Source organism: Alkalinema sp. FACHB-956, assembly GCF_014697025.1.
Taxonomy (GTDB): Bacteria; Cyanobacteriota; Cyanobacteriia; order Leptolyngbyales; family Leptolyngbyaceae; genus Alkalinema.
This window is the reverse complement of the sequence record NZ_JACJRC010000014.1, coordinates 1-57,671: the sequence shown is the minus strand read 5'-3', so window position 1 is coordinate 57,671 and position 57,671 is coordinate 1. Positions and strand designations below refer to the sequence as shown.

Here is a 57,671-nt window from a genome sequence, read left to right as displayed (position 1 = left end):
CAAAAGCATAGTGTCAGTCAATCCTTCAAAGGAGTTGACCAAAGCATGGTACTTAAGATTCTTCAGATGATCCGGGACTTCCTGGACATCAGTCGTCAGGACTTTAGTCCCTAAAACCAAAATGTTGACTGGACGGGTCAGCCCTGGCATTTTGAGACTGCTATTGGCAATTTCCCCTTTATTGAAGATGGAAGCTTCCTGGGAAGTGAACTTGCGCTGCATCAGGGGGGTACTGGCCAACGAAACCGCCAATAACGCACCTGCCATTGCGGAGAGCATAGCTACCCCTGTCAGACAAAACACCAACCAAGTCAACCGTTTATTGTTGGTTTTGCGAACCGGTCGTTTCGCACCCGGGGGAACTCTACGAGCAGGAACAGGACGTTTTTTGACGCTTTTCACGAGCTTCCTCACCACACAATCCAATAAAAGGGCCAACTAAATTCGGCAGTTTGAGACGATCAGGAACAGAATCTGTGTCCTATTTCCTGGGTAGACATTTCGCTGGAGAACTTTTTGCTGGAGAACTCTAAGTGCAGGATTGAAATAACTGCTGTTGCCTGACTCTTTTGATTGGCATTCATCATAGGCGAACTTTGATTAACAGCCCATTGATTTTGGCCGATCGTTTAATCAAACAAGCGCCCATTCCTGCTTCTCACTTTTCACAGTAGAAGATAACTATTGAAGGAGCGTCTCTATTTAGAGCGATTTCTCCTGCAATAAAATTGTTCTCGTGGAGCCAGTATAGTGCTGCCAGCTAGGTTTTCACCTGCAACGCGAAACCTGTCAACAAGTAAGGTTATGAACCGATTACTCCGCAAGAATCACGTTGATGCATAGTAGCAGGATTTCTCTGAAGTGACTGCAAAAGTTGAGGATTTGAGAATTGAAGAGACGTGAAGAAACAGAAGCATTGTAGGCACCCTGATGTGGAATTCAGCACCATCCCGCCGCAAAATTGAAATGTTGAGGGTTTGAGAGGGTGCTGTTGTGTCTAAGGTGCCCCAAATTTCATCAATCCCACCATTGACATGAAATTTTTGCGGATTGAACTTGGGTAATTCCACTGGTGGGTTGGGAGATTATGGGTGTAGGGATGAGATGATGACTGCGGCTGGGGTTGCAACAACCATTACGGGATAGCCATCACAGGAGAGCCATGACAAGATAGCGATTACGAAAGGTTGATGCGATCCTTCATCCAGACTTGCCAGACCTGAAACGGCGAATCCCCTCCCGGCAAGCTCACCGGTGACTCATAGGCAAACACATACTGGATCTCACCGGCTTCCGTGACATCGAAATCAGCATTACACTCCCTAGCCCACCGATCGAGGTACTGCCGTGCGACCAAGGGTTCCAACTCGGCGGCTCGGGCAAATTCCACAAGCGTAATGCGACCTTTTTTTGCTTTCAATAATTGAAAAAATGTATCCCGAATGGCTTCTTTTTTCGCCCGATCGCTGGCAAAAAGCATCACTCCACCCAACGCAACGGGTAACAGACCAAATAAAATTAGCAAAGGGAGAAAAACCAACAGAAGTACAGCTACGGCTACCGTCTTGGACATCCCTAAGATGGCACCGAGCAAAATTCCCAGCAGAATAATACCGCCCAACGTTCCCACCGCGATCGCGCTGCCACCCGCCGCCATCAGCCACCCCATTACTTGACCGACCCGGCTGCCATACCGTTTGATCATCTTGCTATTCTCCGCCCGTAATTGAGTCCCTGGGTTTAAGCTAGCGTGTTTTTCGCGATCGTGGCTATACGGTTGTCCCACAGATGTTTGAGGGAAAGCCGCACGAATGATCCCAAGCAGCTATACCTAAATCGCCAAGGCATACCTTAAAGCTGAGAAGGATCGGAAAGTAGTAGGTAGAAATAAAAATATGGGCGATGAGGGATTTGAACCCCCGGCCTTCTGCTTGTAAGGCAGACACTCTACCGCTGAGTTAATCGCCCGAACTCACTGATAAACAATATAGCAGAAACTTTTGGATTCGGTAAGATGAAAACACAGTTTTTTAGATTTTTTTTGGAACCCTATGCCCTCCGGTAAAACTCACGACAGTATTACCCTGTGGTGTTGGCCTGCGATCGCGGGGCTGGGCTGGGGAATCACCCATCATGCGGGGCTGGCCTTGGTAGCCTCCGGCTGCTTTTTGTTCAGTGGGCTGATGTTTGGCCCGGATTTGGATATTCATTCCCAGCAATATCGTCGCTGGGGCTGGTTACGCTGGATTTGGTTGCCCTATCGCCAGAGCCTGCACCATCGATCGATCCTGTCCCATGGGTTTCTAGTCGGAACCACCCTACGCTTACTCTACTTAGCCCTTTTGATTGGAACGGTGGTGGGTTCTGGGATTTTGGGATGGTCGATCGCGCGGCATTCTCTCGGTCAGGGCGACTGGCTTGCATTTGCCATGCCCCTATGGCAACAGGCATGGCAACCGATCGGGCAATCTTGGCAACAATATCCAGAATATTGGTTAGCGAGTTTTGTCGGGTTGGAAGCAGGAGCCATGAGTCATAGCCTCAGCGATTGGGTGGGATCGAAGCTGAAGCGATGGCGCAATCGTCGTTTAAAAAAGACCAAACCGTCTTAATCCACTGCATTCCTAACCCACTACATTCCTAACCCACTACATTGGTGAACGGCGCGATTTTGCGCGGTACGATCGCCCCTAGCTCACCTATCTCCGTTGCACCCGAATTTTTATGGCCATTCAACCCGATTTTCCAGCGACCCAAACCCAAATTCTCGAAGCGCTGCAACGCCTAATTGAAGTCGTAGCCCAGTTACGCAACCCCGAGGGCGGCTGTCCCTGGGATTTGGAGCAAACGCAGACCACGCTGATTCCCTATGTCTTGGAAGAAGCCTATGAAGTGGTGGATGCGCTGAAATCTGGGGATCAAACCGCTATCGCCGATGAATTGGGGGATTTACTGCTTCAGGTGATTTTGCAAGCCCAAGTGGCCAAGGATGATCAGCAATTTGATCTAGCTTTAGTCGCCACTACGATTACGGAAAAGCTGATCCGCCGCCATCCCCACGTGTTTGGAGAAGTCTCGGTGGAGAACGCCGAGGAGGTGCATCGTAACTGGGAGGCCATTAAAGCCACGGAAAAGCCGGAAGAAACGCGGCTCAGCCAAAAGATGAAGCGTTACGCCCGATCGCTCCCCCCCATGACGGCCACGATGAAAATTTCCAAGAAAGCGGCCAAGGTGGGGTTTGAGTGGGAATCGATCGACGGGGTCTGGGAAAAATTCCACGAAGAACTCGACGAACTGCGCCACGCGATCGAACACGAGAGTCGGGAACGGCAGGAATCTGAACTGGGGGATCTGCTGTTTAGCCTCTTGCAAATTGCCCGCTGGCAAGGGCTTGATCCCGTGCAAGCGCTTCAGGGAACGAACGATCGCTTTATCCAGCGGCTCAGCCAGATGGAACAGGCCGTCGATCGATCGTTGGAAAGCTACTCGTTGGCAGAACTGGAAGCCCTCTGGCAACAAGCCAAGAAACAGCTCGGGCAGTAGGGCAAGATGACCCTTACAGCGATCTACGGGTGAAAATTTGCCACACCACGACACCCAACACTCCTAGAAATACCCCCGTGGTGGCCCAATCTTGCCAACTCGAAAGACCAATCTCGTACATGACAGACTCCTATCGTTTAACGCATAACCGTTAGCGCAAACCCAAAGGGTGGACGATCGCCCACCCTTGCCTACCCTTAACAGTTCATTGAGCCACAGGCCCTTTAATCTTCCGCAAACACGTACTTATAGAGTTCGCTGGGATCGGGTTCGGGGCTAGAGAGGGCAAACTCTACTGCATCCTCTACATGGGCCTGGATCTTCTTATCAATGTCCTTGAGTTCTGGCTGGGTCGCCAGATTTTGCTCAATCATGTAAGCGGCCAGCTTCTTAATGGGATCACGGGAGAACCAGGAATCTTTCTCTTCCTTCGATCTCAATTCATCTGGATCCGCCAAGGAGTGTCCCCGGAAACGATAGGTTAGGCATTCGATCAACGTGGGGCCTTCCCCAGCCCGTGCCCGTGCCACCGCTTCCTGGGCGATCGCCCGCACGGACAAGACATCCATGCCATCCACTTCATAGCCCGCCATACCAAAGACACTGGCTTTCTTGAAGATTTCCGTCTGGGAACTGGCGCGATCGTGGGCCATCCCGATCGCCCACTTATTATTTTCCACTACGAACAAAATGGGAAGTTTCCAGAGAGCTGCCATGTTCAGGCACTCAAAGAACTGACCATTGTTGCTGGTGCCATCTCCAAAGAAGCAGGCCGTCACTTGATCAGCTGACGCATCGCCCATGACTTCCCGGCGATACTTGGACTGGAACGCGGCCCCCGTGGCCACCGGAATGCCTTCTCCGATGAAGGCAAAACCACCGAGCAACCGATGCTGGGCTGAGAACAAGTGCATGGAACCGCCACGCCCCTTGCTGCAACCCGTTGCCTTACCAAACAATTCAGCCATGACTTCCCGCGCGGGAACCCCGCAGCTCAGGGCATGGACGTGATCCCGATAGGTACTGCACACATAATCTTCGCCCGGACGCATCGCCCGAATCACACCGGTGGAAACCGCTTCTTGCCCGTTATAAAGGTGAACGAAGCCAAACATTTTGCCGCGATAGTACATTTCTGCACATTTGTCTTCAAAGGTGCGGCCAAGAACCATGTCTTCGTAGAGCATCAGCCCTTCTTCGCGGGTGACGGTAGCGGGTGTTGTGGGGATTGTCGGTAATGCTCTATCTTGAACCATGGGTGTGTTTAATCCTCGCTGCAAGACCTATCACGCTGTAACTTAATTAAAATACCGTTCAGAGTTGCTTAAGATCAAACAGGATACACTGGCTTCGGGGGCAACTCAACGTTAACCAGATACTTATAAGCTCCAGATACCTATAAGCTCCAGATACGTAAGCTCCAGACGCGCAGAAGACTCAGAAGCTCCAGATACTCAAAAGCTCCAGGCACGCAGAAGACAATCTACGGTGAGTCGTGTACCCCCATCCGGGAACCCCAACCAAGGATGTAACTCCAATGCCTAGGGAATTGTTGGTTGATCACTTCAGAAATTGAGTATCCTGAATAACAGCCTACCCGGTAAATCACCGAGTGATCAGGGTGATTCTTGGGTCAGGTGTAGATTGCTGAGATATCCGATGAGACGATGCCCTGTTCGTTAGGTTCTGCCTAGAACATGACGGGAGAGGCTGATATTTAGAGTAAACGGCAGAACCGCCATCCACAATAGTATGATGGCTCTAATCTGTTTTTGGCTTGGGCGGCGGTTACACAGTCCACATCAACAGTCCGTATCAAGTCCCTATCATTCAGAAATTCGGTTTTCGAAAGCAGTTTCGCGATCGTAATTTCCTGTAGGTCTTTAGGTATGCTGTGATACGTCTCTGTTGCGGTATTGTTGCAAGGTAAAAGTTGCAATATGAAAGCTGCAAGGTAAAAGTTGCAGGGTAGAATCCTCGCCTAGGTATAATTCACTCTCATTGGTTAATGCTGGGGAAAGTCAACGTGCGTATTCCGCTCGATTATTATCGGATTCTTGGTTTACCCATCCAAGCTCCCGCTGAACAGTTGAAGCAGGCGCACCACGATCGCACGCTCCAGCTGCCTCGGCGAGAATATTCAGAAACAGCCGTTGAGGCCCGACGGGCGCTGTTGGATGAAGGGTACGCAGTGCTTTCCAATCCGGCCCAGCGTCAAGCCTATGATGCCCGGTTTCTCACTACTGCCTACGATCCAGACTTGAATCTGACCGTTGAAGAAATCAGTGAAGGCGCTGCGGTTCACCGTCCAGAGACCGCCAGCGAAACCCACACCCCCCACATTGACATTGCGGAAAAGCATTTGATCGGGGCGCTCTTGATTTTGCAAGAGCTAGGAGAGTACGAACTGGTTCTTAAAGTGGGGCGGCCTTACCTCAGTAGCGGTAATGCGAGCCTCAAAACCGGTCAATTTGGTGACCCTAAGGTAGCCCTAGCCGATATTGTGCTGACGATCGCCCTGGCTTGCCTGGAACTCGGGCGGGAACAGTGGCAACAGGGGCAGTACGAAACTGCGGCTGAAGCCCTAGAAACGGGACAGGAATTGCTCCTGCGGGAGGGGCTATTTGCAGGTGTGCGCGGCGAGATCCAATCCGACCTGCTCCGACTCCGTCCCTACCGCATTCTGGAACTTTTATCGCAGCCCAATGAGAATCATCTCGATCGCAAGAAAGGGATTACCCTGCTCCAGGATATGTTGCGGGAGCGCAACGGCATTGATGGAAACGGGGATGATCAATCCGGTCTTAGTATTGATGACTTTTTGCGGTTTGTGCAGCAGTTACGGGACTACCTGACCGCCGAAGAACAGCAGGTACTCTTTGAAGAAGAAGCCAAACGCCCCTCCGCCGTGGCGACTTACCTGGCAGTGTATGCCTTGCTGGCTCGCGGATTTGCAGAGCATCAACCTGCGTTGATTCGGCGGGCTAAGCATATGCTGATGAAGCTCGGTGGGCGACAGGATGTGCATTTAGAGCAGGCCGTCTGTGCTCTCCTATTGGGGCAAACAGAGGAGGCCAGCCGCGTGCTGGAACTCAGTCAAGAACATGAACCGTTAGCCTTCATCCGGGAGCAATCCCAAGGGGCACCGGATTTGTTACCGGGGCTCTGTCTCTACGCAGAACGCTGGTTACAGGAAGAAGTCTTTCCCCACTTTCGGGATTTAGTCACTCGGCGAGTTTCCCTCAAGGATTACTTTGCCGACGGACAAGTGCAGGGCTATTTGGAAGAATTACCCACGGAAGGGGAGTCCCTCAATGCACCTGCACCGCTCTGGAATGCAAAAGCACCGGCGGCGGGCCATTCGCCTGCACCATCTGCCATGGTTCCCACCCGATCGCAGCCGTTACCCAATGCTCGACTCCATCCCCCAGTGGATCCTGGGCACAACGGGGTAGGCACTGGGGCAGCGGCGGGTCTGGTGGGTCGATCGTCGTTCGAAACTGAGGAAGAGTCGTTAATCGGTAGTTCGGACTTGGCGATCGCGGGGATGGCAGCCGGTGGAACCGCCTTGGTACGCCCTCGAACATCTGCGCATCCGGATGAGCGACCAGCCGCGACTGGTGGAGGGTCTGGGCCACGCCCACCCCGCGCCAAACGGGAAGTCCCTGTTCATGGAGAAGGTGGACAACCCCGTCGTATCGGCAAGCCCAAACCTCGGAAAAAACGCATTCCAGCTTGGTTGCCTTGGGCGATCGGGTTAGTGGGGGTGGGTCTGTTGGGGTTCTTGGTGAGTCGTTTATCCCGACAAACGGTACAAGCGCCACCCTCTCCAACCCCCAGTGTGTCGATCGCGGCAGCTCCCAGTCCAACTGCTGGCATCGTCCAAGGCGACCTGACCCCAGAAACCGCCAAACAACTGCTGGAATTGTGGTTCACAGCCAAGCGAGCTGCGATGGGGCCTGGCTATGCTGCTGACCAGCTTAGCCAAGTGCTGGTTGATCCGAAGTTAAGTGAGTGGCAGCGGGAAGCCGCCGCCGCCCAGCGGGATGCGGCCCATGTGGAATATGAGCATGCGGTGCAGATCGAAAATGTGGAAATGAATGCCAGTGACCCCAATACTGCGATCGTGACCGCCAACGTGCGGGAGTTTCGGAAGTATTATCAAAACAATCAATTGGCCGAATCTCAAACCGATGACCTGCGATTGAGATATACGTTGGTGCGCCAAGATAATCAATGGCGAATTTCCAATTGGCAGTAGGTGTAGCCTGCGATCGCAGCGATCTCGCCCCATTGTTCCATAGCAACCAGTTTGATCCTTCTGGTTGAATGCCGTTGATCAGTGGGGGCACAAGGTCAGTATGATGGACAGGCATGATTGGCGCGTTGCATGATTGATACATTAGTTCAGGCATACTCTCCGCTCATCCTATGGGTGGGACTGGGACTGCTGATTTGGCGCTGGCTTCCCAAGGATTTATCCCACTGGCTGGGCCGGGGGTTGTATTGGTTTGGGGTGCCCTGGCAGATTTTTGATTTGGCTCGCCATAGCAAACTGTCGGGGGATATTGGCCTCGCTCCAGTGATTACGATCGCAACGCTAGGCTTTGGGTTGCTCATGGCTTGGGTGACCTTACAGATCCTGGCGCGATTGCCAGAAAAGGTCACGGAAGATGCGCCCTTTTGGCAACGGTGGGCTAGTCAGTTACCGCGCTTTGCCAGTGCGGAATATGGCAGTTTTATCATTGCGGCGATGCTGGGCAATACGGGGTTTGTTGGCCTAGGGCTGCTGCCTGCGATTATTAATCCCCAGGATTATAGTTGGGCCGTTTTTTTTAGTCTGACGCAAAACTTGATTGGAACCTATGGTATTGGGGTACTGATTGCCAGCTATTACGGCCAGACTCACAGCGATCACTCCCCTTGGACGTTATTGCGGGATTTGTTAACCGTTCCCTCCCTGTGGGCCTTTGCGATCGGCTATTCCACGCGATCGGTAGAATTTCCGGCCCCGATCGAATTGTTTAGTCAATCTTCCTTGTTATTTGTTGTTCCAGCTTCCTTTCTGTTAATGGGGATTCGCCTAGGCTTACTGGAAGGCTGGAGCAGTTTGCGGAAGGCATTGGTGCCTGTCATGCTCAAAATAATCCTACTGCCAGGGTTAGTGGGCATCGGGACTAGCCTCCTGGGATTATCGGGTGATGCGCGGCTGGCCTTGGTTCTGATGTCTGGGATGCCGTCGGCCTTTGCAAGTTTGATTCTGGCGGAGGAGTATGACATGGATCGGGATTTGGCCGCGAGCAGCATTGCGATTAGTACGATCGGCCTCTTGCTGATGATTCCGGTGTGGCTCTGGATTTTTTAGGGGATTCCGAGAACGCAATGGGGAATACAAAGTTGGGAAGTCTTGCACTGACAAACTTTGCTGGGAGCCGCAAACCATGAATCAGATTTATATCTCCTATGCCTGGAAAGATGACAAAAGTGAGTTGGGCCAGCAACGGGAAGTTTTAGTCGATCGCATTTGTCAGACGTTGCTTGCGATGGGATACAACCTGATTCGCGATCGCAACCATTTAACCCTGGGCCAAAGCATTGAACAGTTCATGCAGGACATTGGTCGCGGGAATTATGTGATTTTAGTGATTAGCGACAAATACTTGCGATCGGAATATTGCATGTTTGAAGCGATCGAAGTGATGAAACATAAGGACTATGCCCAGAAGATTTTTCCGGTGGTGCTGTCCGATGCCAATATCTACACCAAGGCAGGCCGGATTGACTACATCCAGTATTGGCAGCAACAAGGGGAACAACTGGGGCAATTAATGGGTTCGATCGCGGCTGAATCGTCTTCTGCCTTGGGGAAGGTCGCTCAGAAAATTGCCGAGATTGCTACTAACGTGGATGAATTCATCCATTTTGTACAAGATAAATTGAGTATCGATCCGGCGCAAAATTTCGACACCTTTATTCAGCAGCTCACCCAGCAAATTTACGAAGATTCCCAAAAACTCAGAAGTCAAAAAAGGATTTTAGTAGCTGGGACAGGCAGTTTTCAGTTGCCGGATGAAGTCAATTGGTGCGCCCGTACCCTGGGGCAGAAGCTAGCAGAACACCAGTACAATTTAATCACTGGCGGTTGGGAAGGGGTCGATTATGTTGTAGCGGAGCAATATGCTGCGACACTGTCAAAATCCCCAGTGCGGCTGACAGATAAGCTGACGCAAATGGTGCCCCAGGGCAAGCAGCCCGTTTTTCGAGGGGGACGGGTGGAATACACGGAGCCGGGGGTGAATGAATGGTTGGATTGCCTGCGACGATCGGATTTGGTGATTCTGATCGGGGGCGTGGGAGGAACCTATGAAACCTACCAGTATGCTTTGCAGGAAAAGCTGCCTGTGATTCCGATCGTATGTACCAATGGTGATGCAAAGCGGGTGTTTGATGAAATGCTGCAAACCTGGGAACAGCAACCTATGGGCAGGATTTCACCGCAAAAGTTTAAATCCTTGAATCAGTATATTAATACGGCTGAGACGGCTGAGGATGTCATTAACGATGTGATGGATATTGTGAATGAAGTGATTTTCGCTAAAACGATGCTGAAAGGGGCAGAGGCTAAGGGGACTGCGTACCCATAAAATTCCTACCTAGGATTTCCTGGGGCCGATCGAGTAAATTGGTTGGCCACCATGCGTCAGTTTGCAACTCGATATTTCAACTGAATGTGCTATTTTTGACCCAAGATCCAGCTTTGTGGGCTGATGATCGCTTGAAATTGCTGAGTTGTTAATCACTCTCTCCTATGGCTAACCCTCGCTTTGCTGGATTGCTGGCTACAACGGCTAAGTTACTGGCTACAATGCTGGCTACAACGATCGTGCTACTGGGGACTTCCGCTCCAACCCGTGCAGCAGAAACCGCTGAAGAGCTGGTCAGTCAAGGCTTACAACTGATTCAGCAGGGTAAAGTTGACGATGCAGTCGGGCAATTTCAGCGGGCAGCGCAAGTCAATCCACAATTTTTCCCGGCCCAGTACAACCTGGGGTTAGCCCTACGCCAACAGGGAAAGCTCCAGGAATCGGCGACGGCTTTTTATAACGCGATCGTGGCTGATCCCAACTTTCCCACCACCTACGCGAATTTGGGGGCGGCTCTGCTGGAAGGAAATAACTTAAAACAGGCGAAGGAATATCTTCAGCAAGCTCTCAAACTTGATCCAAAACTGGGCATAGCCCACTATAACTTGGGTCTGGTACTGGCGCTCCAGGGGGACAATGCGGGCGCGATCGAAGCCTTCAAAAAAGCCAATGAATTTACGTCCCAGGCTCCGGAACCCTACTACCACCTGGGCTTGGCCTATCAGCGCGATCGCTGGAACCGAGGCGCGATCGCGGCCTTTCGCAAAGCCATTCAACTCAACCCCACCTATCCGGAAGCCCTGTACAGCCTGGGCAGTTTGCTCTATTCCGAGGGGCAATTTGAGGAAGCCCTAGATGCGTTTCGGAAAACCACCCAGGCGAATTCCAATTACACCCCGGCCTACTATGCGGCGGGTTTGACGCTGATCAAGCAGAAAAAATATTCCGAAGCGAAACAGGTTCTACAATTTGCCAAAGAACAATATCTGCAACGAAAGAATCAATCCTGGGCCGATAAAACAGCACAGGTTTTGCAACAGTTGCAGACGATCAGTCCGTAAGGGGAATTTAGGCACAAAAAAACTCACCTAGTCAGCCATCGGTGAGCTTGCAAGCGTGAGTTCTCAGAACGTTATCAATGGGACAATTATCGAATCGAATCCAAGTCGATCGCCGCTGACCCACCCTCTTCAATTTGCCGTAGGATCGAACCCAACTGTCGCCAGACTAACCAACCAATAAAGAATGCCATCGGAACCGCGATCGCGTAGGCCAACACCGGAGGAAACCCAAAAATTTCTACCCCAGCGGACAGGAAAAAGCTGGCCCCGATCGCCATCCCCAAAAAGGGCATTAGCAAATTCAAGCTTTGTAAACTCGTGATACTCCGCGTCTGACGATTGGCTTTCCAATCCGCCAAATCTTGCTTAAGGACTGCCTGAAACGCTAGACCGGACACCAGACTTGCCAGTAGGCCACAGAATAGCAGGAAATAGGGCGGATCCTGAGGGATATAGTAAAGCGGTAATTGATCTAGCTGATCTAACGGAATTTGATCGAAATCCATAGGACAGAACGCGCAACTTAAAACTTCTTAAAGATTACCGCCCGTTGCGGTTCCCCGTCAAAGTTGCCAACGCCGGAAACATTTCCGTCGTGCGATCGAGGGAAAAATCGACGATCGCTTTCCAGGCTTCCGTCAGCATGCGATTTGGCTGCAAGTCATCCTTCACCAAGGCCCAGAGCCGTTGCACTTCCTCGGTATGCAGGCGGTTATCCTCCGTGAGGGCCATAACAATTTGTCGCCGCAGAAAATCTCCTTCCTCGGAAACGAGATACTGGATGCCCAGTTGGGCCGTGGGCAGCAGATCGAACTTGCGATCGCTGCGGGCGATGGCAATCATATTTTCCAACCGTTGCCATTGGAAGCGGCCATCTTTGAATAACACTTCCAGCAGCCGTCGCCGCAGGGCAGGAGATTCGCCCGTCAGTAAGCGCCGTGCCACGTAGGGATAGGCAATTTCAACAATCTTGAAGTTGGGGTTCAGGGTCAGGGCCAAGCCTTCCTGGGTGACGAGCGATCGAATGATCAACGCAAATTTGGCGGGCACCCGGAAAGGATAGTCAAACATTAGGTCGGAGAACTTATCGGTAATCGCCTTGAAGTTAAAGTCGCCGACGCTGGCCCCGATCGCATCATCAAAGACCGCTTCCAAGGCTGGGACGATCGGGCGAATATCTGTGTCTGGGGTGAGGAAGCCGAGATTGACAAAGTCCTTCGCCAGTTCTTCGTAGTCCTTATTAATCAGATGCACCACCGCATCAACCAAGGTTTCTTTCATCCAAGGTTCCAGCTGATCCATCATGCCGAAGTCGATGTAGGCCATGCGCCCCGGAGCGTCGGTGCCGGGTTCCGCGACCATGGCGAACAGGTTACCGGGGTGGGGATCGGCGTGGAATAGCCCGTGCTCTAGCAACTGTCGTAGTCCGGCAGTCACGCCAATGCGAATGATGGCGTCGCTATCCAAGCCCGCTTGCTGGACGGCTTCTAGGTCAGTCAGTTTATATCCATGGATCCATTCCAGGGTCAGCACCCGCTTACCACTATATTCCCAGTGAATTCTGGGCACCTTGACTTCGGGATCGCCTGCGAAGTTCGCGGCAAATTTCTCTGCGTTGCGGCCCTCGTTTTGGTAATCGATTTCCTCAAACAGCTTGGTGCCAAACTCGTCAATAATCAGCGTCAAGTCATGGCCCAGGTTCAGCGGGAGGAAGTGCCCAAATTTCTGCGCAGCCCAACGCATCAGGCAGAGATCCAACGTCAGGAGGGGATAGAGGTTAGGCCGTTGTACTTTGATAGCGACTTCTTCGCCGGTATACAACGTGGCCCGATAGACCTGACCCAAACTAGCGGCGGCGACGGGGTGGGGGGAAATTTCGCTGTAGACGCTATAGGGATCGCGATCGAGTTCTTCCTCAATAATCTGCAAGGCGATTTCGTTGGGGAACGGGGGAAGCTGGTCTTGCAGTTTGATCAGTTCATCTAAGTAGTCCTGCCGCACCAGGTCAGGCCGGGTGGAGAGGGCTTGGCCGACTTTGATGTAGGTGGGGCCAAGATCTGTCAAAATTTTGCGCAGTTGCTCAGCGCGTTCCTGTTGGTTGCCTTCGCCTTTGCCCATGGCCTCATCTAGCTTGAGACCTAGGAACAAACCAACAAAGGTCAGCACAATCCTCAGCAGACGCCACCACTTGCGCCAGGGGCGGAAGCGATACATCCGCGCGATCGCGTCTGCATCATACCGTCGTAGCTGACCCGAACGCTGTTTCGAACTCAGTTGACCCACGATCGACCCTACCTTGCTTCTTCTAGAAACGGGGGATGTTGAAGCGAGACTATACCCCAAACAACGATAGCCGAAAGTCTCGGTTCCCTTCTTCAACCACATAGGCGATGGAAAAGTTCCGGGAAATCCCCCTAGCCGTTGCCGATCGGTATAGTTACGTTTTATAGCTTTTGGATTGATTCTAGTATACGAAACTACACATATTTATGAAGAATGCCGAAGAGTTGCATAGGGAAATCTGTAGGGGCGTTGAAGGGGGCTGCAACCTAGCCACAACTGCCGATATCGCATCCGCTGCAATCTGCACCACCGCAATCGAGACCGCTGCAATCGATCGCGCTACAATCCGCACTGCCACAATCCAGACTGGAGATATCCCCGGCACAGCTTCCACAATCGGCAATTCCGCTCAATCCCTCACAGGCGCAATCGCCCACACGGCAGGGTTCATTACAATTTCTTCGCGATCGTCCGCAGGCACGAGGGTCTTCGTCTCCCCCTTCAACAGCGGAATGGTGGCCTCCGATTTGGCAACCGTTCCCGCGCGATCGTAATATTTCGTAAGCTTGGCGGCAATCTTGCAACCGTTCCCGCGCGATCGGCCAAGCATCGGACAGCCCCCGTTCCAAAATTGTGCGCTTAATGTACTGGGAGCAAGATTCACCCCGATGTAAAACGCGATGGGCACAGGAAAATCCCTTATACGGAGAAAGATAGCGCTGATAGCCCGTGATCAAGCCTGCCGCTGCATTCCTGGGCAGAGTAGTGATTCTTGTAGCGATCGTGGTAGCGATCGGCGTTCCATCGAACATGGTGGTTTCCTTGTGTTCCTTGCATCAGTTTTCCCAGTTCAGGCAAGACCCTTGTCAAACTACTTGAGATGTCAAACTACCTGAGACACAGCCTTGATTTCTGATTTTTCCAAGGTTCTGGTAATCCACCGGACACCTAAGCCACCCAAGATTTTCTCTTAAAATTAAGAACAAGAGGCAACCATCGCTTCCTAGTTTCAGCTTGTCGCTATCCTCTACGGCAACCTCTCATCGGTAACCTTATGGTGAATTCAGCCCTGCAATCTACGACTAGTTTTCTGGCATCCGATCGTTGGATTCAAGCTGGCTGGAATGATTACTTACAGGCGATCGAGCAGTCTGCCCCCAAGGCCAAGGGCTACTATCACAATGGGCGTATGAGGATAGAGATGTCTCCAGTTGGTAACCCCCATTCACGGGATCACGCAATTATTATTCATGCGGTCACGCTTTATGCCGGAATCAAAGGCATTGATCTGGATGGCCATGACAACTGTACCTATCGCAAAACGGGGTACGCCGAAGCTCAACCGGATGCGTCTTTCTATATCGGTGAACCAGCCAATGTGATTCCCTGGGATACGACCATCATTGACTTAGATTGCTATCCAGCCCCGACCCTCGCGATCGAAGTGGCTTACAGCTCCCTAGCGGATGATAAGGGAGAAAAACGGTTGCTCTACGAAGCGATCGGGGTGTCTGAGTACTGGATTATTGATGTGGAAAACGTGCAAGTTCTAGCTTTTGCGGTAGAAAACCAAGGCAGTCGCCGCATTCGCCAATCCCAAGTGCTGGCAGGACTCGACATAGCAGTGTTGGAAGACGCATTTCGCCAATCCCGTCAAACCAACCATGGCCAAGTCAGCGCTTGGTTACTGCGCCAGTGGCAACAGCCCTAACTCCGCGATCGTCTCCCTAGCGTCTACCCATGGATCTGTTTGATCACCATCGGCAAGCCGTTGTAGCAGCAGAAGCGCCCCTCGCAGCTCGGATGCGCCCCCGCAACCTAGATGAATTCGTCGGACAATCGGCCATCTTGGGGGAAGGTCGTCTACTGCGCCGCGCCATCCAAGCCGATCAACTCTCCTCTGTAATCTTCTACGGGCCACCGGGAACGGGCAAAACCACCCTCGCCCAAATCATTGCCAACACCACCCAAGCCCACTTCATCGCCATCAATGCTGTACTGGCCGGAGTCCAGGCCATCCGCGACGCGATCGCCACCGCCCAGGAACGCCGAGGACTGTACCAACAGCGCACGATTTTATTTGTCGATGAGGTGCACCGCTTCAACAAGTCCCAACAGGATGCCTTGCTGCCCTGGGTGGAAAATGGCACCGTGATTTTGATCGGAGCAACCACGGAAAACCCCTACTTTGAAGTCAACAAGGCCCTCGTCAGCCGATCGCGCATCTTCCAACTCAAAACCCTGGAACCCGATGACCTGCGACAAATTGTGCACCTCGCGCTAATGGATCCCGATCGGGGCTATGGCCAGCGATCGATTCACCTGGAGGAAGCGGCGCTGGAACACTGGGTTAATGTGGCCAATGGCGATGCGCGGGCGTTGCTGAATGCCTTGGAACTCGCGGTTTCCACCACGCCGAAAAATGATCAGGGCGTGATTCAGATTTCCCTCACCGTCGCGGAGGAGTCAATTCAACGGCGGGCCGTGCTCTACGACAAAGAAGGCGATGCCCACTTCGATACCATCAGCGCCTTTATCAAAAGTCTGCGGGGTTCCGATCCGGATGCGGCCATGTACTGGCTGGCTCGAATGGTCTACGCCGGAGAAGATCCCCGCTTTATTTTTCGGCGGATGCTGATTCTGGCGGGGGAAGATGTGGGACTGGCCGATCCCAATGCGGTGGTGGTGGTCAATGCCTGTGCTGCTGCCTTCGATCGCATTGGCCTGCCGGAGGGGCGTTATCCCTTGGCCCAAGCGGCGTTGTACTTAGCCACCTGCCCTAAATCCAATAGCGTTATGGGCTTTTTTGATGCCCTGGCGACGATCGAGCGGGAACGGGAAGCGGACGTGCCCAATCCACTGCGGGATCCCAGTCGAGACAAAGAAGGCTTTGGCCATGGGGCGGGCTATCTCTATCCCCACGCCTACCGCGATCACTGGGTGGCCCAGCAATACTTACCCACGGGACTCCAGGGCAAAGTATTTTATCAACCGTCCAACCAGGGCCACGAAGCCCACATCGCAGAAACGGTGGCACGGCAGCGGGAAGCCCAACTGGCGGCCATGGTGGAAGCCGGAGCGATCGGGGAGGTGGCTGGAGCCATAGCAAGGTCGATCGAAGTTCTGTCTACCAGTCCTGCCGATCCAGCCCTCGATCGCTGGCTGCAACGCACCCTCAGCCAAACGGGGGAAACCTTGGGACAAATTCGCGATCGGGTCTTTGCGATCGCCCAAGCCCAACGGCACCACGTCATTTTGGATTTAAATGCAGGAACAGGCTTACTGACCTGGGAAGCCGTGCGACAGGTACCCGAAGGGGGCGTGTATGCGCTGCCCCAGGACGCGGAAACAGCCCAAGCACTGCTGGAACAGGCTCAAGCCTTACCAGAGGTGCATCGCCCGATCGTCCTATCCCCCCAGGTTTCCCTGAGCCTGAGTCTGAACGCCCTCCCACCAACGCTAAAATTCGATCGCATCATCGGGCGCAATTACTTGATGAATCTGGCTAATAAAGCCGAAGCTTTAGGGGAAATCACCACCAGACTCGCGCCAACGGGGCGGTTGGTGTTAGCGGAATCGGTACCCCGCCATGCCCAGCGGCTCTATCACCTAGTCGATCGGGCGTGGCTCTCCACCAAGCTCTATAACCAATGGCGCAAGGCTGAGGAGCAGATTTATCAACAGACCGAGAATCCCAAGGTGAATTGGGATGAAAAGGATGTGCAACAACTTCTAGAAGCGATGGGTTTCCAAGTTCAGCTAGAGGTCACTGTGTCTGAAACCCAGACCTACCTGAGCCCTGCCCTGTTCGATCGCTGGTTTAGTCCCCTATCCCAATATCGGCAATATTTACAAACTGAATTATCCGCAACGGCGATCGAGCAAATTCGCCAACTGTTTAAAGAACGCCTGCTGCATCAAACGGTGCCTTGGCGAAGTCGCCTGATTTACCTTGCAGCACAAGGGAGTCCGGGCGATCGTTCCAGGTCAACTTCAGGAAATTCTCAATGAAATCACTCATTCCTCCCCAGCATCTTTATCCCCAGCATCTCGATTGACTGACTTCGTAGGGTGCTGGAGACGTTGTTTTCTAAATTGCTGAATGAGATAGATCAGAACCGCTAAATTCACTCCCAGTACTAGAGACTTGGTGAGAGAAAATCCATGGGCTAGTTCATACAATTCAAAGGGAACACTGGTGCCGACTAGAATAATCACCAATAATTCCGCCCAGAGTTTGCGGTACCACAGCCCCACGGCTTCCACGATCGTCACACCGGAATAGGCCAACGCACCAAAGCCACTGAGTCGTAGTGTTTTTGGACTCAAATGAAGAAGATGATCCACCAGTGCACTGAGGATCCGGTGTTTACTTTCCAGCAGGTAGGCTTCCGAAAATTCGGCCAACTGGTCATGATTTTTCAGCGCGAAGAGGAGCGCGATCGCTGTCACGAACATCAGACCTGCGACAAACCCTTTGTAAAGCACGATCGCGATTAGTCCAAGGGGCCTTTGATGGGACAAGGGGGTACCTCTCCTAGCGGCTTACGGCACGGTTGACGGCACAAGTAGCGGAAAGAAATGCCCAACAGGGCCTTGGCCTTGACCAATATTCAGCGCATACCCCAGCGCTTGGGTCACATAGTTTTTGGCTTTAAGTGTCGCCGTCAATAAATCGTCTCCCAAGGCTAAGTTGGCCACGATCGCCGCTGAGAGCGTGCAGCCGGTTCCGTGGGTATGGGGCGTATCTACGCACTCCGTTTGCAACACTTCCAGCCGCGTGCCATCAAACCAGACATCTACCCCTCGGAGCGCCCCAGTCATGCCACCGCCTTTGATCAAAACTGCCTTTGGCCCCAGTTGATGCATCTGCTGGGCTGCGGCTTTCATACCTGCCAGGTCATGGATCGCAATGCCCGTGAGAATCTGGGCTTCATAGCGATTGGGGGTGGCGATTGTGGCCAGCGGTAGAAGGCGATCGCGTAGCGTTTCGATCGCATCATCCCCAATTAGTTGCACCCCAGCCCGAGACACCATGACCGGATCGACGACTAAATTCTTAAAAGCGAGTTCCTGGGCAAGTTCCGCCACTGCCAACATAATCCCTTGGTTCAGCAGCATCCCAGTTTTGACCGCCTGCACAGTCATATCTTGAATAATGGCTTCCACCTGTGCAAGTACCGCTTCGGGGGGCAATGCTTCAACCCGCGTGACACCCAGCGTATTCTGTGCAGTGACACAGGTTAGGGCACTGGTTCCGTGCACCCGATGAAAGGCAAAGGTCTTTAAGTCGGCTTGGATCCCCGCTCCACCGCCACTATCAGAGCCTGCGATCGTCAGTACGATCGGGGGGATGGGGGAAGCTGGTGGGGCCATATAAAATTCAGACTCAAGCAATAGAGGACAGGAAAAGCACAGACAAACAAATTGTCTGATCGGAATGATTTAATTCTATCGCTTGGGTCACGTCTTCAGGTTAGCTGGCCAGAGGAACATTGGGTTCTGTGCTAGCTTGATAAACTTCTTCACCTACGAAATACAGTGAAATGACCCGTGCTCCGACGATAATGCGCGCTTCTTCCGCCAAAGCCTCGACATCTTCCAGCAAGCAATCGACAATCCAAGGCTCGGGGCAGTGAATCACCAGGCATTCCCGGCGGCGCGAGAATTGTAAACGGCAGGTGGCCAACGCATGGAAAAACTGCTTACGAAAGCGCTTTAGCCGCTGTTGGATGAGGATTTGGCGATCTTCAGAATTAAGTTGAATAGACATAATGGGCGCTTGAAGTATACGACCTTGTAGATGCTGACCAAATTGAACCCGATTCAGCGATTAAGGAATACTGTAGGAATTCGGTATCTTCAGGGAAGACACCTTTGCCGAGTCCGTAAAATCACTGATTTTGCACCCTGTGTAGTCGGTATCTCTGGTGTTGTCAGTCTCTACAGTCTTTCTGGTATTTTTTCCTGAAGTCTGAATGCGATCTTTGACGCAAAGTTCAGGTACAGGTTCCTAGGGGGCGATTCCCTGGAGAAGTGGCCTCCTGGATGGAGGCAACCCACAGAGAGGAGTCTAATGGAAAGGGTAAATTCACTTGATTGAAGATTGACCAGATTTCAAATTGACACAACTTCGGGTGGCTGTTTTTGTCCTGTTGTGATTTCTTAAGCGTGAGAGATATAGATGGCAAACGGAGATGGCAAACGGACGATGCAGGGTTGGTGGAGGGGCATCCCTGTTGCAGCTGCATGAGTTTGTCGTTAGCTTGTCATTAGCTTGGCAAAAGTTTGTCATTGGCTTGTCATTGGCTTGTCATTGGCTTGTCATTGCTTGACTTTTATGCAGTTATTTAGCATTGATATTGATTTGGCAATTATTTAGATGATGTATTTGAGGGTACGGCATGACTCGATCGCGACTGCAAAGAAAAGGTAGGCTTCCTTGGCTGGAGGGGATCCGTATTTTTGCTGCAGTATTTCTCTTGCTCTACCATGCACAGTTGCTCTTAACCCGGTATGCATACACGCCTCAGCCGACGGGATTACTAGACAACTGGCAACGAATGACGGCAGCGGTGGCCCCTTTGGGGACAGGCCCATTTACCTGGCTCTGGAGTCTACCCATTTGGTTTGGCTATCAGTTTGTCGATGTATTTGTCCTGATCAGTGGGTTTAGCCTAGTGCTTTCGCTCAAGGGCCAGCCGATCGAACCTGGCTCCTTTATTCGACAGCGATTTTTGAGAATTCTCTGGCCCTTTTGGACGGTGGCTTGGCTGGGTTATCCCATTCTCTGGGCGATCGGCAGCTTGACCCACAGCTACATTCCCAATCCTTGGCACATTTTTGCGGGGCTCACGTTTCCCTTGCTGTTTGACTATGGTGGACTTTTGCTGCTGTCCACCAATGGCCCTTGGTGGTTTGTGCCGCTGATTTTGAGTTTTGCGCTAGTCTTTCCCCTGCTCTGGCATCTCATACACCGATGGGGTATGAAAAATGTCTTGATTGCCAGTATTGCAGTGACGTTGGGATATCGAGTTCTCGCAACCTACGTCCTAGAAGGACATCCAACCTATGCCATGGTTAGTGCAGATGCAGGCTGGCAACCGTTTTTGACTTTTGTGGCCAAGCTCAGTACGTTTGTCGTCGGTATGATCGTCGGCATTCAATATCAACGGGGGAAAGGTGCCGTTTACTGGAGTAATGGCAAAGCCTTGTTGATGGGTATTCCAGTGTATGTTCTTGGTTTTGTAGGGCAGTTTTATCGATCGGGGTGGATTACCGATGAATTTTTCATTGCGATTGGTCTGTCTCTAATCTCTATGGTTATTTTTCGTGGTTTGTTGCAGATTTTTAATTGCGATCGCTTTCTCTCAAGTCTTGGTAAACATAGTTACAGCTATTACTTAATCCATAATTTCATTGTCGATAGAATTATGCATCTTTACGTTGGGGATAATGTTGGTCGATACTATCAGGCTCTACCAGGAATGATTCTTGGAACCTTGGCGTTAGCGATGTTGGTAGACTGGGTAACGCCACAATTCCAGAAGGGTGTCGTTATTCTGTGGCGTTGGCTCGATCGTGGGCTGCGGAACACTCCAGAAGCTTGGACTCCCCAAGTGGGCGATCCTGTTATCTATCAAGAACAGGGAGGCTGGTCAATTTTACAGTTGGAACAGATGCGGCGAGATGCATCACTTGATCTGTGCTGTATTACCCGTGATGGTGAATCTTTGTGGGTGAATGTGCAGGATCTCAAGCCCGTAACGATGGCAGGGAATCCGCTTTTCATCTGAGGTTACAGGTCATGGGAGACTTTGCAGCTTGTAGAATAATTGTGTTTGCGCAATCATTCTAGGCTACTAAATTCTAGGTTACTAATATGCTGATTCAGCTAACGATTCCCGACATGATGTGTAGTGCCTGTGCTAACACCATTAGCCAAGCGATTACCGAGATCGACCCGCAGGCCAAAGTTGAGGCTGATCCAGTGACTAAACTGGTGAAAATTGAGAGTCAAACGTCTGAGGTAGATCTTCGATCGGCGATCGTGGCCGCAGGCTACACTCTTGCTTAATCGTCCATTGATCTCTGCGATCGACCGCATCACCCCCCAACAAGTCATACACCAGCCCCTAGACACGAAACAATTCATACACAAGACACTTAATACACAAGACACTCTATACGACAACGACCCATCTAATGGCTAGATGGGTCGTCCTGTTAGTCAAGTTGTCAATAGATGAATGAGTGAAACACCGAGGAGTAAGGTAATTCCTGCAACTTGCCTTAAGGGAAATCCCTAGGAATTACAGCATTGACTTCTGGGTCTAGGACAATCATCTAGTATTTCGGTGTTCCCATGGAACTGGGATACCCGGAGGTATCGCCAGACGCACCGGACAACCCTGCAACTTCCTTGACGAAACCAGCATAGGCTTCCATACCATGTTCGCTAATGTCCAAACCTTCCATTTCTTCTTCAGGTTTCACCCGGATACCCAAGGTTGCTTTCAGCGCAACCCAGAAGATGCTGGAGAGAAGAACCGTCATACCACCCACGCAGATAGTGCCAAGGAACTGAAGCCAAAGTTGTTCAACTCCGCCATTAAAGAATAAGCCAGCCTTGGGAGCAACATCCCCTGCACCAAAGATGCCACCTTCACTGAACAAACCTACAGCTAAGGTTCCCCAGACACCATTAACCAAGTGCACTGAAACAGCACCCACAGGGTCATCAATTTTAATCTTGTCAAAGAAACCGACCGCAAAGACTACCAGGATACCACCGATCGTGCCGATGATGGCCGCAGAAGGGATACTCACGAAAGCACAGGAAGCCGTAACAGCAACCAAGCCAGCCAGAATACCGTTGATGATCATGGACAAGTCAGGCTTACCCAAATACCACCAAGCGACAATAGTCGATGCAATTCCCCCAAAAGCAGCTGCTGTGTTAGTGGTCACAGCAATGTGAGCAATCAGCGATCCATCACCAACAGACATGGTAGAACCAGGGTTAAAGCCAAACCAGCCCAACCAGAGAATTAAGCAACCTAGGGTTGCAATACTCATATTGTGACCCGGTAGTGCATTAGGCTTACCATCCGCTCGGAATTTTCCTAGACGAGGCCCAAGGAAGGCCGCACCCATCAGAGCAGCCCAACCACCAACAGCGTGAACTACAGTGGAACCTGCAAAGTCATAGAACCCTTGAGTGGCTAACCATCCGCCCCCCCAAATCCAGTGACCTGTGATCGGATAGGCGATTCCAACCAAGAGCAAGCTAAAGATGAGGAAGTCAACAAACTTGATGCGTTCTGCCACTGCCCCAGAGACGATGGTTGCTGCCGTTCCTGCAAAAGCCAACTGGAAGAAGAACTTCGCAGACAGTGGAATCGTTGCCCAATCGAGGGAGCTAAAGGTGCCACCGGAAAGGAAGAAAACAGGGCTACCAATGAATGGGTTGCCGTCACTGAACATCAACCCAAAGCCTATGACCCAGAAGGCGATCGTGGACAACGCAAAAACAATCAAGTTCTTAGAAAGAACGTTTACGGCGTTCTTTTGGCGACAGAATCCGGTCTCTAACATCCCGAATCCTGCATTCATAAAGATCACGAGCATGCTCGCGATCAAGACCCAAGCCGTGTCCAAACCGATCTTCATGGTTTGAGCGTCCTTGGCAAGACTCTCTACGGTAGGGGGCTCACTGGCAACAGAAGCCACATTCCACAGACCAACGATCAGTAATGCCAACGGAATACAAGCTTGCCAGCTCGGCGACAATCGCTTAAACCAATGGATAGCCAATACCTTTTGCATCCAACGGGGAAGCGATGATGGCCGAGTCAAGGGCCTTTCCTTTTGTTTCTTAGCTATCATGACCAGACATTCCTCGGTAAATCAATGAACTTAATCGCCACAACTAGCCTGGGGTGGAAATTGTTGCCTAGCGTGGAACAGACTGTACCAGAGGACATCAGTAGAATGAAACATGATTAGTTAACCTGCTCATGCTCAGTCAACAGGATTATTAAATTGGTCTCCCCATGCCAGCAGGATAGGTTCGAGTCAGGCATAAAGATCGCTAATTCAGCTCAATTGAGCCATAGCACAGTCGATTAAGTTATCAAACGATAATGAAGATGACACCAAATTTCGAGGGATGAATTCTGTAAAAAAAGTTACCATTTGATCGCTCTCTTCACTATTCGGAGAGAAAAAAGATTATTTTTTGTCTAGAAATTTTCATTTTTAGATAACTGAAATGGGCTTCCAACAAGGATCTCGCTATTTTTCTATAGTGATGATGCAGGTATTGCAATGAATCTCTTGTATGTTTTGCATAGATAAAAAACTATACGATCGTTTCCCACAGTTGCTGAGCATATCGGATTAGCCCTGACAAATACTGATGGTAGTGATAGATAAAATGTGATGGTAGCAATAACGGTAACGAATCAGCCAATCTGTTGCTTTTCGGCCTCGCAGTCCGTTGTCTGAGGCGTGGTTGCGTACGAGCACTTTCCTAATTGAAGCCACTGCCGACAATTCACTACCGCATCAATCCTGGGATGGCGCATATGGGATGACACATAACAGAATTACTCAGAATGGGCTTCCCGGAGATTGGTATGATTGGGGGCTAGAAAGCGATCGCAGAGGATATAGGCATGGATCTTCCTGTGCAAGCGAATTGTGAAGCAAATTGTGAAAGATGGGATCCGTTAATCTGGAACGCACGGATTCCTGGCTTACAGGGCTATCAATCACTGGGTTTGCACAATGGGACGATCGTATCAATCACGCCGCAATTAGATCAAGAGAGACTTGGTGTAGAAAACCTGATCGATTTTGACGGAGACTGGATTTCCCTTGGAGGGGTTGATCTGCAAATTAATGGGGCTTTGGGGCTCGCATTTCCTGATTTGACGCTGGACAATCTGGATACTCTAGCGCAAGTCGGGCAATTCCTTTGGCAGCAGGGAGTCGATGCCTACTGTCCAACGATCGTGACGACTTCAATCGATAAAATTCACCAAGCCCTCGCCGCGATCGATGCCTGGATGACTCGCCCCCACTGCTCCCCGTGCCAAGCCCAAATCATCGGCGTGCACCTGGAAGGCCCCTTTCTCAATCCGGCCAAGCGAGGAGCCCATCCAGCGGAGTTTATTTTGCCCCTCACCGTGGACAACGTGAAATTAGTCCTGGGTGATTACGCCCACGTTGTCAAAATCATCACCCTTGCACCGGAAATGGATGCTAGTAACTGTGCGATCGATTATTTGCGATCGTTAAACATGACCGTTAGTCTGGGCCATTCCCAAGCGACGGCAAAGCAGGCTCAAGCGGCCTTTGACTACGGTGCTACTATGGTGACCCACGCCTTTAATGCCATGCCCAGTTTGCACCATCGGGAACCGGGATTATTGGGGGCAGCACTTGTGGACGATCGGGTGCAGTGTGGTTTCATTGCCGATGGCCAGCATGTGGTACCGGCAATGTTGGACTTACTGATACGGGCGAGGGGGGGCAATGGTCTTCAAGCGAGGGGAGATCATCAAGGACTATTTTTAGTGAGTGATGCGCTGTCGCCCTTGGGTTTACCCGATGGCTTGTATCCCTGGGATAGTCGGCAAATTGAGGTCACCGCAGGCACCGCACGGCTACCCGATGGGACGTTATCGGGAACAACCCTGCCATTATTAGACGGGACGTGCAATTTGGTGCAGTGGGGCATTTGTCCACCAGAAACCGCGATCGCCCTCGCCACCACCGCCCCCCGCCACGCGATAGGCTTATCTACCGATTACATCGGCCAGTCCCAACACCACCTTTTGCGGTGGCATCAGACTGACCAAGGGCTGCTGCAATGGCAACGCTTAACGGGCAATGCTTAATGGGTAATGTTTAATGGGTAATGTTTAATGGGCAATGCTTAACGGAATGGTGACGATCGAAATGCTGCTACCTTCTATGTCACGGTTTGCCAGTCGTCCGCACCCAGGTTCTGATGGATTTCACCCAACTGGTTTCTCCCATGGTCAAAACTTGGGTCAAGAAATGGTCAAGTATGGTGGGAGTCACGATCGGCAGGCAAATCGATCGGTCAACGGGTTGATATTCGCCTGCTTGCCACACCAGAATTTGCGATCGGGTACCGTCATACCGCCAAATTTCGGGGATGCCTAAGGCCCCATAGATGGGTAGGCGAGGGAGGGAAAGGCTGATCATGTCAACTTCGATTGCTAGGTCAGGGGGTGGGTCGATGGTCTTCGACCGACCGTAGGTCATCGCGAGGTCGATGGTCATACGTCCGCGAATGGCAGGTTCATTTTGGATGTAGTAACATTCATCAGCTTCAACACCTTTAGCAAGGTCAGCGCGGCTCCAAGTACAGGAACCTAAGCTACAAATTTCAATTTCTTGTTCTTCCGTTAGGACTTCCACTAAACGGGCGAAAAATTTCTTGTATCGTTCGTGGGGTGGTAACGGCATCCAAATCTCCAGGTTTCCGTTGTTGTAGGTGAGCCGTTTGCTGGGCTGGGTTTCGAGTTCTTGAATTAAACCCTGAAAGGTTTCCCAGGTGATGCCTTGGAGCAAGATGCGTTCTTGCTCGCGGGTGGTTGGAGATTCGCTGGGGATGACCGTGACCATGATGGAGGAGGTGTGGACGGTGTGGGGGTGTTCTGGTGATTATAGCTTTGGGTTTGGCTGAAGTGGCGTTGCAATCACGAGTTGCAATCATGATCGGCCACCAAGACTGTGGCAACCAAGACTTTAGTGCGAACTGAATGAGACTTCAAAGACTTCAGCAAATTTCTGTACGACGATCGGTAACACTTGCTCAACCGTTAGGCCGGGAAGCCAATCGGTCATCCGTCCCACGGGTTTATCGGCAATCCCGCAAGGCACAATTTGGCTAAATCCAGATAAATCTGGGCAGACATTCAAGGCGAACCCATGCATGGTAATCCAGCGGCTGACTTTGATGCCGATCGCTGCGACCTTAGCCCCTTCGACCCAGACACCGGTCAATCCTGGAACGCGATCGCCCTGTAATCCGTATTCGCCCAACACTTGGATAATCACTTCTTCCAATTGCCGCAGGTACCAATGCAAGTCCTTGCGGTAGTGCTGTAGGTTCAAAATCGGGTATCCCACCAGTTGGCCGGGGCAGTGGTAGGTGACTTCGCCGCCGCGTTCGATGCGATGTAGTTCATACTCCGCTGTCTGCGGGTCAAATTTGAGAAACCCTGTATCGGATCCTTGCCCCAGGGTGTAGACGGGCGGATGTTCTAGCAGCATTAGGCTGTCTGCAGGATCCAAGCCTGCATCGATTTGGGCTTTACGATCGCGCACCTGTTGCTGTTGCCATGCCCATGCCTCGGCATAGGGCACTAATCCGGGTTGATAGAGGCGGCACGATCGACGGTTTTCTGCTAAATTTTTCTCAAGTACCACTAGATATAGTGTCTCCAACTTGAACAAAGCACTGTAAACTACGAGTCTAGCGATCGCGTTTGTTTGGGCGATCGTGAGTTCTGGAATCTCAATTGTTGCAGATTCTCTCAAACCTGCCATTGGAACCTGTTGAGGAATTGCCGTGAATCTCCCCAACCCCACTCGCCATACTGGGATGCCTTGGTCACAACCTGACTACCATCAGCCGGAAGCCCATCCCTTAGAGTCAGGGCATATTCTGCTGAGTCCTGGTTGTCACTATACCTACCGCATCATTGGGCCTTGTTGTCGGTTGTTCGATCGGGAGCAGTTGCCCTATCCCTGTTGCCGGATTGAGTGGCATGGGAAGGAACCCAGTTGGCGGCGTATTGGCAAGCGCTACGTGCCTGACATGGCGACTAAGGGTAGCCCGTCTTATAGTGTGGAGATTGTGGGTCAGGAGCACCGCACAAAACCGATGGTGATTACGCTGTACTCAGTCAAGCTTTCGCCAGAGCAACGGGAATGGTGGCACTCCCGCAAGCCGATCGTCGGTTCAGAAGATGCTTAGAATAGGCGACGGCAGGGATTGATAAACTCCTCTGCCGTCTACTTCATCAACCCATTAGTTCTTTGCGAGAGACGTGGTTAGATTTGAACAAATTGCATAGCAATTGTATTAGTTAGAGCATTCCAAGTACTCTTCGAACGACCAAAGGATGCTGCGCTTGAGCGTCCTTCCATTTTGTAGTTATCCCACAGCCTTTCGACTAGCATCACTCCATACTGATCCCATAATTCCTCTTTAGGTTTTATCCACTGACCATCTTTAATAAGAAGGCGGAAAGCTGCTAAAACAGGCATGACAAATGGAGGCGCAACTGTGAGATTGAAAGTTCGACCCGTAATCAAAGTAGAAGGCTGATTACTGCATCCACTGACTTTTGTAATCACAATCTTCTTGCCACTGCTGCTATATCCGTTAAGGTTTTCATGAGCTTCCATGACTTTCTCCTCTAACCACAGGATGTCAGGCAGCAGAGGAAGCACATGCTCGTAGTTTTTGTCATTCCACTTACTAACAAGAGAACCTTTTCCTGTGTAAGCAGTTACAGGATGACTATCCTTTCTAAAATCGAATAAGTCATTGTTGAGAAGAGCTAACCTTTGAACAAGATCAACAACCGTGTATTTTGGAGCCTCGTCTGGATTTTCCTCAAACTCATTAGGCTTGAAAATTACATTGCTGCGATAACTTGAAGGCAAATACCTTTCTATCTTTTGCCAATCACGTTCAAGATTTTTCAACGCATAATCTGGTACTGCTTTAGAGAGATTTCTGGCACGGCTAATACTTGCGACACTCTCCTCGTCAACACCAACTGCTACTGTGACTTGAACATAAGCTTGGTGAATCTCTGGGTAACGCTCTCCCCGTTTGTGTTGCCCGTAAAGAGCGTGCATCAAAGCCTTGTAAGTATGTCCTCCATTGAGAACACCATGACCAAGAAAATCTTCCGTTTCCTCGTTTGACTCTATGTACTTAATTCGAACTTCAAAATCTCCACCTTCAACTCGTCTCGCTCGAAGGGATCCAACAACTAGCATGATGCCATTGTTGTAATAGATAAACTGCTGAGGTTCTGACCTTAGAGTTCCGAGCATAGCCTTGGCAGGCTTGGCAGCCAGATCAGCATTCCTGGCATTCGGCCCATATGGAAAACCTTGTGGCAAATCTTTGACCGCTACAGTCAAAGACCAAAGCTGCCTATTATCATCGCTGTCCTGAAAAACGCGACAGGCAGACTTAGCAAAGAATTGAACTTTCTTCTCTGTCATGATTTAGCTTTCCTTTGTTTATTTGTTCAACTGAACAGTAAATATGGTTCAACGGAACCTGTGCACTAAGGTAACACAAAATTTTGAAATGGCAACCTGCAGATCCTTGAATGGCTATTTCCCCGTAAAGAAGTTGAGGGTTACCTAGAGACTTAAAATATATATTTATTGCGAATACAGGTCGCCAAGCTAGGGAGAGCATTCTCAGACCTAGGGATCAGTCATTCAGGGTGTCTGAACAATTCTCCGGCCACCACTGTTGAAAATTACCGAAAAGCAGTAGACACTGTGCTTGAAGAGTGTGCCTCCAGGTTTTAACGACCAAGTTCAGCGGCGACGAATGAGCTAGAAACGCAATGAGAAGACTCTGTTCGTCGTTCCAACGACCGGTAGACCGTGCCACCTGGTTAGACCGTGCCGCAATGAAGATCTTTACAACTGCGATCGACCACTCCGCAATCGAAACCAACTCACCTTAAAAATTACAACGCCTCTCTGCCTGCCAGTAATTCATAGAACTCGTTCAATTTCCTGCGTAAAACGTCTTTCGGGATCAGTTTGATTTCGTATTCAGCGACAACAGTAGGACTAATTGAGCGGCTGAGTGCATATTCAACCACTTCGTTGTCTTTATCGCGACAGAGCAGAACACCAATGCTCGGATTCTCGTGAGGTTTTTTAACATCACGATCGAGCGCTTCGAGATAGAATTCAATCTGACCAAGGTATTCGGGTTGAAATTTATCGACTTTGAGTTCAAAGGCAACCAGGCTCTGGAGTTCTCGATGGAAAAAGAGCAAATCGATAAAGAAGTCACTGTTGCCAACTTGTAGACGATATTCCTGTCCTAAGAAAGTAAAGTCCCGACCGAGTTCTAGGATAAAATCTCTCAAGCAGGCGACAAGAGCAGTTTTCAGGTCGTTTTCAGAATGATTAGGCGGCAGATTGAGAAAGTCGAGGACGTAGCTATCGCGAAAGACTCCAGTAAGCGGTCTAGGATGGCTTGTTTGGGGAAGTTTAGCATCAGCAAGGCGAGTGCGCTCGAAGATGCCACTGCTGATTTGGCGATCTAGTTCACGGGTACTGTAGCGTTCAGTAGCAGCTAGTTCGAGATAGAAAAGGCGTTCGTCTTGAGTTTTACAACGAGATATGAGGATGGTGTGATGAGTCCAGCTTAATTGTGTCAGCAGTGCTGACACAATTTCAGAATCGGGATAAGTTTCGTAAAACTGGCGCATTCTATACAGGTTGCGTTTTTCAAAGCCTTTGATACCAGGTTCTTGAGCTTGAATGAACGCTGCAAGTTGTTCGATCGTTTTTTGTCCCCATTCGGATGCGGTCATGCGATCGCTGATATATTTTCCGATGCTCCAATAAAGTTTGATCAACTCCTGGTTTGTGGTGGCAAGAACTTTTTGCTGAGCCGATTGAATCAGGGTGAGAACTTCAGTAAATTGGGGCTGCAAAGGATATGTCATCAGTGATCAATTTCGTCAACTCGTGGATTAATTCTATTCCACTAAATGCTTAGGGACTTAATAAGAAATAACATCCCTGATTCTTTTACCCTCCCCTACCCGTTCCCTCTATCCACTGTTGCAGAACGTTCAAAAGGGTCTATTGGTGTGCCCTGGTGAAACACCAGAAGCGGTAGCGCAGACCGTTGGCGAAGCCTGCCGTAGCCATGGACACGCATTACTAATCTATTCAAACTGGGGACAAGTAATCGTCATGAGATCGTGACAGGCATTAATTGTAAAGGCTATTGGCGCTTGTCAAAGAGGTTGGCAATGCAAACGGGAATGACCCATGCATGGTTGAAGAAACAGGAATTGCCCTCAATTAAGTAACTTTGGAAGCAAGCCCAAGGTTACGCTTCAGTCAGCAGTGTTGTTTGCGCGGCGACCTGATCTGTCCATTGCGGACCCGCACGATGGGTGGTGTGGGAGGGGAGGGTTAAATTCTCTCCTCGGCCCGATTAGACTACCAGGCAATAATAAGTATAAATACTCCCTAATTTTTTGTTAATCTTAACAACTTCAAAATCCCTAGAAGCTTCCCGAACGTGCTATTCTAGTTTCTAGAGCACAAACATCGGTTAGCAGCATTTGTTCCTAGTATTAACAAGTTTTCGAGTTTTTCCTTTGACAGACTTCTCTCCGAAAATTTACTCTACATATCCTTCAATTTTTGGAGACAAGCTATGTCAATTTATGTAGGCAACCTGTCCTATGACGTTACTGATGCCGATCTGACTTCTGTATTTGCAGAGTATGGATCCGTCAAGCGAGTTCAGCTTCCCGTCGATCGTGAAACTGGTCGTATGCGTGGTTTCGGTTTCGTAGAAATGAGTGCGGATTCCGAGGAAACGGTTGCCATTGAAGCACTAGACGGTGCGGAGTGGATGGGTCGTGATTTGAAAGTGAATAAAGCTAAGCCTCGTGAAGATCGCGGCGGCGGCTCATTTGGTGGCAATCGTAGAAGCGGTAACAGCTTCTCTCGTGGCTACTAAATATCGAAGCTGAGGTAGTAGTCTGGCTGTAGAGGTCAGACCGAACGACAAGGGTTCAAGCATTTCTGCTTGAACCCTTTTTGGTTCTAACTCAGCAATTTGGGGCTGCTTAATTCATACCGCAAATCGGTCTAACGCAAAGTTCACCTGAGTGAGAGCCTTCACGATCGCTCTCAACTGCCACTATTTCTGCTTTCGCGGACGGGTTCCTGGGTTAATGAGCCAGTTACTTTTTTGACGGGCACTAGTCGTAAAGGCTATTGGCGCTTGTCAAAGACGTTGGCAACGCAAGCGGGAATGACCCATGAATGGTTGAAGAAATAGGGATTGCTCTCAATTAAGCAACTTTGGAAGAAACCCCAAGGTTACGCTTAAGTTATCAGTGTGGTTTGCGCGGTGACCTGATCTGCCTGTTGCAAACCCGCACGGCAGATGGTGTGGTAGGGGAGGGTTAAATTCCCCTCTTCGACCCGACTGGACAGCGTTTGCGACAAGCTAACAATACGATCTCAATCTATGCGTCCCAACCAACCTAACCACCATTTTGCTGTCTGACTTGCTGCAACAAATCTTGAATGGATAATACGGGTATAGGTGAACTCAAAAAACCTTGAGCATCACGGGTCACAATCGCTTCTAATCCTTGAGCAACTGCGCTAAAAATTTGAACAGCATCTTCAAAATCAGGTAAACCAGAGTTCAAAGCTGATTCCAGAACAACTCGATCAACCGGACAGATCATCATGGCAGCGAGTGTTTCTGAGACTGCTTGCCGCGCTTGCTCAATACTCTGGGTATGCCTACGTGAGATATAGAAAATATCCGTTAAAGTTGTCGCTGTCACGTAGGCAACAACTTCCTCCACATCGATCGCCTGAAATAGCAGTTCTGCATCTTGGAAAAAAGGCTCTCGTTGCAGCAGAAAATCTAGAACGATATTGGTATCAATTAAGACTCTCACTGAAGATACTTCTCCACCCGTCGCTCTTCCAGCATCGCTGCTACTTCTTCATCGGTTGGGGCGGGTTGGTCTGTTTTTAATAAGCCCCTCATTCGTCGAATTGCACTAGAGCGGTCAGACTGGGTCACGGGAGTATTTTGTAGGGATTCGATGATGGCAGAGATCAGTGCAAGGCGATCGCTGGGAGGCAGCTTAAAGACCTGTGCCTTCAGTTCTTGCGATAACATAGACGGCTCCTATTCTCAAAGGGGCTATCACTCAGTATGAGCGATCGTGACTGTTATGACCAGATGGATTTCCATATCACAAACGACTACCCACGAAACAATCTGAAAAGTCAATAGAATTTTGCATCACACAGATGGGTGAGAAACTATACGATCGCTCTCAACTGCCACTATTTCTGCTTTCGCGGACGGGTTTCTGGGTCAATGAGCCAGTTACTTTTTTGATGGGCATTAGTCGTAAAGGCTATTGGCGCTTGTCAAAGACGTTGGCAACGCAAACGGGCATGACCCATGAATGGTTGGAAGAAACAGGGATTGCTCTCAATTAAGCAACTTTGGAAGCAAGCCCAAGGTTACGCTTCAGTCAGCAGTGTTGTTTGCGCGGCGACCTGATCTGCCCATTGCGAACCTACATGGCAGGTAGTATGGGAGGGGAGGGTTAAATTCCCTCCTGATCAACATCTCACTTATTAATGATGGCTGTATTAATGCTTTAAAGGATTGAAGTAGGCAATTAAAAACTTTATGCCAGAAGATACGGGAATACTAAACAATATCCAAGCTACTCTACTGAAAATTTGATTGGTTAGCTTATTATTATTGCGTTCGAAATCTTCCACAGCATTTTGATCACCTTTAGTAATTAAAAAATTTGGATAGACTTCAAGCTTATCGATCAACCTGTCAATTGATTTTTCAATGCTACTACCTAGAAAAACTCCAATCGTGAAGATAGTCAACAAAAACGCTAAAACCGTTTGTAAAGCATTAATTGAAAGCTCTTGACCAATGCCAATGATGGGATATATGTATCCTGTGTAACTACATGTGATAAATAACAAAAGGGGTGGAAAAAGAAGTCGAATAAATTGACTTGCATCTTTTCCATATTTCTTTAAAAATTTCTGAGCAGCAATAGGTTCAGGTGCTTTTTTCAACCCTTTGTACCACTCATCTACAATAAAAAGCAATTCATTTGCAACTATATTATTTATAAAGTCAACTTTGCAAACACCAGGAGATTCTGCCTCCATTACCTCTGAAATGTCATCACTAGTAAAGATTAGTTGAATTATATCTTTAGGTGGTATTGCATTTCCAATTCTTACCTTCATTGAGTGAGGTTGTGGAGATTTATATTGTGGTAACTGAATAAGAATATTCCAACTAAGATTAAGTGCTTGAACTTTGTCATTCACTGTATTCCACTGCGCTCGTTCAAATTCAGCCCAAGTAGAAAACTCTTTAATCTTTTTATTAGACAGCTTGAAAGTTATTGATACAGTCTGCCCGAGAGTTTCATGATTTCCAAGTTTAGCTGCTACTTGTTCTTCAAGACTTCTAATATCTGAAAGCTCTACTATTTTCCCACCCTTTAGCAGGCGAATCTCTGTATCAGGTTTCGCGTTGTACAAATAAAAAAGAGCTTTAAAGTCATCAAGAGATCTAGATGCAATCGCTTCCGTTGAGTTTGGAACAATACTTCCAGTTTCCAATGATTGAGGGTCAGTCATAGTAGATATACGGTCAGGACTTTGTATAAAGTCTAACGTATCTCAACTAACTAAGCTGTGACTTTACGGAAAGTTGAATGTAGTATAACGCAAAGTTCATTTGCTGCGAGTTGATTTTGCTAAAACCACTGTAGCATTGCCAGTCAGGTGCAACGATCGGTTAGGCTAATGACAAAGTCTTTCTAGATTTTTACCGAAAAACGACTGCCCACGAAACAATCTGAAAAGCAGATCGAATTTTGCATCACACAAATGAGGGAGAAAATACACGATCGCTCTCAATTACCACGATCGTCATACAGGTCAGTAAGTTTCTGTTGGAGATGGCTGAAGATGGGCTGAAGGGTGAGGTTTATTGTGATGGGTCGTCTAGCTAACAGCAAAGCCATCGTATTGGCGGATGAAGGGAGAATGGTAGGCTAACACAATGTCTGTTTTGGGAATCCCTTGTTCCATCAGCTCGTTGGCCACCCCAACTTCTGTGCCATCATATTGAATCCAAATTTTTTCACCCTTCAGATCAATGTGAATCAAAACACCATACACGCGCTTTTTCTGGAGCCACCCGGCTCGCAGAACTTGGTAGCGATCGCGGTCTTGATCAAATAACACCTCCATTTCAATCTCACCATAGGCCGGTTGGATTTGACTATGGGCAAGTAGGATGCTTTGTACGATTTGTCGGTACTTTGCTATTTTATCCATTGGCTGATCCTCCGTTCTTCTACATCATAGATGAGTAAGCGAAGTTGGTATTCCTGAACGCCTTCTTGAATGAATCGAAGTCGGAAAAAATCATCGTAGGTTTGGAGCGGAACGGCCAGATAGAGAATTCGGGCGGGTTCTTGCGATCGCAGTGCTCTTCGATAATTGAGATATTGCCCAACAGCGGTATGAAACTCGGAAATGGCGGAGGGTTTGGTGAAGCTTTTGACTTCTACGGCAATTTTTTCAGTGTCACGCTGGGCGGCAAGGAGGCGTTCTGCACCGAGATCAATTTGCATTTGTACGTCACCATAATCCACAGGAAAGGGATCGTGAGTGATCTGCCAGCCCTCTGCGATGAGCGCATCTTTGACCACGTGATGGAATAAGTCCTTTGCCATCCCAAAAGTTGCCTCAATCTGTTTACCGCTGTCAATTTTAACGATGAAGGTTTAGCCCTTCTTGTCAATCCCCGCAGGCCATTCCCATCAACGAACCTGCGGGATTCCTCATGCTTCAGCCGTTATCGCAGCCGTTCGCGACTCAATATACTGATGTATTGCCCGTCGGAATGCACAATCTTCATCGGTTGACTCCAATGAATCCTGTCCGCGATCCGATGGGCATGGAATTGATTAATCGTGTCCTGCACGAACTCCTTGTGACCGATTAAGTGGATCTGTAAGCGTTGTTTCTCAGATTGAACCGAACGATCGCTCCGATCGCTAGAACCTTTCGTCATAATTGAGCTTCTCCTGTAGTGAATATCATCCCTGCTGCAATCTTGCTCCCTTCTCCTGTTTGCGGGAGAAGGGTCGGGGATGAGGGTATCTAAAGAAGCCCAAAAATTTAGAGCCACCCCGTTTGACATCACAAACAAGAGTGGCTCGATCGAATGTTAAAATTCTCAACAAGCCTCCTTGCTGTTCACGCAGCGAGGGGGAATAGCTACTTGGGCTTGTGACAGCAATCCCAGGTAGTGCCCTAAATTTTCAGGATCCCAGCGGCCCCGTGCTTCATACCAAACCGTCAATCGTAAACCCAACTGAAAGAAGGATGTCCACGGCGTCGCCTTGAGAAACTAGACTACGAATAAACCATCGGCACTGTCAATCCGTATCCCAAAAATCGATCGCGTATCATTAGATACCCGCATCCCCAAAGCATTGGGTACAGCCAGCAAACCTGACATCAAGAAAATTGTTGGGCATAAAATCCGGCATAACGACCATTGGCAGCTAATAACTGCTCGTGGTTGCCTGACTCGATAATTTGCCCCTTTTCCATCACCAGAATTCGATCGCTGCTCCGAACCGTCGCTAAACGGTGGGCAATGATAAACACCGTTCGTCCTTCCATGATCCGTTCCAGGGCTTCCTGCACCAGCGCTTCCGATTCAGAATCGAGGGCAGAAGTCGCTTCATCGAGAATCAGGATTTTGGGATTGAGCAGAACCGCCCGCGCGATCGCGATACGTTGCCGTTGCCCACCGGACAGGTTCACCCCACGCTCACCGACCCAAGTGTGGTAGCCCTGGGGAAACTGCATAATAAATTGATGGGCGTTGGCAATCTTAGCCGCTTCCTGCACCGCGTCTAAATCAATTTCCGTTTGACCAAAGGCAATATTTTGCGCGATCGTGCCCGAAAACAGCGTCGTCTCCTGGGGCACAATGCCGATCTGCCGCCGCAAACTGCGCAACGTCACCCGACGAATATCCATGCCATCAATCAGAATTTGGCCATCCTGCGGATCGTAAAACCGAGGCAGTAAGTTGACCAACGTCGATTTTCCAGCCCCCGAGGATCCAACCAGAGCAATCATATCTCCCGGTTCTGCCAACAAACTTAAATCCCGCAGCACAGGCCGATCGGGTTGGTAAGCAAAACTGACATTGACAATCTCAACTTTCCCAGAAACTTCTGGAAGGGGAACCGCCTGCGGATCCTCCATCACCGTCGGCTCGATGGCAATCAACTCATAGATGCGATCGACCGAAGCTTCCCCCTGCTTAAATTCGTTGTAGTTGCTAGCCAGAATATTAATCGGGTCAATCAGCATCGACACCGCCACACAGTAGCTACCAAATTGCTCCGGCTTCAGCGTTCCCTGGGAAATCAACCAAACCCCCAAGAAAAACAAAAAGCAAAAGGCTAACGCTTGCAAAAAACCCACCACGGGATATTCGATCGCCCGCAACTTATCCGTCACATACTTCGCTTGCCGATTCCGTTCCGCCTCTTCCGCAAACAGATCGATCGCATACTTTTCCGCAGCAAAGGCTTGGATCAAGCGAATGCCACTAAAATTTTCCACCAGCATGGAGGACAGGTCAGAAACCCGCCGCTGGCTGCGGTGGGACAGTTGCCGCATCTGTTCACCAAACCAGCCAATCAGCACCGCCATCAAGGGCGCAATAATCAGCGTCGCTAGGGTCAGTTGCCAACTGCGATAAATCATGAACCCCAGCACCCCAATCAATTGCAGGATACAAGGGACAAATTGATGGAACAGCTTGTTGATCACTTCCCCAATGCGATCGACATCCTCCGTCATCCGGTAGCTCAAATCCCCCGTTTTGGCCTTCTCAAAGTAGCTCAGACTGAGGGATTGCAAATGGGCAAAGGCATCCTTCCGGAGGTCAAAGGAAACGGCGAGGGCAGCCTTGGCCATCAGGGAATCCATGCCGAACTGAGCCACCTTCTGAACAGCCCAGATACTCGCGGCAAAAATCACCAGATCAATCACCTGGTTGACTTTACCGCGACCGATCGCGTCAAACAGAACTTCTGACTTTGCCGCCAAAATTGGCCAAATGGCACTAAAAATCAGAACGCAGACCATCGCTTGACCGATCGTCCGCCACTGGCGTCGCACATAGGGCAGAAGGTGCCAGTAATTTGAACGGTAGTTAGAACGCGCTTTCAATGGCGACTCGCCTTTCGCTCTTAAGTACGTTGGAATCCGAGACGGAATGACAGAGGCCATCGGAATGGCCGCAATCGTTGGGGATTGATTCACCTTTTTAGGCTAACCCCTCGCCCTAGGTAATGGCCTAAAACAATACCCAAGCCGACGACATCAGCCGACGACGCTCTAGCTCAGGCTGCTCTAAGCTTAGGTCGCTCTAGCTTAGGTCGCTCTAGCTCAGGTCGCTCTAACCCATAGCGATCGAGGGCATCGCGCCCTTATTACGCCAATACCCGCTGTCATTGGGGCAAAGGTTCACGCGATCGGTGTCAATCGCGCCAGTAACGATCGCCATTCTCCCATGCTTCTGATAAAAGTTTCGCGTTGGCCCCAAATGCTTAGCCGCAATGAGCGACTGGATCCCACAGGCAACCAAAGCAATTTCAGAACAATTTCAGGATGAACTCACCGTCTCAAACATAGATTGAACGCGGTTTAGAGTTGCTTTTTTGAACGCTGCTTGCGCCAGAGCCACACCCCAAAGGCGAGGAGTACAACCACTAGAACAATCTTAGAGACCGGTGCTAAATACTGATCGACCAACTCATAATTGGATCCAAGGATATACCCTGCATAGGTCAGCAGACTCACCCAAAGCGTCGTACCAACGGTTGAGTAAAGCATGAAGGATCCGATCGGCATTTCACTAATCCCCGCAGGTAGGGAAATCACCGTGCGCACACCCGGTACCAGGCGGCAGAGGAGAACCGTGACATTGCCATGGCGATAGAACCAGTGGTTGGCCCGATCGATATCTTCACCGGACATTCCCAGCCACTTGCCATAGCGATCGGCAAGAACACGCAGCCGAGGCTCTCCCAAAATCTTGCCCGCGTAGTACCAAGGCAGCGTACCCACCATGGTACCCAGCACCCCAGCCAGCACCACATATTGAAAATTCAAGCGACCTTCGTGGGCCGTAAACCCCGCCAACGGCATAATCAGTTCCGATGGGATGGGCGGAAACAGGTTTTCCAGGAACATCAGCAGGGCAATGCCACCATACCCCAATGCTTCCATCGTGCTCTTAATCCACTCCGCCATGACCACCTCATCTTGGTTAATGTCTGCAATACCCATCACTGCGTAACCCCGACAAACAGCCCTAACCCTAAAACCGGCTCGGTCTATTGTCAAACTCTATTCTCTTCACAAGTGCACTTTTAGTGACAGGATGTTTCCTCATTCGGCCATCCGATCTCTGCTAGCCACCAAACAAAACCTTCAGCTCATAAGCTCAAGCCAAGGAAATATCTGGGAAGCAGTGTAGGAAACGGGCCCTACAGGATTCGAACCTGTGACCGACCGCTTAGAAGGCGGTTGCTCTATCCACTGAGCTAAGGGCCCAACTGTCAAGCATCAAGACTTTTAAATGTCAATGCTATGAAATGTCAATGCTGTGAAATATCAACACTATGAAATGTCAATCTGTAAATAATGTCAATGCAGCCTCAGATCACTACAGCCTCAGATCACTACAGCCTCAGATTTGAAGTCGTCCAAACCTTCAGTAGAATGCCCAAGTAAATATCCCAACAGTGGGAGTTTCACCAGGGGAGAATTGCATGACCCCCTAAAATTTTAGTGCAAACTGGAAAATTTCGGATAGTGCCCCAGGGACATCCTTTCTCAGCGATCGGTCAATTTTGTCCCCAAGCCTCCCATTCATCCTAGTCAGGCCGACAAGTTGTGCTCCAATCAAAATTTCGGGCTATCTGTGTCAACCCGAACCTTTTGACATATAAAGTTAGTGTTGAACTCAGGTTGGAATTCTATTCGCTTGTCGATGACCCCTCCAAAACCTGAAGACATAGGGTTCCTCAGTGGGCTAAGTACCCTTCCTCTCCTGCTTTGTGCTTGAGTTTTGCCCCTTTTGCCCCAAGGCTGTGTGTACACTACAACTATTTCTGTGCACAATAGCCTCGGCAACTGCCGCCCGACCCTGACCTAAGATCAGCATTAGCCTTGCAGCGTTATGTTCATTTTGAAACGGCAGGATGTAGACATCTCAAGTGTCCAGCACCCTCGGAAAGATCAAAAGATCCCCATTTTGACTTATCAAGGGATGACTTTCCGATTGCTGAACGTCTTCCAAGCCACTCAGGAAGAGGAGGCTCGATCCCTATGGCGTGAGTTAACTGATAATCAGGGCAAAGCCTGCGTCTTACTTGAAGAACCCGAGCGCTACAGCATTTGGGGCAAGGTTCGTTTAGACCAGCTAACCAGTGACATTCCTGCGACGGGATCTTCCTCCAGCGGCGAGGGGGGTTCACCTTTGTTGGTACAAGCTTGCCTATTAATGCTTCAGTCCATGTACTTGGATATTGAAGATTTGATGGGTACCAAGCAAGGCAGTGCCTTTCAGCGGGACGTGATGGCGGTTTTCCAAAAGGGGCGATTTTCCCAAGCCGAAACCGCAGATGCTGTACAGCAACTACTCACTGCGGATCCGTTGAACAGTTTGCAACCTCCCCCTTGGCAAGAATCTCAAATGGTGCTGCTTTTGCAGGAGATGTATCGCTTGGGCAAGTCTTATTTTGGCAATACTGGATTTACGCGCAGTGTTCTAGATTCCTTGCAGGATTTATCCTCCCAAGAGCGTAAAGCCTTCTTGGACTGGCTGGGGAGTTCCCAAGCTGGGGCACTCTGGAAGTAAGCACGATAACTCATCCACATATCACCCACGTACCACTCGCATACCACCCGCATATCACCCGCAACGGAGGCCCCTGGGCTCTATCCCCTGCCACTTCAGGGAGTGGAGTTTATGCAAGGCTCAAGGTTATCTCGGCTCGCTCTCTCAGGATTGGGAAAATCGCTGAAAAAAACGATTCATTTAGAAAAGTCGTTGGATCGCACCGCCACCTTGTAACATAGCCTTGCACTCAGTTGCACCACTTCAGTTGCACCACTTTTGTCAGGAATTGCTCAAATCATCAACAGTCTATGGATAAGCCAGCCTCTCGTGGACTTTCTGTCCAAGCTATTCTCCTCTTTGAAATGCTCTGGGCCTTTGTAGCCCTCATGTTTTTCCTCTTGTTTGGCCCGAGGGGGGTCAATGCCACCCCTGAAACCGATAGCTTTTGGTATTGGTTCTATGGGGTGGGTACTGGGGTATTTGAGATTGGAGCCTTTGCAACGGCCTTCTTGCTGTGTTTTCGCAATGCCTTTAGCAACCAAGTTGTAAGTGGTCGGAAGGTTTGGTTGGGCATTGGCATTGGCATGTTGTGCTATGCGATCGGCGGCATTCTATTCACCTACTGGGAAACCGTACTGGGACGGACTGCTGATATTTCCCCAGGGGATATTTTCTACCTAGTCACCTATATTTCTCTGGGCTATGGCATGGTGACCGCTGTGGTCGATCGACGGCTGAATCTCGATCCAGGACAGTGGTTCATTGTCGTGGCGATCGGGGCGATCGGAGTGGCGGCAGGTGTGCTTGTCAGTGTCAAGGCGGATAGAGCAGAAGCTGCGGCAACCCAGAGCCATTTCTGGGAGATGCCACCGGCGATCGCGGCGACAGCCCCGGCTAGCTCAGATGGCACAGTGCATCCGCTCTTGGCACAGGCCACCACAACCAAGCCTAGTCCGACTGTTTCTGCCAAGCCACAAAAAGCGACCCCCAAAACAGCGGCAACGAGTTCTCCTACCAGCACTGCCAGCCCGAAAGCCACAAGCACGCCAGAAGCAAAGCCAGCGGACGCGGCACCGGGCCAAGAAGCAGAGAAAGAAGTCCCCGCTCCGGCTTGGGTTTTAACAGTGGAACAATTCCTCGGTCAATTTAAGAAACCGATCAATAGTTTCTACATTATTGCCGATGTATTTTTGTTGATTATTGCAACAACGTTGCTCTTGGCTTTTTGGGGAGGACGATTCTCACTCTCTTGGCGCATGATTGCCTTTGCCGCGTTTTCGCTGTACGTCGCAGATATGTGGTTCCGCTATAGCAGCGTAGATCCTAACTACAAGAGCGGTAGTTTGCCAGAAGTCGCCTGGGTCTTTAGCGGTGTGCTGTTCGGTTTAGGTGCTGCGTTGGAGTACGACCTGAGCCGATCGCGCCGAGGAAGTCGCAAGCGGGGCTAAGATTCCAGGTTGTCCAAGAGATGAAGAGGATTGGACGATGACTATTGTTGGATCTTGTTCAAGACATGGCTATTGATTGAAGCAATCCTGGAAGACAAACCCCAATCAAGACAAATCCAAATCGTCGTGAATTGAACGTGAATTGAAATGGTGCACTCTTTGCACCATTTTTTTGCGGTCAAGTCAGATTTTGCCCCCGAGGGGATGGAGAGTTCGATCGCGGGTTACTCCTGTCCAAACACCCAACGCCAGAGGGGATGTCGTCGGCCTTTGCGGCGGATCGCAATCGTCATTGCTTTCAGATGCTCCCGATCGCGCGGGGGCAATCCCCATAGGATATTGCGGCTTTGCCAGATCAGGACGCTCAGGGTCATCGCAATACAAAGAACCAGCCCGATCCCCGCGATCGGGTTAAAAATGAGGCCATATCGAACCGCTGACCAAGTGAAATAGTCCTGGATCAGTGCGATCGCCTTACGCAAACTCCACAGGCTCCAAGTGCCCAAAGTCAGCCACAGAAAAATAACAAACAGCCAACGTCCCACGACGGTTAATCGATGGAGACGATCGGCTGCTGCGTCCAAATCAAATTTGAGGTAATCAGGAACCTCAGACTCTGGCTGAAAATCTTCAGACATTCCCCGTCCTTAGACACTAGCTTGCAACTTCAGCATCATTCCCATCTACGTCCAAACTGGGTGCCGCCATGAAGGCTTTACCTGTTTTTTCTCGCCATAGAGCTAAGAGGCTACTGGCAATAAAGATGCTGGAATAGGCCCCCATGGCAAACCCAATGATTAACGCAAGGGCAAAGTTTTTCAGCGTTTCACCGCCAAAGATAAAGATGGCGAAAAGGGTGAGCAAGGTAGTTAGGGTGGTGTTGATCGATCGGGTTAGGGTCTGATTAACCGCATCATCAACCACTTGATTGATATGTTTGTCGGGATGTTCTTGAATCACTTCCCGCACGCGATCGTAGATCACCACCGTGTCATTAACCGAGAAACCCACGATCGTGAGCAGCGCCACAATAAAGAGGCTATCCACTTCAATCCCCGCCACGAGGCCCAGAATTGAGAATGCGCCCACGGTCACCAGCACGTCGTGCACCAAGGCCACGATCGCAAATACGGCATAGTCAAACTGAAAGCGGAATGCGAGATAGACCGTAATCCCAACGAAGGAAATCAATAACGCTAACAGCCCTTGGGAAAAAATCTGCCGTCCGAGGGTGGCTCCCACGCTGTCAATCGAGGTGCCCTGGGGATTAAACGCCCCAACTTTTTCCTGGAGTGCGCTCAATAACTTTTCCCGCGCATCCACATTCAGATTATTCGTGCGGATAGAGAGGGCGGGGCGATTTTGACCTTGATCTCCCACCTGCTGGACACTACTGCCCCCCAAGCCTTGGTCTTTCAGCACCGATCTCACACCGTCGAGGTCGATCGGCTTGCTGCAATCAACCTTGCTGCAATCGAGTTCCAATTGCAACCGGGTGCCACCAACGAAATCCAAGCTAGGCCGGAGAGGGGCCCCAATCTGGGTCCAAGAGACCACCATGGAAATCAGCCCCGCTAAAATTATGGCGGAGGAAATGGCCCACCAGAGATTGCGTTGTTTGATGACCTGAAGCTTCATGATGCAGCCTCCACCTTAGAAGAATTCGTTGTCGAAGTAAGACCGGGGCAATACCAAGAAGGCTTGCGGAAGGCTTGTACATTCAGTGCAGTCATTAACAGGGTGCGGCTACAGGTAATCGCAGTAAACATACTCACGACCACCCCTAGGGCAAGGGTTAAGGCAAACCCTTTGACCAAACCGGAACCCAACCAAAAGAGCGCAGCGCAGGCGATCAACGTGGTGACGTTACTGTCGAGAATGCTGGAGAAGGCGCGATAGAATCCCGACTCCACCGATCGGTACAGGGTTTTGCCCGCCCGCAGTTCTTCACGGGTGCGTTCAAAGATCAGCACGTTGGCATCTACGGCCATCCCAATACTGAGAATGAATCCGGCGATCCCAGGCAAGGTGAGGGTCACACCCAACAGATCAAAGGCGGCGATCGACAAAATTGAGTAAATCATCAGCGAAATCGCTGCGATCGCACCCGGCAGTCGGTAGTACAGCACCATAAAGGCCAAAACCAAGAGGAGGCCGCCCACTCCGGCATAGATACTGCGCTCAATACTGTCTCGGCCTAGGGTTGCGCCGACGGTGCGGTTCTCAACAATTTCGATCGGCACTGGCAGGGAGCCACCCTTGAGTTGAATCGCGAGTTCCTGGGCTGACTGGGCCGTAAAGTTGCCCGTAATCGTTGCACCACCACCAGTGATCCCCGTTGCCGCGTGTTCTGGTCCCACGATCGGGGCACTAATCAGACCATCATCCAGGAAAATACCAATACTACGTCCTGTGCCCGCCAGCCGTTTGGTCATCTCGGCGAATTTGTTGCCACCTTCGGTGTCAAACCGGATGTCCACGACCCAAACGTTGCCACCAGGGGGAGATGCCGCAAAGGCATCTTGCAGATTTTTACCGACAATTCCCGATTTATCAAACAATTCTAAAAGGGCTTTATTACTGGCCTTGAGGCGAGTTTGTAAATCTTCTAAGGCTTTGGGATCGCCTTTAACTTTGCGCAGTTCCTGGACTTGGGTTTGCAGAATCCGATTATTTTGGTATTCCGCTTGGAAGATCCCTTCCGTACCCTGGCGTTGTTCCCGGAACTCTAGCTGCGCCGTGCCCCCAAGAACCCGTTCTGCCTGTTCAGGATCCGTGACACCGGGGAGTTGCACCAGGACTTGATCCTGACCCACAGTTTGCACGACGGGTTCCGAAACACCCAGACCGTTAATCCGGCGATCGATGACCATTTGCACGGCTTCCAATTCCCGTGCGCCAATGGTCTTAATGTCTTCCGTGGGTTTCACCTGAATTGTGAGCTGTGATCCCCCTTGCAAGTCGAGACCGAGCTTAATGGGGATTTGAGTCAAGGTAAAGACCGACGCTGCCACGAGCGCCACAATGACTCCTAATAACCAACGTTGCCTTCCCATACAGAATCCTGTTGTGACAAACGCTATGATACCCCGCAGTTGCGAGTGTTACCAAAAAGAGGAGCGATCGGGCGATCGCTCCTCTCCACTGAAATCAATTCAATATCCCCTTTCTAAAAAGATTTCTAGAAAGCTGCCATTCTAGAATTGTCCCTAGAACTGCTTGCCCGTAATCTTTTTCACCGCTTCCACAATTTGGGGCGGCTGGACGATCGTCAGGTTTTCCAAAGTGCCGTTGTAGGGCGTGGGGATGTCCTGAGAAGAAAGGCGAATCACCGGAGCATCCAGTTCATCAAAGAAGCGATCGTTGATCGACGCAATCAGTTCAGCGGCAATCCCGCCCGTTTTCATGCCTTCTTCAACAATGACGACGCGATGGGTTTTCTTGATCGATTCCCCGATCGTGTCAAAGTCCAAAGGTTTCAAGGAAATGAGGTCGATCAGTTCTGGATCGAACCCTTCTTTTTCCAGGGTCTTCACCGCTTGCAGGCAGTGGTAACGCATCCGGGAATAGGTCAGAATCGTCACATCCTTACCGGGACGCACGATTTCCGCCTTATTCAACGGGCAAATGTACTCACCGCTGGGCAGATCTTCCTTCAAGTTGTAGAGCAGCACGTGCTCGAAAAACAGCACGGGGTTGTCATCCCGAATGGCCGCTTTCAGCAACCCCTTGGCGTTATAGGGCGTGGAACAAGCCACAATTTTCAACCCTGGTACTGCTTGGAAGTAGGTTTCTAGCCGCTGGGAGTGCTCTGCCCCCAACTGCCGACCCACCCCACCAGGCCCCCGGATGACCATGGGAATTTTGAAGTTACCGCCGGAGGTGTAGCGCAGCATCCCAGCGTTGTTGGAAATTTGGTTAAACGCCAGCAGCAGGAAGCCCATGTTCATCCCTTCGATGATGGGACGCAGCCCGGTCATGGCTGCACCGACGGCCATTCCAGTGAAACTATTTTCTGCAATAGGCGTGTCAAGAAGGCGCAATTCGCCGTACTTCTCATAGAGATCCTTGGTGACTTTGTAGGATCCGCCGTAATGACCCACGTCCTCGCCCATGACCAACACGCTGGGGTCACGCGCCATTTCTTCGTCGATCGCTTCTCGAAGTGCGTTGAATAAAAGCGTTTCTGCCATTGCTTCCTCTACCGCTTAAGCCAGCTTTCCATTTTAGAGGAGGATGGTCACACAGAAAAGACATAAAGCCGAGATGACACAATGTCCATCTCGGCAATAGAGTTAATGGGTTTCGTTAATGGGTGCAACTAATGAAGCGATCGGGGGAAATCAATCAACGGAATGGGCGATCGGGCCTTAGAATTGCAGGCCCACCCCTGCGCTCAGACCCACAGAAGGCTTGCCACTTTCGTAGCCCTTAATCCCGTATTTAGCATCGCTGTAGACGACCACACCTTTAGCGACTTGGGATTCCACACCCACATTCAGAACGGCGGTGTCTCGATTCCCCAAGGGGGAATTGGTGCCATCTTTTTGCACAAAGGAATACCCAGCACCGGCGTAGACGTTGGTATTTTTGGCTACGGCGTAGTCATAGGTCAGCGTCGGCACAATCGCGCTGTTGTTGCCATTGAACAACACCGTACCCCGGACGGAAACCGGCGCATTGGGAACCGCAAACCGACCTTGCACGTTTCCACCAAAGTTAGGGCCATCATTGCCAGCCCCCCCGCCCGTCACGCTACCGGAGACCCCAGCGCCCACGTAGCTACCATTAAACGGAACCGGCTGGGCAGAAGCGGAACTTGCGGCGACTGTGGAGCCGACCAACAGAGCGGACACACTAGCAAAGGCAATGGCTTTTAGAGAGAGTTTCATCGTTCGATCCTCAGAAAATAATTCAGAATTCATGCTTGGGGCTGCAATTCTACGGAAGAAGGTTGAACCAATGGCTTGAAAAACGGGTGAAATCAGCAGTTTTACTGAGCTAATTGCATTCAGCGTCGCATTGCCTGTACTGACTCAATAAATTTCACTGACTGTTCATTGCCTTTGGTTTTACTCTGTGTAGATTGCATACCTACTTTGTCGAAACCGCTATTCCAAAAGTTCCGGGCAAAAGCCCCAAATCCGCCTATTTTAGGCAGTTTCTAAACTGGCACAAGTTCTGCGGAGGATAGTGGATGGATCTTGGTATGCCCGATCGAACTCTACCCAGAACGGCTTTCTGAGCGGCCTCCTTGACGTGGTTGGTTGGGTGATTGGATGGTTGGGTGGCTGGGTGATTGGGTAGTCGGATAGCTGGGTGGCTGGGTAGTCGGGTGGCTGGGTGGCTGGGCTGTAATGTGGGTTTACTCCATGGGATTGAGTAATGTTCTGCGCCATCCCCCATCCTGGGCCCGATCGCAGGGCACTTCCAGCACTCGAATGCCCCGATCGGGTAGCCCCTTAAGCTGTTGCTCTAGATGGTGCCAGTCGGTAATGGTTTCGTGCTCAATGCCGTAGGTCTGGCAAAGCTGGGCAAAGTCGATATGTTGCGGAGTCGCGAAAAAGGCTTCAAAGGGCGGATCGAACTGGGCGATCGGCAACATACCAAAAATGCCGCCCCCGTTGTTGTTGACCACCACGATCGTCAAGTGGCCTTGGAAATATTGGCGTAACAGAAAACCATTGGTATCGTGCAACAGCGATAAATCGCCCGTCAGCATTACGGCGGGTTGGTTCCCCTGGGCAACGCCCAATGCAGTGGATAAAGTCCCATCGATGCCGTTAGCGCCGCGATTGACGAAGGGTTGAATCTGCCGATCGTTGGGTTGCCAGAAATACTCCACATCCCGCACGGGCATACTGTTGGCGATGAATAACGGTGTGCCCTGCGGCAGAATTTGCGATAGACACCAAGCCACCTTGCCTTCAAACAGGGGAGAAATTTGCGCCATGGCTTGGTCGATCGCCGATCGCGTCTGCTGTTCGGCAAGCAGCCAATCCTGAAGATAGGCGCGATCGTGGAGCAGAGGCTGTTGCTCGATCGCCCCTGCGATCGCTTCGTCTAATCCTAACTGCATCACAAATTCTGGAATGGTCATCGGGATGGGAATCGTCCTGCTGTGGAGCGGATCGCGGGAACGATCGATCGGGTCAATCACCCACTGTTGCGGTTGGGTAACACTGAGCCATTCCCGCAGCACTTTACTGGTTGGCATATCCCCCACCCGAAGCACCACCTCTGGTTGCAGGCGATCGGCCCAATCGGGATGGCGCAAAATGCTGTCGTAGGTGGAAACGAGATAGGGGTTCAAGCTTGCATAATTCCGCAGGGGGGATAAGCCTTCCGCCAGCACCGGAAACTCCAACCTTGTCGCCAAGCGCGCGATCGCCTGACAGTAGACCTGGGGATGTTCCGGCTGTGCCACCCCTGCAACGATAACGCCCCGTTTGCCAGACCAAGCCGCCAATTCAGGGGTTAAATTCAGTAAACTCGTTCCTCGATAGAATTCCTCGGTGAGCGATCGCTGTCCCGATCGTTGCCCCAATTGCTGTTCTGTTGGAGCCGTTATTGGAGCCGTTAGGTGATCAAAAAAATTCGAGGGAATCTGCTCGGCAAAGGCGGCGGCCTCCGGTTGTTCGATCGGGGCAAGGGGATCCCGCAGAGGAACATTAATATGGACTGGCCCCGGAACCGGATACTGGGCTTGGTAATAGCTCTGGGCCATACGTTGCCGCAGGTATTGCAGCAGGAAGAGGTCTAAGGCAGGAGTGGCCAATTCGCAGGCGGTGTTGGGATAGGAGCCAAATAATTTCTGTTGATCGATCGCCTGCCCCGCATTGCAATCCCGCAGTTCCGGAGGCCGATCGGCGGTCAGCACCAGCAGCGGCACTTGGCTTTCCCGCGCCTCAATCACCGCTGGATAGAAATTCGCCCCCGCTGTGCCGGACGTGCAAACCAACGCTACGGGGCGATGGGTTCGTTTGGCAATGCCCAGGGCAAAAAAGCTGGCCGATCGCTCATCCAAGACCGGAATGGCCTCCACGCTGGGATGCTGGGCAAAGGCCACCGCCAAAGGAGCCGATCGGGATCCTGGACAGACGATCGCCGTCCTCAGCCCGCATCGCACCAGGGTTTCCACCAAAACCGACGACCACAGCGTATTGAGATTCCGAGTATCAAGATTCCGCAAGTCAAGCACAGGGATTGAGGCCATAAGCGACAACCTCCACCCTACACCGTTCCCCCAACCCTAGGCGAGTCCCCAACCCTAGGCAAGCACCTTAACCCATCGCCTAGGTCAGTGCCCGCAGCAAAGCCTGCAATTTTAGCTGAACTTCCACCAGTTCCCGATCGGGATTTGACCCTTCCACAATTCCCGCCCCCGCAAACAATCGCGCCCGCCGCCCCTGCAAAATGGCCGATCGAATTCCCACCGCGAATTCCCCGTTGCCCTGGGCATCCACCCACCCGATCGGGGCTGCATAGGACGATCGCTCAAAGGGTTCTAACTGCTGAATGTAGCGACAGGCCAACTCGCGGGGCACGCCAGCCACGGCAGGGGTCGGGTGCAACTCCGCCAAGATATCCAACAGGTGCACTGCGTCAGGTACCTCAGCGGTAATCGGGGTGTGTAAGTGTTGAATATTGGGCAATTGCAGCAGGCGCGGTGTCAGGATTTTAGGCTGCAAGCCCAGGTTGCCCATGTGCTGGGTGATGAAATCGATCACCAGTTGATGCTCGTGGGTTTCTTTTTCGCTGGAGAGTAGCTGGTTGGCTAGACAAATATCCTCAGCTTCGGTGAGACCACGCGGGGCTGAACCGGCTAAGGCATCGGTTTCCAGCCGGTGTTGCTGCATGGTCACTAGGCGTTCTGGACTGGCCCCGATAAAGGTTTGCCCTGCCGATACCCCCTGGGCCTGGTGGCTAGAAAAGATATAGCAGTCCTGGTACAGCCGCCGCAGGTTGTGGAGGGAGGCAACCAAGTTAAACGGAGTTGCAGCAACCACATCAAAGGCACGGGCTAGGACAATTTTGGCAATTTTGCGATCGCGAATTTCCTGAAGGGCTTGCTGGACAGCAGTTTGGAAAATTTCTGGCGAACTGACGCCATGGATTGACTGAATCGTATTATTCTCCCAGCGATCGCAGTCTAGGGTGGCGGTTTGGATGGCTTGAATTTGTTGCCAGATCCGGGTGGATTGGCTTTGGGGGTCAAATCTATGGTCGATTAACACATTGACCACGATCGTGCTTTGGGAGCCGAGCCGAGAAACTTGCCACTGGGGCAACAACACCGATCCAGCGGTACCGGCAGCGGTGGATTGGGCAAAGAAGGAAAAGCCACAAAAAAAGTGCGCCCCTGCAAATGGCCCATCAACATCGCCCACCAGGGTAATTTGCTGGGACAGTCGCTGAATGAAGTCACGGGATTGGACGAAGCGATCGCTGCCTTCCAACTCCAACTGCATGACCGAGCCGACCGCCAGCAATGCCTGCTGCTGCCCGCTTTTCTCAAAATAAAAGTGTCTTTCCTGGGGGCTTACGCAGGTTTGTAAGACCGCCAGGGGATCAACTTCAGGAATTGAAAAGGAAATACTAATCAGTTGAATTTGAGATGTATTGACAAATGCCTGCTTACACGCAAAAAGAAAGTTATATAAATCACGATGCGTTTTGAAGCAGTCTAGAGAATAAGGACTAACGGGCATGAGTAAACAGGCTTCAAGCGGCAAATTTTCTTAAGTTGATCTTAATCGACTTTGGAAGGATAGGAGATGGCGGTCTGTCAGGGGATTTCTTGGATCCCAGGTTAGGGCGATCGCGGGACTATTGAGTATTCTTGCTGGTTAGCGTCGATCTGAACCCCGTTTTCCAAGGGCAGCTCCTGCCCGATCGCCGATGATAGCTCCCCCAATTCGACATAATTCTTTATTAAATCGCCAACGTAAAATACATCCGATGATACACAGTGATACATTTGCCGCAGTCATAGGAGCGATCGGGGCCTGATCTTGGCATGATCCACCTATTTTTGAAGACGACGACGGGGGACTGGCGATCGCGCTTTAGGGCTGCTGGCAAACCCTTACTGCCCCTAGCAAGCGGATCTGTAACGTTTCTATAACCCACTGCAATGCGCCGCAATCCAGGGTGAGAAACTGGTAGGCAGTCGATACTCCCATGCCGTCGATCCAATCACACCCTGTTTTGTAGATTGATGACTCCCCAATCTTCTGACCGTACCACTTCTGACCGTACCACTGCTCGCGCCCAAGCCATGCCACCCGCGCTCAGTCGCCGCAAATTGTGGTGGGCTGCAATTAAGCCGCCGATGTATAGTGTGGCGATTATGCCCATTTGGGTCGGTTCCGCGATCGCCTATGCCGAAACCCGCCACTTAAATGCGTTGGTGTTTGGTCTGTTTTTGCTGTCTGCGGTGCTGATTTTGGCTTGGGAGAATCTCAGCAATGATGTGTTTGATGCAGATACGGGGGTCGATGTCAATAAATTCAATTCAGTGGTGAACATCACTGGCAACAAGGCGTTGATTTTTTGGATTTCTAACGCTTTTCTGGCCTTGGGGTTGTTGGGGATTACGGCGATCGCGGCGATGCAGCGAGATTTTACGGTGATTGGATTAATCCTGGCTTGCTGTGGGATTGGGTACATTTATCAAGGCCCACCCTTCCGCTTAAGTTACAAGGGGGTGGGGGAGATTCTCTGCTTTTTTGCCTTTGGGCCGTTGGCAATGTCGGCCAGTTACTACAGTCAAACCCAAACGTTTTCGGCGGTGAATTTAATCGCGTCGATCGTGGTTGGGGTGATTACGAGTGTGATCCTCTTTTGTTCCCACTTTAACCAAGTTAAGGATGATGCCGCGATCGGGAAATTATCCCCCGTGGTGCGGTTAGGCTCGAAGCGATCGGCGCAGTTGTTACAGTGGGTCTGTGGCAGTGTCTATGCCATGATTGCGATTGGTGTGATTGCCCAGGCATTTCCGATCGGTTCGCTGCTATCCTTCCTCAGCATTCCCGTGGCCTATCGGCTCTGCAAAACGATTCTGGACAATTATAATCAACCCCAGCGTTTGACCTTCTGTCGTTTGATTGCAGTGGAAATGCATTTTTGGTGTGGGTTATTGTTTGGCTTAGGATTTTTGCTACCTTCGTTGTAGTTTATTTTTCATAATTTAATAGTCAGCATTGCTTAGTCAGTATTTTTGGTTGCTTTGATCGATGGCTCCCATGTTTCAGTTTGATTTTCAGCCCTACCGTCGATCGTTTAAGCAGCCATTACAAACGAGCCATGGTGAGTGGTCGGTGCGGGAAGGCATTATTGTTCGACTGATTCCGCCCAATGGGAATGCCCAGTTGGGAGAGATTGCGCCGCTGCCTTGGTTTGGGTCGGAAACGTTAGAAGAAGCATTGGCATTTTGCCGATCGCTCCCGTCCCGAATTTCCACATCAACCATTCAAGCCATTCCCGATCGATTACCGGCCTGCCAATTTGGGTTTGAGTCGGCACTGTTGCAGCGGTCTAGTATTCCGCATACTGCGATCGCATCGGCTGGATTGCTGCCCACGGGTGAAGCGGCGTTGGGGGCATGGCGATCGCTCTATGACCAGGGCTTTCGGGTCTTCAAATGGAAAATTGGGGTGACGGATCTGGAAACAGAACTGGCGTGGTTTGAGCAGCTTCTAGGGCAGGTTCCCCCTGATGTCCAACTGCGGCTAGATGCCAACGCGGGTTTGACGATCGATCAGGCTCACCAATGGTTAGATCACTGTGCGGAATCCCCGATCGAATACTTAGAACAACCGCTGGCGATCGATCAATTTGATGCGCTTTTACATCTCAGTCAAACCTATCCAACGCCGATTGCCCTGGATGAATCGATCGCGACCCTACAACAATTACAAACTTGTTATCACAACGGTTGGCGGGGAATTTACGTGATTAAGCCTGCGATCGTGGGGTTTCCTTCTAAGCTGCAAGCCTTTTGCCAGCACTATTCCCTAGATACGGTTTTTTCCTCGGTATTTGAAACGTCGATCGGTCGTAATGCAGGCATCCATCTAGCGATCGACTGTGGCACTTCCCGTGCGTTGGGATATGGGACGGATCAATGGTTCGACAATTGAAAATTCGAGAATTCGAGGAAGTGTTGCGATCGGACATCTTTTCTTGCCGTATTGATAGGGCCAGAGATCGTCCCTACCCCTGATTATCTAGCCAGGTTGTCAGATCCTCGATCGACCCGAAATCCAGCAATGCTTCACCGAGGGATTCCAGTTGTTCGATCGCAAGGACATTAATGCGATCAAGGGTACGATCGTCAAGCGCGCCAAACTTTCGGTTTAGTTGGCGGAGGAGAATTGATCTCTCACCCCGCTCTTCAGCCATCCGCTCGATCGTTGTGACGTACTTCATCTGCCGCGCCTCTTCAAAAGCTTTCAACTCAATCTGGAACTGCCTTTCTAGCTCTTCAGGCAAGTCCATCAACCAATCCCAGAAGTTGTGCAATTCCAGTATATCCTGCTCACCATAGCCTTGCTCATAGAGCATCGTCGTCAGCCGATAGCGCCAATCTTTTCGCGCCAGCGGCTGATTGTGGGTCTCCTTAGTCTTCAGTTGTGCCATCGTTACCACCGCAAACGGATTGCGACTCGCCTCCAGGGTTGACCAATCTTGTTCATAATCCAGCAACTTGACGATCGGAAACCGGAATTTAGTTGAACAGCCCCACAGTTCATCCTGAAAGCCATGCGGTCGCCACTGCCTGCTGTCATCCGTCAGAATCGCTAAACTTACTACTGGACAACTATAACGATCGCGCAGGCGGTAATTGTAGCTGTACATTCTTGCACCAAAATTAGATTCTCCATCATTTTGTACTTCGATGTGACAAATGACGATCGCCTTATCGCCGCTCAAGCGATGTACCTCAACCAGCTTATCGGCATAGCGCTTGGGAATTTCTGCATCGCGCACCACTTTTTGCAATTCCTTATCAAGAAACCGAATTCGCTTTGACCAAGTCTGCCTCAATATGGGGAAAGAAGAATCCAAGAAAATCCCTGAAATATAATTCAATAAACGTTTTCCAGGGGTTGTCATAGTCGGTATTTTGACTTTTTAGTTGACTCATTAAACAGGATGATAGTTTATATGTTCTATATTCTAACAGGCTTAAAGTGTTGGGTGCACTGTTTTTGAACCAGTTCTTTATTGCTTGTGATCTGATAAGTCAGGTAAATATGATCGATTGCTGAATGAAAATTGTTATCAACATCGCTACTGAATCTGAATAATGGCTATGGTAATCATAGGTAATAAAATTCTGGTGTGTAAAATGGATTTTTAGATTAATCGTTCGATCGAACACTAAAAAATATCCGCAAATAAGATACTAGAATTGTTTAAGTGAGCGTTGAACGATCGAGTTAGAGTTTAAAAATACCGATCGCGCAATTAGAACCTGTGACCATGACTCCCTTGGATCTTTTGAGGTACCGATCGATCGACCCCTGGCTGGTTGGGGTCGATCGGACACAACTTCTGGAATTCGCGCAGGAACGAGTTGACCAGCTTCAGGTCTGCGATCAAACACCAGATAACCTCACTGATCAACCTGTGATTTTTTTAGCGGAACGGGATCCTCTGCGGTTTCTGGCCAGCTTCATTGCCGCCAGTTCTCAGCCTAGCGCGCTCTTCCTGTGCAATCCCGATTGGCGCACCCAGGAATGGCAACAGCTGTATCGCTTGGTTAAGCCGACCCACGTCTGGAGCCAAGTGCCAGAAATCCCGTTGGCAATCCAGCCTGGGGCAATCGCTCCTTCAGATCCGCTGATCGCAGGTCAGCCCAGAGTTTCCCTGCCCAATTCTGACAGGGCTTGCTCCATCCTGATTCCCACGGGCGGTACCTCCGGGCAACTACGCTTTGCCATCCACACTTGGGAAACCCTGCGGGCCTCGGTGCTGGGTATGCAGGCCCACTTTGGCGTCGATCACATCCATTCCCTTTGCGTTTTGCCGCTGTATCACGTCAGCGGATTGATGCAGTTTTTACGATCGCTGCTGACCGGGGGACAACTGTGTATTCATGATTGGAAATGGTTGGAATCTGGCCAGCTTCCCCCGATCGCACCGGAGGATTTTTTCCTATCCCTTGTACCGACGCAACTGCAACGGTTGATGCAGGCAGAGATCGATCCGGCGTTTTTGCGATCGCTGCGGGCGATTCTCCTGGGGGGGGCTCCGGCCTGGGAAGGATTACTGCAAGCAGCCCGATCGCGGCAATGGCCGATCGCGCCCACCTACGGCATGACGGAAACTGCTTCCCAAGTGGCGACTCTGAAACCAGTGGAATTTCTGGCCGGGAAAACGGGCGCAGGCCGACCCTTGCCCCATGCCCAGATCACGATTCACGCCCCGACGGGCGAACCTGTGCCAGCGGGAACTGTGGGCACGATCGCGATTCATACCCGATCGCGCATGGTGGGTTATTTCCCCGATCGGGCGATCGAGCGCGATTCTGATGCGAGCAACCTCAAGCAATTCATTCCCGATGATGTCGGCTACTTGGATAACGAAGGTTACTTGCACCTCCTCGGACGGGCCAGCGACAAAATTATTACCGGGGGCGAAAATGTATTCCCTGCCGAAGTGGAAGCGGTGATTCGATCGACCCCATGGGTGCAGGATGTTTGCGTTTTGGGCATAGACGATCCCACTTGGGGCCAAAGCGTAGTTGCCGTGTATGTTCCCAGTCAGCCGGAAGCCACGGCAGAAGCCATCCAAGGGGCGATCGCGAAGCAGCTGAGTCGCTATAAACAGCCAAAAAAATGGATTGCCCTAGACCAACTGCCTCGCAACCCCCAAGGAAAAATTAATCGATCGGTTTTACGTTCCCTCATCGCGGCAAGGCTAGGAAATCCCGCGAATCCCGCCACAATTTCATCAGAATATATTCCGCCCGATCGCTGACTTCTGTAATAAACACGCCGTCTTGAATCTGGACATCCTGAGCAATCCAAGTGCCGTGGAGTTCCACTTCCAGAAATTCGGAATCACAGACACAGTAAGCGATCTCCGTTTCCCGATCGAGGGCACTCAGAGCATTTTTATATCTTAGAGGCAAAAGAATGGTCGCCGTTCCCGGTTCGACACATAACCGTTGTCCCAGGCGCATCGCCAAAGACACACGCAAGGAGACCAATTCTTCTAGGGTGTAATAGAGGCGCTCTAAATAGACCCCCGTTTCCGTATAGGTAATTTTCAGCATTTTCCTCTGACCTATTAAGTTTTGTCAGGTTGGCATTAACAACTAGAGAGGACGATAAGAAAGCTCCGCTTCAAACCCTAGGAAGCGGAGACACGAAACGACAATGCTTTTCAATGGTTTCGAGGGTTAGCAGGCTATGAGGGTTGCGGCATACCTGCGGCTTCGGTAGTTAAGTTGGAGACTGGAAGACTGAAAACTCGCTCGTAAAAGGTGAAGACGTGCTGGAAGATCGTTAAAAATCCGATATACAGAGGATTTACAAACAATATGTCGTAGATCTACAAGCTGATGCAATCCGATTCCGGGGAACACAATCTGTAAAGGGAGAATTACGGGCCAAGCGACGATCCACAGCACTGCTAGGACGACGAGAAACACTCGCGAACCTTGGAATCCTAGCAGGGGCAGCAGTCGTAGCGTATTCATGGCAAAAATGTAGTATGAGGCTTCGACAGATTACAATTAAAATACTACACTCGTAATACACCCCTGTCTAGTTTTTTTGGAGGAAGACTGTCATGCAAGCACTAACCCGCATCCCAACCACAGAAATGGAAGTCACGAGCATTCGCCTAGAGCGAGAACTAAAGGAACGACTTAAAACCCTTTCGGGCAGTCAGGGCTATCAGGCGCTGATCCGGGATATTCTTTGGAACTATGTGCAGCAGCGCTCCAACGATTTGTTTACGAATGTGTCCAGTTCTGACATCCGCGCCACCTTTACCGCTACAGCCGAGCGCGAAGAGAGATGCTCTATTTCAGGCCGAATTATTCGATCGGGCGAGGAAATTCTGTTGGGCCTCACCACTGAAGGCAATTTGGTGCCGATCCATCCCGACAGCTTATCCTGAGGAATTTTGAGCGATCGGGGTTGGGAAGATTGTGCTCCGATCGCTCCAATGGGATTTTTTTTGCTATGATGGTACAAGTCACGCGGATGTGGCGGAATTGGTAGACGCGCCAGATTTAGGTTCTGGTTTCTCACGAAGTGAAGGTTCAAGTCCTTTCATCCGCATCAAATTGTCATTCTATTATGCTAAGCCCTGCTTTGCTGAACACTTTTAGCTAGGGTACAATTGCTCGATCTCAACCCTGCAACCTGTAACCGATCTCTGTAGAGCAATGACATTCATATGGTTGCCCTCAGTCTCAACACGACGCTTCGATTTTACTCAGGATGTGGGATGTGTCGATCGAACTTTGCATCACACAGATGAGGAAGAAAATACACGATCGCTCTCAATGGCTCCGATCGCTGCTTTCGCGGACGGGTTGCTGGGTCAATGAGCCAATCACTTTTGCTGAAACTTTGACCGATCGATTGCTGGGAAAACGAATGGATCAATGTTGCAAAAGTCTCGATCGATGAGTTCGCACCGAGTCTTGAATAACATTGATACTGCGATTATGGGAGCGATCGTAAAAACCACAATTCTGAAATTTAAGCTGAAATACTGGAAAGATATAGCTGTAGCCAGTTTAGTTAGGACGCTGCCTGATGGAGGACAGCTTCTATGGCCTCGCGCAAAGTTGGGTACTGATCTAACTGGCGACGAATCCGACTTTTCAACCAAGCCCAACACTTTTCAA

52 protein-coding genes and 3 tRNA genes (1 of these 55 running past the window's edge) are annotated in these 57,671 nt (G+C 50.6%); 22 read left to right on the top strand and 33 right to left on the bottom strand.

Going from position 1 to position 57,671, the window contains the following annotated elements:
• The 3 genes from H6G21_RS15405 to H6G21_RS15395 form a co-directional block, all read right to left on the bottom strand.
• Positions 1-402, bottom strand: partial view of an LCP family protein gene (locus tag H6G21_RS15405; protein WP_347278030.1) — the 5' portion only. It extends 987 nt beyond the left edge of the window; only the first 402 of its 1,389 coding nucleotides appear in the window; its start codon is at positions 400-402; the stop codon falls past the left edge of the window.
• A gap of 775 nt (positions 403-1,177) precedes the next feature.
• On the bottom strand, positions 1,178-1,786 hold the full coding sequence (locus H6G21_RS15400) for a hypothetical protein (RefSeq protein WP_190574314.1): 609 nt from the start codon (positions 1,784-1,786) through the stop codon (positions 1,178-1,180).
• Positions 1,787-1,896: 110 nt separating this feature from the next.
• A tRNA-Val gene (locus H6G21_RS15395) sits at positions 1,897-1,968 on the bottom strand.
• An 83-nt stretch (positions 1,969-2,051) separates the two neighbouring features.
• Between H6G21_RS15395 and H6G21_RS15390 the strand changes: the two genes are divergently transcribed.
• Entirely contained in the window at positions 2,052-2,612 is a 561-nt protein-coding gene (locus H6G21_RS15390) for a metal-binding protein (RefSeq protein ID WP_190574313.1), read from the top strand.
• 112 nt (positions 2,613-2,724) lie between these two features.
• On the top strand, positions 2,725-3,543 hold the full coding sequence (gene mazG / locus H6G21_RS15385; RefSeq protein ID WP_190574312.1) for a nucleoside triphosphate pyrophosphohydrolase: 819 nt from the start codon (positions 2,725-2,727) through the stop codon (positions 3,541-3,543).
• Between the two features lie 224 nt (positions 3,544-3,767).
• Here mazG and pdhA read toward each other — a convergent pair whose 3' ends face one another.
• Positions 3,768-4,799, bottom strand: a complete 1,032-nt coding sequence (gene pdhA / locus H6G21_RS15380; protein ID WP_190574311.1) for a pyruvate dehydrogenase (acetyl-transferring) E1 component subunit alpha — start codon at positions 4,797-4,799, stop codon at positions 3,768-3,770.
• 770 nt (positions 4,800-5,569) lie between these two features.
• Here pdhA and H6G21_RS15375 point away from each other — a divergent pair.
• The 4 genes from H6G21_RS15375 (at position 5,570) to H6G21_RS15360 (ending at position 11,248) form a co-directional block, all read left to right on the top strand.
• Positions 5,570-7,804: an IMS domain-containing protein gene (locus tag H6G21_RS15375; protein WP_190574310.1), complete on the top strand. Its 2,235-nt coding sequence runs from the start codon at positions 5,570-5,572 to the stop codon at positions 7,802-7,804.
• A 129-nt stretch (positions 7,805-7,933) separates the two neighbouring features.
• Complete coding sequence (locus tag H6G21_RS15370) at positions 7,934-8,908, top strand: AEC family transporter (protein WP_190574309.1); 975 nt, start codon at positions 7,934-7,936, stop codon at positions 8,906-8,908.
• A gap of 76 nt (positions 8,909-8,984) precedes the next feature.
• The gene (locus tag H6G21_RS15365; RefSeq protein ID WP_190574308.1) at positions 8,985-10,187 is read left to right on the top strand and encodes a TIR domain-containing protein; all 1,203 of its coding nucleotides are present in this window, start codon (positions 8,985-8,987) and stop codon (positions 10,185-10,187) included.
• A gap of 164 nt (positions 10,188-10,351) precedes the next feature.
• Entirely contained in the window at positions 10,352-11,248 is an 897-nt protein-coding gene (locus H6G21_RS15360; protein WP_190574307.1) for a tetratricopeptide repeat protein, read from the top strand.
• Positions 11,249-11,334: 86 nt separating this feature from the next.
• Here the strand turns inward: H6G21_RS15360 and H6G21_RS15355 are convergent, their stop codons facing one another.
• From H6G21_RS15355 to yidD, 3 genes are all read right to left on the bottom strand, one after another.
• Entirely contained in the window at positions 11,335-11,754 is a 420-nt protein-coding gene (locus tag H6G21_RS15355) for a hypothetical protein (RefSeq protein WP_190574306.1), read from the bottom strand.
• Positions 11,755-11,788: 34 nt separating this feature from the next.
• Entirely contained in the window at positions 11,789-13,462 is a 1,674-nt protein-coding gene (locus H6G21_RS15350; RefSeq protein WP_242041865.1) for an AarF/ABC1/UbiB kinase family protein, read from the bottom strand.
• A 335-nt stretch (positions 13,463-13,797) separates the two neighbouring features.
• Positions 13,798-14,343: a membrane protein insertion efficiency factor YidD gene (gene yidD / locus H6G21_RS15345; RefSeq protein ID WP_190574304.1), complete on the bottom strand. Its 546-nt coding sequence runs from the start codon at positions 14,341-14,343 to the stop codon at positions 13,798-13,800.
• A 242-nt stretch (positions 14,344-14,585) separates the two neighbouring features.
• Here yidD and H6G21_RS15340 point away from each other — a divergent pair, with 242 nt between their 5' ends.
• Together H6G21_RS15340 and H6G21_RS15335 are read left to right on the top strand one after the other, a co-directional pair.
• Positions 14,586-15,242 (top strand): Uma2 family endonuclease, encoded by a 657-nt coding sequence (locus H6G21_RS15340; protein ID WP_190574303.1) that lies wholly within the window; start codon positions 14,586-14,588, stop codon positions 15,240-15,242.
• A gap of 29 nt (positions 15,243-15,271) precedes the next feature.
• Positions 15,272-17,542 (top strand): AAA family ATPase, encoded by a 2,271-nt coding sequence (locus H6G21_RS15335; RefSeq protein WP_190574302.1) that lies wholly within the window; start codon positions 15,272-15,274, stop codon positions 17,540-17,542.
• Positions 17,543-17,548: 6 nt separating this feature from the next.
• Here the strand turns inward: H6G21_RS15335 and H6G21_RS15330 are convergent, their stop codons facing one another.
• The 3 genes from H6G21_RS15330 to H6G21_RS15320 form a co-directional block, all read right to left on the bottom strand.
• Entirely contained in the window at positions 17,549-18,055 is a 507-nt protein-coding gene (locus tag H6G21_RS15330; RefSeq protein ID WP_190574301.1) for a DUF2127 domain-containing protein, read from the bottom strand.
• A 21-nt stretch (positions 18,056-18,076) separates the two neighbouring features.
• Positions 18,077-18,907, bottom strand: a complete 831-nt coding sequence (gene thiD / locus H6G21_RS15325) for a bifunctional hydroxymethylpyrimidine kinase/phosphomethylpyrimidine kinase (RefSeq protein WP_190574300.1) — start codon at positions 18,905-18,907, stop codon at positions 18,077-18,079.
• Between the two features lie 100 nt (positions 18,908-19,007).
• A complete protein-coding gene (locus H6G21_RS15320; RefSeq protein WP_190574299.1) occupies positions 19,008-19,304 on the bottom strand; it encodes a hypothetical protein in 297 nt (98 codons plus the stop codon).
• Positions 19,305-19,935: 631 nt separating this feature from the next.
• Between H6G21_RS15320 and H6G21_RS15315 the strand changes: the two genes are divergently transcribed.
• Positions 19,936-21,327 (top strand): acyltransferase, encoded by a 1,392-nt coding sequence (locus tag H6G21_RS15315; RefSeq protein ID WP_190574298.1) that lies wholly within the window; start codon positions 19,936-19,938, stop codon positions 21,325-21,327.
• Positions 21,328-21,413: 86 nt separating this feature from the next.
• Positions 21,414-21,608: a heavy-metal-associated domain-containing protein gene (locus H6G21_RS15310; RefSeq protein ID WP_190574297.1), complete on the top strand. Its 195-nt coding sequence runs from the start codon at positions 21,414-21,416 to the stop codon at positions 21,606-21,608.
• Between the two features lie 269 nt (positions 21,609-21,877).
• On the opposite strand, the gene H6G21_RS15305 is transcribed toward H6G21_RS15310, so the two are convergent.
• A complete protein-coding gene (locus H6G21_RS15305) occupies positions 21,878-23,359 on the bottom strand; it encodes an ammonium transporter (protein WP_242041864.1) in 1,482 nt (493 codons plus the stop codon).
• A gap of 851 nt (positions 23,360-24,210) precedes the next feature.
• Between H6G21_RS15305 and nagA the strand changes: the two genes are divergently transcribed.
• A complete protein-coding gene (gene nagA, locus H6G21_RS15300; protein ID WP_190574295.1) occupies positions 24,211-25,437 on the top strand; it encodes an N-acetylglucosamine-6-phosphate deacetylase in 1,227 nt (408 codons plus the stop codon).
• A 79-nt stretch (positions 25,438-25,516) separates the two neighbouring features.
• Here the strand turns inward: nagA and H6G21_RS15295 are convergent, their stop codons facing one another.
• Positions 25,517-26,194 carry a Uma2 family endonuclease gene (locus H6G21_RS15295; RefSeq protein WP_190574294.1) on the bottom strand — a complete coding sequence of 226 codons (678 nt, stop codon included), beginning with the start codon at positions 26,192-26,194 and terminating at the stop codon, positions 25,517-25,519.
• 123 nt (positions 26,195-26,317) lie between these two features.
• Complete coding sequence (gene lipB, locus H6G21_RS15290; protein ID WP_190574293.1) at positions 26,318-27,121, bottom strand: lipoyl(octanoyl) transferase LipB; 804 nt, start codon at positions 27,119-27,121, stop codon at positions 26,318-26,320.
• A gap of 22 nt (positions 27,122-27,143) precedes the next feature.
• On the opposite strand from lipB, the gene H6G21_RS15285 reads away from it, so the two are divergent.
• Positions 27,144-27,551 (top strand): hypothetical protein, encoded by a 408-nt coding sequence (locus H6G21_RS15285; RefSeq protein ID WP_347278029.1) that lies wholly within the window; start codon positions 27,144-27,146, stop codon positions 27,549-27,551.
• Positions 27,552-27,628: 77 nt separating this feature from the next.
• Here H6G21_RS15285 and H6G21_RS15280 read toward each other — a convergent pair whose 3' ends face one another.
• Both H6G21_RS15280 and H6G21_RS15275 read right to left on the bottom strand, forming a co-directional pair.
• Positions 27,629-28,819 (bottom strand): AIPR family protein, encoded by a 1,191-nt coding sequence (locus H6G21_RS15280; protein ID WP_190574292.1) that lies wholly within the window; start codon positions 28,817-28,819, stop codon positions 27,629-27,631.
• Between the two features lie 482 nt (positions 28,820-29,301).
• Positions 29,302-30,297, bottom strand: coding sequence for a PDDEXK nuclease domain-containing protein (locus H6G21_RS15275; RefSeq protein ID WP_190574291.1), 996 nt, complete (start codon positions 30,295-30,297; stop codon positions 29,302-29,304).
• A 725-nt stretch (positions 30,298-31,022) separates the two neighbouring features.
• Here H6G21_RS15275 and H6G21_RS15270 point away from each other — a divergent pair.
• Positions 31,023-31,331, top strand: a complete 309-nt coding sequence (locus tag H6G21_RS15270; RefSeq protein WP_190574290.1) for an RNA-binding protein — start codon at positions 31,023-31,025, stop codon at positions 31,329-31,331.
• Between the two features lie 532 nt (positions 31,332-31,863).
• Here H6G21_RS15270 and H6G21_RS15265 read toward each other — a convergent pair.
• Together H6G21_RS15265 and H6G21_RS15260 are read right to left on the bottom strand one after the other, a co-directional pair.
• Positions 31,864-32,292, bottom strand: coding sequence for a PIN domain-containing protein (locus tag H6G21_RS15265; RefSeq protein ID WP_190574289.1), 429 nt, complete (start codon positions 32,290-32,292; stop codon positions 31,864-31,866).
• The gene (locus H6G21_RS15260) at positions 32,289-32,519 is read right to left on the bottom strand and encodes a hypothetical protein (RefSeq protein WP_190574288.1); all 231 of its coding nucleotides are present in this window, start codon (positions 32,517-32,519) and stop codon (positions 32,289-32,291) included. The genes H6G21_RS15265 and H6G21_RS15260 overlap by 4 nt, the downstream gene beginning before the upstream one ends.
• A 134-nt stretch (positions 32,520-32,653) precedes the next feature.
• Between H6G21_RS15260 and H6G21_RS15255 the strand changes: the two genes are divergently transcribed.
• Positions 32,654-32,848 (top strand): hypothetical protein, encoded by a 195-nt coding sequence (locus tag H6G21_RS15255; protein ID WP_190574406.1) that lies wholly within the window; start codon positions 32,654-32,656, stop codon positions 32,846-32,848.
• A 156-nt stretch (positions 32,849-33,004) separates the two neighbouring features.
• On the opposite strand, the gene H6G21_RS15250 is transcribed toward H6G21_RS15255, so the two are convergent.
• Complete coding sequence (locus H6G21_RS15250) at positions 33,005-34,033, bottom strand: hypothetical protein (protein WP_190574287.1); 1,029 nt, start codon at positions 34,031-34,033, stop codon at positions 33,005-33,007.
• A gap of 239 nt (positions 34,034-34,272) precedes the next feature.
• Here H6G21_RS15250 and H6G21_RS15245 point away from each other — a divergent pair, with 239 nt between their 5' ends.
• Positions 34,273-34,410: a hypothetical protein gene (locus H6G21_RS15245; RefSeq protein ID WP_190574286.1), complete on the top strand. Its 138-nt coding sequence runs from the start codon at positions 34,273-34,275 to the stop codon at positions 34,408-34,410.
• On the opposite strand, the gene H6G21_RS15240 is transcribed toward H6G21_RS15245, so the two are convergent.
• The 6 genes from H6G21_RS15240 to H6G21_RS15215 form a co-directional block, all read right to left on the bottom strand.
• The gene (locus H6G21_RS15240) at positions 34,403-34,738 is read right to left on the bottom strand and encodes a XisI protein (RefSeq protein WP_190574285.1); all 336 of its coding nucleotides are present in this window, start codon (positions 34,736-34,738) and stop codon (positions 34,403-34,405) included. The genes H6G21_RS15245 and H6G21_RS15240 overlap by 8 nt on opposite strands.
• The gene (locus tag H6G21_RS15235; protein WP_190574284.1) at positions 34,726-35,139 is read right to left on the bottom strand and encodes a XisH family protein; all 414 of its coding nucleotides are present in this window, start codon (positions 35,137-35,139) and stop codon (positions 34,726-34,728) included. Before H6G21_RS15235 ends, H6G21_RS15240 begins: the two co-directional genes overlap by 13 nt.
• Positions 35,140-35,261: 122 nt before the next feature.
• A complete protein-coding gene (locus tag H6G21_RS15230) occupies positions 35,262-35,480 on the bottom strand; it encodes a hypothetical protein (protein ID WP_190574283.1) in 219 nt (72 codons plus the stop codon).
• Positions 35,481-35,929: 449 nt separating this feature from the next.
• Entirely contained in the window at positions 35,930-37,759 is a 1,830-nt protein-coding gene (locus tag H6G21_RS15225) for an ABC transporter ATP-binding protein (protein WP_347278028.1), read from the bottom strand.
• Between the two features lie 384 nt (positions 37,760-38,143).
• Entirely contained in the window at positions 38,144-38,752 is a 609-nt protein-coding gene (locus H6G21_RS15220; protein WP_190574392.1) for a DedA family protein, read from the bottom strand.
• Positions 38,753-38,982: 230 nt separating this feature from the next.
• Positions 38,983-39,055 (bottom strand) — tRNA-Arg (locus tag H6G21_RS15215).
• Positions 39,056-39,683: 628 nt separating this feature from the next.
• Here H6G21_RS15215 and H6G21_RS15210 point away from each other — a divergent pair.
• The gene (locus H6G21_RS15210; RefSeq protein ID WP_190574282.1) at positions 39,684-40,364 is read left to right on the top strand and encodes an Npun_F0813 family protein; all 681 of its coding nucleotides are present in this window, start codon (positions 39,684-39,686) and stop codon (positions 40,362-40,364) included.
• Positions 40,365-40,654: 290 nt separating this feature from the next.
• Entirely contained in the window at positions 40,655-41,794 is a 1,140-nt protein-coding gene (locus H6G21_RS15205; RefSeq protein WP_190574281.1) for a hypothetical protein, read from the top strand.
• A 224-nt stretch (positions 41,795-42,018) separates the two neighbouring features.
• On the opposite strand, the gene H6G21_RS15200 is transcribed toward H6G21_RS15205, so the two are convergent.
• The 7 genes from H6G21_RS15200 to H6G21_RS15170 all read right to left on the bottom strand — a co-directional run bounded on the left by H6G21_RS15200 (position 42,019) and on the right by H6G21_RS15170 (position 50,505).
• Positions 42,019-42,432 carry a hypothetical protein gene (locus H6G21_RS15200; RefSeq protein ID WP_190574280.1) on the bottom strand — a complete coding sequence of 138 codons (414 nt, stop codon included), beginning with the start codon at positions 42,430-42,432 and terminating at the stop codon, positions 42,019-42,021.
• 16 nt (positions 42,433-42,448) lie between these two features.
• Positions 42,449-43,432, bottom strand: a complete 984-nt coding sequence (secF, locus tag H6G21_RS15195; protein ID WP_190574279.1) for a protein translocase subunit SecF — start codon at positions 43,430-43,432, stop codon at positions 42,449-42,451.
• The gene (secD, locus tag H6G21_RS15190) at positions 43,429-44,850 is read right to left on the bottom strand and encodes a protein translocase subunit SecD (protein ID WP_190574278.1); all 1,422 of its coding nucleotides are present in this window, start codon (positions 44,848-44,850) and stop codon (positions 43,429-43,431) included. The genes secF and secD overlap by 4 nt, the downstream gene beginning before the upstream one ends.
• A 153-nt stretch (positions 44,851-45,003) precedes the next feature.
• Positions 45,004-45,987, bottom strand: a complete 984-nt coding sequence (locus tag H6G21_RS15185; protein WP_190574277.1) for an alpha-ketoacid dehydrogenase subunit beta — start codon at positions 45,985-45,987, stop codon at positions 45,004-45,006.
• 177 nt (positions 45,988-46,164) lie between these two features.
• Positions 46,165-46,686: an outer membrane beta-barrel protein gene (locus H6G21_RS15180; RefSeq protein ID WP_190574276.1), complete on the bottom strand. Its 522-nt coding sequence runs from the start codon at positions 46,684-46,686 to the stop codon at positions 46,165-46,167.
• Positions 46,687-47,159: 473 nt separating this feature from the next.
• Positions 47,160-49,010 carry a 2-succinyl-5-enolpyruvyl-6-hydroxy-3-cyclohexene-1-carboxylic-acid synthase gene (gene menD, locus H6G21_RS15175; protein ID WP_190574275.1) on the bottom strand — a complete coding sequence of 617 codons (1,851 nt, stop codon included), beginning with the start codon at positions 49,008-49,010 and terminating at the stop codon, positions 47,160-47,162.
• A 79-nt stretch (positions 49,011-49,089) separates the two neighbouring features.
• Positions 49,090-50,505 (bottom strand): isochorismate synthase, encoded by a 1,416-nt coding sequence (locus tag H6G21_RS15170; RefSeq protein WP_190574274.1) that lies wholly within the window; start codon positions 50,503-50,505, stop codon positions 49,090-49,092.
• A 569-nt stretch (positions 50,506-51,074) separates the two neighbouring features.
• Between H6G21_RS15170 and menA the strand changes: the two genes are divergently transcribed.
• Together menA and H6G21_RS15160 are read left to right on the top strand one after the other, a co-directional pair.
• Positions 51,075-51,971, top strand: coding sequence for a 2-carboxy-1,4-naphthoquinone phytyltransferase (gene menA, locus H6G21_RS15165; protein WP_190574391.1), 897 nt, complete (start codon positions 51,075-51,077; stop codon positions 51,969-51,971).
• Positions 51,972-52,041: 70 nt separating this feature from the next.
• Positions 52,042-52,938 carry an o-succinylbenzoate synthase gene (locus H6G21_RS15160; protein WP_190574273.1) on the top strand — a complete coding sequence of 299 codons (897 nt, stop codon included), beginning with the start codon at positions 52,042-52,044 and terminating at the stop codon, positions 52,936-52,938.
• Positions 52,939-53,011: 73 nt separating this feature from the next.
• Here H6G21_RS15160 and H6G21_RS26255 read toward each other — a convergent pair whose 3' ends face one another.
• Complete coding sequence (locus H6G21_RS26255; protein ID WP_347278027.1) at positions 53,012-53,791, bottom strand: DUF4351 domain-containing protein; 780 nt, start codon at positions 53,789-53,791, stop codon at positions 53,012-53,014.
• Positions 53,792-54,283: 492 nt separating this feature from the next.
• Between H6G21_RS26255 and H6G21_RS15150 the strand changes: the two genes are divergently transcribed.
• Positions 54,284-55,783, top strand: a complete 1,500-nt coding sequence (locus tag H6G21_RS15150) for a 2-succinylbenzoate--CoA ligase (RefSeq protein WP_190574272.1) — start codon at positions 54,284-54,286, stop codon at positions 55,781-55,783.
• On the opposite strand, the gene H6G21_RS15145 is transcribed toward H6G21_RS15150, so the two are convergent.
• Entirely contained in the window at positions 55,710-56,081 is a 372-nt protein-coding gene (locus tag H6G21_RS15145; RefSeq protein WP_190574271.1) for an alr0857 family protein, read from the bottom strand. The two genes, H6G21_RS15150 and H6G21_RS15145, sit on opposite strands and share 74 nt — an antisense overlap.
• 518 nt (positions 56,082-56,599) lie before the next feature.
• Here H6G21_RS15145 and H6G21_RS15140 point away from each other — a divergent pair.
• Both H6G21_RS15140 and H6G21_RS15135 read left to right on the top strand, forming a co-directional pair.
• The gene (locus H6G21_RS15140) at positions 56,600-56,932 is read left to right on the top strand and encodes a hypothetical protein (protein ID WP_190574270.1); all 333 of its coding nucleotides are present in this window, start codon (positions 56,600-56,602) and stop codon (positions 56,930-56,932) included.
• An 82-nt stretch (positions 56,933-57,014) separates the two neighbouring features.
• Positions 57,015-57,096 (top strand) — tRNA-Leu (locus H6G21_RS15135).
• The last annotated feature ends 575 nt before the right edge of the window (positions 57,097-57,671 follow it).

What these genes read in the sequence shown, in the direction of transcription:
- H6G21_RS15260 (WP_190574288.1), bottom strand. Translation starts at nt 32,519, where the DNA reads ATGTTATCGCAAGAACTGAAGGCACAGGTCTTTAAGCTGCCTCCCAGC.
- H6G21_RS15355 (WP_190574306.1), bottom strand. Translation starts at nt 11,754, where the DNA reads ATGGATTTCGATCAAATTCCGTTAGATCAGCTAGATCAATTACCGCTT.
- H6G21_RS15205 (WP_190574281.1), top strand. Translation starts at nt 40,655, where the DNA reads ATGGATAAGCCAGCCTCTCGTGGACTTTCTGTCCAAGCTATTCTCCTC.
- H6G21_RS15315 (WP_190574298.1), top strand. Translation starts at nt 19,936, where the DNA reads ATGACTCGATCGCGACTGCAAAGAAAAGGTAGGCTTCCTTGGCTGGAG.
- H6G21_RS15250 (WP_190574287.1), bottom strand. Translation starts at nt 34,033, where the DNA reads ATGACTGACCCTCAATCATTGGAAACTGGAAGTATTGTTCCAAACTCA.
- secD (WP_190574278.1), bottom strand. Translation starts at nt 44,850, where the DNA reads ATGGGAAGGCAACGTTGGTTATTAGGAGTCATTGTGGCGCTCGTGGCA.
- H6G21_RS15200 (WP_190574280.1), bottom strand. Translation starts at nt 42,432, where the DNA reads ATGTCTGAAGATTTTCAGCCAGAGTCTGAGGTTCCTGATTACCTCAAA.
- H6G21_RS15360 (WP_190574307.1), top strand. Translation starts at nt 10,352, where the DNA reads ATGGCTAACCCTCGCTTTGCTGGATTGCTGGCTACAACGGCTAAGTTA.
- H6G21_RS15140 (WP_190574270.1), top strand. Translation starts at nt 56,600, where the DNA reads ATGCAAGCACTAACCCGCATCCCAACCACAGAAATGGAAGTCACGAGC.
- menD (WP_190574275.1), bottom strand. Translation starts at nt 49,010, where the DNA reads ATGGCCTCAATCCCTGTGCTTGACTTGCGGAATCTTGATACTCGGAAT.
- H6G21_RS15170 (WP_190574274.1), bottom strand. Translation starts at nt 50,505, where the DNA reads ATGCCCGTTAGTCCTTATTCTCTAGACTGCTTCAAAACGCATCGTGAT.
- lipB (WP_190574293.1), bottom strand. Translation starts at nt 27,121, where the DNA reads ATGGCAGGTTTGAGAGAATCTGCAACAATTGAGATTCCAGAACTCACG.
- H6G21_RS15275 (WP_190574291.1), bottom strand. Translation starts at nt 30,297, where the DNA reads ATGACATATCCTTTGCAGCCCCAATTTACTGAAGTTCTCACCCTGATT.
- H6G21_RS15180 (WP_190574276.1), bottom strand. Translation starts at nt 46,686, where the DNA reads ATGAAACTCTCTCTAAAAGCCATTGCCTTTGCTAGTGTGTCCGCTCTG.
- H6G21_RS15365 (WP_190574308.1), top strand. Translation starts at nt 8,985, where the DNA reads ATGAATCAGATTTATATCTCCTATGCCTGGAAAGATGACAAAAGTGAG.
- H6G21_RS15235 (WP_190574284.1), bottom strand. Translation starts at nt 35,139, where the DNA reads ATGGCAAAGGACTTATTCCATCACGTGGTCAAAGATGCGCTCATCGCA.
- H6G21_RS15210 (WP_190574282.1), top strand. Translation starts at nt 39,684, where the DNA reads ATGTTCATTTTGAAACGGCAGGATGTAGACATCTCAAGTGTCCAGCAC.
- thiD (WP_190574300.1), bottom strand. Translation starts at nt 18,907, where the DNA reads ATGGCCCCACCAGCTTCCCCCATCCCCCCGATCGTACTGACGATCGCA.
- H6G21_RS15150 (WP_190574272.1), top strand. Translation starts at nt 54,284, where the DNA reads ATGACTCCCTTGGATCTTTTGAGGTACCGATCGATCGACCCCTGGCTG.
- H6G21_RS15185 (WP_190574277.1), bottom strand. Translation starts at nt 45,987, where the DNA reads ATGGCAGAAACGCTTTTATTCAACGCACTTCGAGAAGCGATCGACGAA.
- yidD (WP_190574304.1), bottom strand. Translation starts at nt 14,343, where the DNA reads ATGTTCGATGGAACGCCGATCGCTACCACGATCGCTACAAGAATCACT.
- H6G21_RS15230 (WP_190574283.1), bottom strand. Translation starts at nt 35,480, where the DNA reads ATGACGAAAGGTTCTAGCGATCGGAGCGATCGTTCGGTTCAATCTGAG.
- H6G21_RS15320 (WP_190574299.1), bottom strand. Translation starts at nt 19,304, where the DNA reads ATGTCTATTCAACTTAATTCTGAAGATCGCCAAATCCTCATCCAACAG.
- secF (WP_190574279.1), bottom strand. Translation starts at nt 43,432, where the DNA reads ATGAAGCTTCAGGTCATCAAACAACGCAATCTCTGGTGGGCCATTTCC.
- H6G21_RS15280 (WP_190574292.1), bottom strand. Translation starts at nt 28,819, where the DNA reads ATGACAGAGAAGAAAGTTCAATTCTTTGCTAAGTCTGCCTGTCGCGTT.
- H6G21_RS15160 (WP_190574273.1), top strand. Translation starts at nt 52,042, where the DNA reads ATGTTTCAGTTTGATTTTCAGCCCTACCGTCGATCGTTTAAGCAGCCA.
- H6G21_RS15310 (WP_190574297.1), top strand. Translation starts at nt 21,414, where the DNA reads ATGCTGATTCAGCTAACGATTCCCGACATGATGTGTAGTGCCTGTGCT.
- pdhA (WP_190574311.1), bottom strand. Translation starts at nt 4,799, where the DNA reads ATGGTTCAAGATAGAGCATTACCGACAATCCCCACAACACCCGCTACC.
- mazG (WP_190574312.1), top strand. Translation starts at nt 2,725, where the DNA reads ATGGCCATTCAACCCGATTTTCCAGCGACCCAAACCCAAATTCTCGAA.
- menA (WP_190574391.1), top strand. Translation starts at nt 51,075, where the DNA reads ATGCCACCCGCGCTCAGTCGCCGCAAATTGTGGTGGGCTGCAATTAAG.
- H6G21_RS15350 (WP_242041865.1), bottom strand. Translation starts at nt 13,462, where the DNA reads ATGTATCGCTTCCGCCCCTGGCGCAAGTGGTGGCGTCTGCTGAGGATT.
- H6G21_RS15340 (WP_190574303.1), top strand. Translation starts at nt 14,586, where the DNA reads ATGGTGAATTCAGCCCTGCAATCTACGACTAGTTTTCTGGCATCCGAT.
- H6G21_RS15305 (WP_242041864.1), bottom strand. Translation starts at nt 23,359, where the DNA reads ATGCAAAAGGTATTGGCTATCCATTGGTTTAAGCGATTGTCGCCGAGC.
- H6G21_RS15220 (WP_190574392.1), bottom strand. Translation starts at nt 38,752, where the DNA reads ATGGCGGAGTGGATTAAGAGCACGATGGAAGCATTGGGGTATGGTGGC.
- H6G21_RS15145 (WP_190574271.1), bottom strand. Translation starts at nt 56,081, where the DNA reads ATGCTGAAAATTACCTATACGGAAACGGGGGTCTATTTAGAGCGCCTC.
- H6G21_RS15240 (WP_190574285.1), bottom strand. Translation starts at nt 34,738, where the DNA reads ATGGATAAAATAGCAAAGTACCGACAAATCGTACAAAGCATCCTACTT.
- H6G21_RS15255 (WP_190574406.1), top strand. Translation starts at nt 32,654, where the DNA reads ATGGGTGAGAAACTATACGATCGCTCTCAACTGCCACTATTTCTGCTT.
- H6G21_RS15295 (WP_190574294.1), bottom strand. Translation starts at nt 26,194, where the DNA reads ATGGTCACGGTCATCCCCAGCGAATCTCCAACCACCCGCGAGCAAGAA.
- H6G21_RS15335 (WP_190574302.1), top strand. Translation starts at nt 15,272, where the DNA reads ATGGATCTGTTTGATCACCATCGGCAAGCCGTTGTAGCAGCAGAAGCG.
- H6G21_RS15390 (WP_190574313.1), top strand. Translation starts at nt 2,052, where the DNA reads ATGCCCTCCGGTAAAACTCACGACAGTATTACCCTGTGGTGTTGGCCT.
- H6G21_RS15370 (WP_190574309.1), top strand. Translation starts at nt 7,934, where the DNA reads ATGATTGATACATTAGTTCAGGCATACTCTCCGCTCATCCTATGGGTG.
- H6G21_RS15270 (WP_190574290.1), top strand. Translation starts at nt 31,023, where the DNA reads ATGTCAATTTATGTAGGCAACCTGTCCTATGACGTTACTGATGCCGAT.
- nagA (WP_190574295.1), top strand. Translation starts at nt 24,211, where the DNA reads ATGGATCTTCCTGTGCAAGCGAATTGTGAAGCAAATTGTGAAAGATGG.